Origin of the sequence: Paraburkholderia phenazinium (assembly GCF_900142845.1) — a bacterium.
In the GTDB taxonomy this organism is placed as follows: Bacteria; Pseudomonadota; Gammaproteobacteria; order Burkholderiales; family Burkholderiaceae; genus Paraburkholderia; species Paraburkholderia phenazinium_A.
On sequence record NZ_FSRU01000002.1, the window covers coordinates 3,429,318 to 3,486,988 of the forward strand.

Consider the following 57,671-nt stretch of genomic DNA (forward strand, 5'->3'; position numbering starts at 1 on the left):
CATGGGTCGGCGCAGCATCATGGATGGGTCGGCACACTTTTCCCCAATGGTTTTACTTCATACGTATACGTATGTAGTAGTAGTTAACAAAGGGCGCGCCGTCCTGTGGACAAGCGGGAAATCCTCCGTCCGGTCAACGCTGTAACAAAACCATAACAATGCGGAGCGCGCGTGCAGAGCGCCAGCGGGCCGAGGATAACTTCGGCGTCGCGCCATCTCCTGCGCCGGTTATCAAGAATCCGCACACAGCCTGTTAGCGGCGCTATCCCGGAGTTGTCCATAGGGCTACGTGGATAACTCTGCGCCACTCACCTTAAAGTTATCCGCCAGAACGCCGTTTAACTGTTGTCTGAGCGGTGCAGTCTCGTGGCGCGGCGCTCTCCAGTGCGCCGCCGATCCCATCCAGCCTGTTACGGTCGCCAGCGCACATACTGCACTGCGCCAATGCGCGCACATTGGTGTCGGGTGGTGCGGGCATCCGGTACGCGCGACTTCAACCGCGACTGTTGCTATTTAGTCAAAAACTACACAGCAGTGCACCGTCCAGGCATAAAGTTAAAGTGCTTTATCAAGTTACTTGTGCAGTGCGGGGGTGTGCGATGAAACGCAGAACAGCACGACAGCTTGTCCGTCTCCTCTCAGACATCAGACATTCTGCCCATTGCAGTACGCTGAGGGCCGCGGCAACCAGCCGTGCCATCGAACTGGCGGAGGACGAAGCCGACGAGCCGTCCACCTCGGAAAGTGCCGACGACACGCGCGACGTGACCCAGGACGAACGCATGTGGAGAGGATCATGAGGGCCGCCAGCGAACAGTCCCTGCGCTTTCTCGTCGAAAAGTGGCTCGCCCCGGGCCCGTCGATTCCCGTTCGCGTGACCGAATTCAGCCGCACCCGCATGGGTGGCAGACGCTACGTGCGGGTCGAGACAGCCCTTGAGGCGGGCGCCCGGGGTCTGTTCTTCTTCAGGCACGACGACGGTTGCTGGTGCGTGTTTCCGCCCACGGCGGATAGCCGCAACGTGATGAACGACGCCGCCGGCATGCCACTGGCGATGGCGCGGGCGGCGTAACAAGCCCCGCAGCCTGATGACGCGGGGCATGCCGCCCCGCCTCGTCCCCTCGTTGAACCGCCATTTCTCCATGAAGAACCGCACCGCGCGATAATCGCGCAAACGCGCCGCTGTCGAGACTGAACGGTGGCGTCGAGCGCATTTCAGGCGGAAATCATGGATGAAAAAGACTGGATCGCTGGCGCGGCCAAAGCCCTGGCGATCATCGAAGCGTTTGACGAAGAACACGCGCGCATGACGCCGACGATGGTGGCCGCAAGGGCGGGGCTATCGCGCACGGCAGCGCGCCGTTATCTGCTGACGCTGCGCGAACTCGGCTATGTGGATACGGACGGCAAGCTGTTCTGGCTGGCCCCGCGCGTGCTGCGCCTCGGCCAGTCGTATCTGGATTCGGCGCGCTTGCCGCGCACGGTGCAGCCGTTCCTGCAGCGGATCACGGCGACCCTGCAGGAAACCGCGCTGGTGGCGATTCTCGACGAACACGACGTGGTCTACGTGGCGCGCAACGGCGTGAACCGGGCGATGGCGGTCGGCTTCGTGCTGGGCTCGCGGGCTGCGGCGCCGCTGTCGTCGGCGGGGCTGATCCTGTTGGCGTTCCAGGCGCCCGAGGAGATCGACCACTGGCTTTCGACCTACGAAATCAAGGTCTTCACGCCGCAAACCTACTCCACCGTCAAAGAACTGCGTGACGTGCTGGGCGAGGCGCGTCGTAACGGCTACGTCGTCACCGATCAACAGCTCGAACTCGGCATGCGCGGCGTCGCCGTGCCGCTGCGCGACCGTCACGGCTCCGTGGTAGCGGCCATCAGCGTCAGCATGCCGATGGGTCGGGAGTCGGCCCAGGCCGCCTTGCAGCGGGTGCTCCCGACGCTGCAGGAAACCGCCAGTTTGCTGCGCAATCTCGTCTAGATCGGGAGATCGCGGACCTGTCCCGCCTGGGCCAGGCGCACGCGCAAATCGACTGAAGGGATAACGAAAGAAACCTGTCTCCCGGAAAATACACAGGGCGTGATATGGGATGACAAACGCCCTACGCTGCGTGATACTCCCCCGCGGGGAGCCGCCAGGCGCCGCGTCGTCATGTCTGCTTCACCATGCTGTTCTTATTCATTCACATTGACATAGTCGTTCAGGTTTGGGGATTAACACATGAAAAAAGTCATTGCCTCGCTCGCAACTGCAGCTCTCGCGCTGGTCTCCGTTCAAGCTTTCGCACAGGCATCCGACGCAGCCGCGCCGGCCGCAGCTAGCACCGCGAAGCCCGCCAAGCACCACAAGAAGCTGAAGACGCACGGCAAGCGTGCTGGCGTTTCGGCGGCCGCATCGGCTGCCGGCACGAACGACAAGGGTACGCAGAACTAAGCGAGCGCTTTTGTCCGCCGCGCGGACCTCGCCGGTTCGCACCGCAGCCAGCCGACAGGCTGACGCGGACTTCCGGAGCGGTTGAGGTTTGCAGGAAAAAGGCCAGAGCCTCGCGCTCTGGCCTTTTTTTCATGGGATGCGGGAGATTGGCTTCGGGGAGCGGAGACGGCCGCAGGCGGGTGGGGTATGACGACTTACGACGCGTCCGCAGCGAGGCCGCGTTTGACGATCTCGGTCAGCAGACCGGTCATGCCTTCGGGATGCGCCGCAGCCCGTTCCTGCAGCTGGGCGACGAGATCTGCGTTGAGCTTGCAGGCGAACGGCACGAGTCCTTGCGCCTGGTCGAGCCTGCGTTGTTCGCGGCGGTCCAGCACCGGCGCGGCAGCGGAGGCCTTGCCGAAGCGGTCGGCGGTCGCCAGCTTCATCGAATTGGTCAGTTTCAGGGCCTTGTTCTTCTCAAGGTCGGTTTTTTTCATCGCCATACGGAATGCCTCTGCTTGATAGGTAATCCCGCATTGTACGCATCGCGCCGCCCTGCCAGTCAGGGGCGGGGTTCCGCGGGACAAAACGGCGTCTCCACTGGGGCGGCGCGCTCGCCCGCCATGCTGTCCATCAACGCGCGCATGCGCTGCCAGTGAGTGCCTTCCCAGAACACGCGGCGGCACACGTCGCAGGTGACGAACTGGGTATGACGCTCGAGTACGCCTTCCGGCGCGCGGCCGGCGACCTCGTCCCTGGCGATGCGCCGCAGCGGCACGTTGCAGGTGAGGCACAGGCGAAACGGGCGGGCGCTGCCGGCCAGATCCAGCCGGTCGAAAATCTCGCGCAACTGCGCCTTCGGTTTGAGCGCGCGCACGTAGCAGCCATGGGTGATGGTGCGCCGTTTGAGCAGCTCGCGGTCGCGGGTGAGCACGATGCGGTGTTCGGCGGCGGCCAGCACCTCGATGTCGGCGTCCGGGTAGTGGTTGTCGTAGAGCGTGTCGAAGCCCGCGAGCCGCAGCAGTTGCGCGAGGCCGCCGAGATGGGCGTCGGCGATGAAGCGCATCACCCGCAAAGGACGCTCGCGCACGCGCAGCAAGGGCTGGATATCGAGCGCTTCGAACTTCGGATAGACCGCCACGCGGTCGCCGTCCGCGAGTTGCCGTTCGAAGCCGACCGACTCGCCGTTCACCAGAATCAACTCGACTTCCGTGTGCGGCACGCCGAGCGCCTCGATCATGTGCTTGGCGGTCGCGGCATGCGCGCAGACGCAACTGAACGCGCGCCGGCGCAGCGGCCGGGCGAGAAAATCGTTCAGCTCCTCATAGAAGCGGAATGTCGCGGTGACCATCGTGCCAGTATGGCACCGTGTCCTGTGGCGCGCTGGCTGCGCGTGTCACAGGGCTGTGCTTTACTTCCGGTTCCTTTGAAGATGGGAGCAAGAGATGGACATCGGTTTTATCGGTCTTGGCGAGATGGGCGTCGCTATGGTTCAGAACATGCTGAAAGCCGGCCACACGGTGCGGGTCTGGAACCGTTCGCCGCAACGCGCCGAGCCGCTGGCCGCCGCCGGCGCCAGGGTCGTGAGTTCGCCGGCCGAGGCGTTCAGCGGCGACGCGGTGTTTTCGATGCTCGCCGACGACGCAGCGCTGCGCGCGGTGATCGACGCCCAGTTGCTGGAACACGCCCCGCGCGGGTTGATTCACGTGAACATGGCGACGATTTCCGTCGCGCTGGCCGAAGAACTGGCCCACGCGCACGCATTGCGCGGGTTGCACTACGTGGCCGCGCCGGTGCTCGGACGCCCGGACGTCGCGGCAGCGGGCAAGCTGACCATTGTCGCCGGCGGTCCGGCCGAGGCGATCGACCGGGTGCAACCGGTATTCGACGTGATCGGCCAGAAAACGTGGCGCATCGGATCGCTGCCGCAACAGGCGAATGTCATGAAGCTCGCGGCGAATTTCATGCTCGCGGCGGCGGTTGAAACGCTCGGCGAGGCGGCGAGCCTGGTGACGGGGCATGGCGTCGCGATGCAGGATTTTCTCGACGTGATCACGGCCGGTCTGTTCCCCGGGCCGGTGTATCAGGGCTACGGCAAGATGATCGCGGAACGGCGCTATGAGCCGGCGCTCTTCAAGGCGCGTCTGGGCCTGAAGGACGTGCGCCTCGCGCTGGCCGCGGCCGATGCGGTGTCGACGCCGCTGCCGGTGGCGAGCGTCGTGCGCGACAGCCTGATCGAAGCGATCGCCCACGGCGACGGCGAGAAAGACTTCGCGGTGCTCGGGCAGGTGTCGGCGCGCCGCGCCGGGCGTTGAGGGCAAGTTGAGGGCGCGTCGACGGTGCGCGCGGCGGGGGCTGGTTGAACCCGGAGACCGCAGCGCAGGCCGCGGGCGGGCATAATGCCTGTCCTGCCCTTTCCTCACCGTGTCGATCATGAGCCTGCATACCTGGTGGCTGTTCGTTGCTACCGTCTTCGTCGTTTCCGCCATTCCCGGTCCGAACATGTTGCTCGTCATGACCCACGGCGCGCAGCACGGGCTGCGCCGTTCGAGCGCGACGATGGCCGGCTGCCTGTCGGCGCTGGTGCTGATGCTGTCGGTATCGGCGGCCGGGCTGGGCGTGTTCCTCGAAGCGTGGCCGGCCATGTTCAACGGGCTACGCATGATCGGCGCCGCGTATCTGGTCTATCTGGGCGTCAAGTCGTGGCGCGCGCCCGCCGACGAGGCCCCGGTGCACGATGCCGACATGCTTGCCGCGAAACCGGCGCGCTCGCGTTTTGCGCTCTTTCGCAACGGTTTTCTGGTGGCCGGCAGCAATCCCAAGGCGATTCTGTTCGCCGCGGCCCTGCTGCCGCAGTTCATCGACGCGAGCCGCCCGACGCTGCCGCAGTTCGGCGTACTCGTCGCCACCTTCGCGGTGATCGAAGTGAGCTGGTATCTGGTTTATGCCGGCTTCGGCACCCGTATCGGCGCCCGGCTGAAGAGCCGCAATGTCGCCAAGGCGTTCAATCGTCTGACGGGTGGCGTGTTCGTCGGCTTCGGCGCGATGATGGCGCTGGTGCGCCGCTAGCGGCAGATTGGGCTGTTGTGTAAACGCAACGTTGAGGGTCTACCCTAATTATCATGTTGCGCCGCACCAAGCGGTTTGCTAGTATTTGTCTTGTCTCCTCCATGTCTCCTCTGATATGGATTCAGCCCGCCCAAGTAGGCGGGCTTTTTTTCGTCCTGCGTTTTCCCCACTTGCCGCCACACCCCGATCCGTCCCGGTAGCATTGCCGGCGCGCTTCAAAACTTATACGAAACGGCCAGGAACGAGATGATCGGGTCGGCCTTCAGTTCCGCCTTGCTCACCGCGAGTTCCGTACCGTCCGCTGCCTTGACGATCACCGACGAGGTGGTCTTCAGCGGGATATAGGTGATCGAGGCCACCAGACCCCAGTGATTCGTAATGTTGTACTCCGCGCCCGCGTTGAACACCGGTTGCCAGGACGACGAAGCCTTCGCCGACACCTGGGTGGTGCCCGGCTTGCCTGCGCCGGCGGCCAGCACGGAGCCGAGATTGTTCTGCGTCGACGTCACGAAGTTCGGATTCAACTGGATGTCGGAAAACCAGTTGTACGACACCCCGACACCCACGAACGGGCGGAACTTGGCGGTCGGCTGGTTGAAGTAGTACTGCAGGATCGCCGCCGGGCTCCACTGGCGCACGCTCTTGATGATCGGATTGCTCGACGGGTCGCCCAGATTCTGACTGCCGAGCGCGCCGGCCGGCCCGGGCGGCATGATCGTGCCGTGACCGTAGACCTTGAACACCGGCGGCACGCCCGCAACCGAGGTAATCGCAATGTGGTCGGTCAGGAAGTGGCTGAAGACGAGGCCGACCGTGTCCGCGTTGTTGGTCGACAGACCGGTGCCGGCCGAGGTGAATGAGTTCGGCAGGCGCAGCGGCGTGTTGATCGGCGTCGGCGCGACGTTGGTGGTCAGCGCCGAACTCGAGTCTTGCGGCGCGACGTGGAACCAGCCGAGCACGGCGACGTTGTCGCCCGCCTGCTGGGCGTGGGCGCTGAGCGACAGGCACGTGGCCAGCGCCGCGATAAATATTCTTTTCATGACCTTCCTCCTGGGGCGGGCATGCCTGCTGCGCGCGCCGGCGGGGTTCGATTCCCGCATGGACGTCGCGCTCTGGGCAGACCCCGGCCGCTGCGGATGCCGCAGCCGGGGAGCGGTTGCCTCGTTACGTGGTGACAGGGTTCGCTGCGTCCATTACTGAACGAACGCGCCGATCGTGAAGTAGGGCGATGCGGGCGTCGTCAGATCCAGGTAGCCGAACACACCACCCGTGAAGATCATCTTTCCGGTCGGCGTCGTGCCCGTCGATGCGCCCACGTGGGTCGTCGTCACTTCGCCCGGCACCGTCTCGGTGAAGTCGAGATTCAGCGCCGTCGCGAGCGAAGCCTGCGACGCGTTGAACGGATCGAGCAGCGTGGCCTCGGTGCCTTCAAGCGCCGTCGTGCGGTAGTCGAACTGGCTGTCCACGCCGATGTACTCACCGTTCTGCGAGTTCACCGCGATCGTCGACTGTGGCGCGAGAATCGAAATGCCCGATTCGTCGTCCGCCAGCAAGGCCGCCGGATTGGCGACGCCGGTGCGCACCAGGATCGGCACCAACTGGCCGCGCAACTTGCCGACGATCATGAAGCCCTTGGCCGCCGGGGTCGTGGCGAGGGTGGCTTTGGCCTGCCCCTGGAAGTTGTCGGTTTCGAACGCGCCGCTGCCGTCCGACGACTGCACGAGGTTGGTTCCGGGCTGCTGGCATTTGCCGGCGTTGATGCCGCTGTTGTCGCACTCGGTCCAGGTACCGTCGCTGTTGATGGTGATCTTCGTGTCCACCGAGACCGGCAGGAAGTTCTGCGACGGAATCTGGTGATAGCCGAGCTGGTTGTAGGTGCCGGCCACGTTCGCGATGTTCGTTTCAATCGACGAGAAACCGATGAACGGGTAGTACGGGAACGTCGTGTCGGGCACGGCGCCCACGCCGAGCACACCACCGAACTGAATCTGCGCACCGGGGATCGTGCCGCCCGCGACGCCTTCGCCGATGAAGACGCGCGCCGGACGGGTCGGGTCGAGGCTGGCGCCGTTCAACTGATACGCGCACTGGTTGAGCTTGGCGGTCGGCAGGCCGGTTTCCTGGGTCAGCGAGCCGCTGACGGTCGTGCCCGCGCGCGTGGGCGTGACGGTGCCCGTGGTCGCTGGAACTGGCGATTCGACATAGGTGATCTGCCAGGTCATCTTGGTGGTGTCGATCTGCAGCTTGGCGAGTTCGCCGTCGCCGCCGCCGCCCGTGTAGACCGTGCTGTAGTCAAGCGTGGTCGGACACAGGGCTGCCGGAGCCGGTGCCGGCGGCGTGTTGCCGCCGCCGCCGCATGCTGTCACCAGCGGCGCTGTCAAAGCCAGTGCCGCAAGGAATTTCCATTTCATACTGCCCTCTCCTGAATGTTCTCGTTGTCGATGGCCGGCTCCCGGTCCGGCCATCCCTCGATCCCGCTGCGTCTCTTTTACTTGTTGACCTGTGCGCCGATGCCGAAGTACGGGCTCTCCGCCGTCCCCGAAATGGCCGAAGTCGATGCCACCCCGTTGTTTTCCTCGCCCTGGATGAGGATCGCGTACAGGCCGCCTCCGGCAATGGCAAAGCCGCTCGCCGTGGTCCCGCTGGTCGTCTGGGCCGTGACGCCGACGAGACCCGGGCTCGCCGCGACGCCGTAAGTCAGGCTGAAGCCGTCCTCGGCGCTCGACGTTCCCGGATTGACGAAGGTGCCGCTGGCCCCGTTGATCAGCGTCGCGGTGTAGTCGAAGTTCGAATCCGCGCCGACATAGCCGCCATCGAAGCCGCCCGAGGCCAGCGCCGTGGCCGGCGCGAGCATGGCGATGCCGGATTCGTCGTCGACCTGCAGGGCGCCGATATTGACGTTGCCGGTACGCACGACGAGCGGGATGGTTGCGCCGTTCAACTGGCCGAGGATCATGTGCGCGACGCCCGATTTGCCGGTCGGCAAGGTCTGGGTAATGATCTGCGGCGCTGCGGCGCTGTCGAAATAGCCGTTGCTGTCGAGCGTGTACGGATTGCCGGTGGTCAGGCAGCCGCCTGCATTGGGCGAGAAGCCCGAAGTGCTTTGGGTGGATGTGCAGGCGCCGGTGGAATCGAAGGTTTCGATAGTGCTCGTGCCGACGGTCGCGTAGTTGCCCGAATTACCGGATGGCGTCAGGTGGTAGAGCAGGCCGTTATAGGTCCCCGGCAGCTTCGTGATATCCGTGGTCGTGTTGGCGAAGGCGAGGAACGGGTAAAAGTCGAAGTGACGGTTATCCACGGCGCCGATGCCGGTCAGGACCCCGCTGAACTGCACCGTCGCGCCCGGAATGCCGCCGCCTGCCACGCCGAGACCCACGAAGATCGTCGGCGGATTGGCGGCGTTGAAATTAGCCGAGGTGCTGTAGGTACCGTTGGGTCCCGAGCCGGTGCCCGGCTCCAGCACGAACGCGCAGCGTATCTGCTCGGCGGTCGGCAGGGCGCCGGTAGGCGGATGCGCAACCGGGCCGGTGATCTGCACGCCCGCGCGGGTCGGCGACACGGTGCCGGTCGCCAGCGGAATGGGGGATTCGAGCCACGACAGCGTGTACGTCATGGCCGTGGCGTTGATGTTCAGGCTCACCACTTCGCCGCTGCCGGCGCCGCCCAGATACGTGGTGTTGCCGATATCCGCCGTCGCGGGACAGAGCGACGCCACCGTACCCGAGGTCGGCGCGCCCTGCCCGGTGCAACTCGATCCAGAACATTGCGGCGCATTGACCGCACTCGGATTGCTGGCGCTGCCGCCGCCGCAGGCGATTAACAATGGAGCGGTGATAAGGGCCAATGCGAGGCCTCTGTTTATGGCGTCCCACATGCTGCTGTCTCCCTTTCGTGTAATTGTGCGAAGTAATTTCGCTGCACGCTTCAGGGCTGTCAATTGACAGAACCGTCTAAAAAGACCGATTCAAACAGCCTCTGAAACGTGCGACTCTTGCTACCGTGAGGTTGGCGAGCCTTTTAAACAAAAAACGATTTTTCGGGTGAGGGAGCTGCAGCGTTGCTTCGCCGCACACGCTTGCCTGTCAAGCCTTGGAGCAAAATGGCTCTATCATCTGCGAACGACCGTTCGTGAAAGAATCGGGTGTTTCCCCAGGCGGCAATCTATGCAGGCTGAATCGTCATGGTGAACGATTTACCGATCGCTGTATAACGGCAAGGTTCCGTTTAGAAGTAATTGGGACTAGTACTAATTAGGTATGCGGAATGAAACTTTTAAAGCGGGTATTTGAAACGAAAAAAAGCCGGTTTATGAAAACCGGCTTTTTGATTGAATGACGGCAAAGCGCCGCCGGGCGGAACGGGATTAGCGTTTCAATCCGCTGTCTTCGGCGGTGCCGATCGCGAGGTTCATGCACTGGATGGCGGCACCCGAGGCGCCCTTGCCCAGATTGTCGAGACGCGCGACGGTGACAAAGCGCTCTTCGCTGCCGAATACGAACAGGTCGACGCGGTTGGTGTCGTTGTTGGCCTGCACGTCGAAGAAGCCGCCGTCGAGGTTCGCTTCGGCATCGAACGGGGCGACGCGCACGAACGCTTCACCCGCGTAGTACTCGGCGAACAGCGCGAGCACGTCTTGCGGCGTGGCCTTCTTCGCCAACTGGTTCGGCGAGAAGTAAGTGGTGACGGCGAGACCCTTGTAGAAGTCGCCGACGATCGGCGTGAACACCGGTGCCGACTTCAGACCGGTGTGAGCCGCCATCTCCGGCAGGTGCTTGTGCGTGAGACCCAGCGCGTAGGGGCGCGGGCTCTTCAGCCTGTCGTTGCCGCCTGCTTCGTAGTCCGCAATCATCTTCTTGCCGCCGCCGCTGTAGCCGGTGATCGAATAGCTGTGCGCGGCGAACTCCGGCGCAACCACGCCGGCTTCGACCAACGGCCGCATGGCCAGCACGAAGGCCGAGGCGTGACAGCCGGGCACGGCAATGCGCTTGGCGGTACGCAGGCGCTCGCGTTGCGAGCGGGCCAGTTCCGGCAAGCCGTACGCCCAGTCGGCGCTGGTCCGGAACGCGGTGCTCGCGTCGATCAGCACAGTGTGGTCGTTCGCGACGAGCGACGCCGATTCGCGCGACGCGACATCCGGCAGGCACAGGAACGTGACGTCCGACGCGTTGATGAGACGACGACGCTCCTCGAGGTCCTTGCGCTTCGCTTCCTCGATACGCAGGATCTCTACGTCGGCGCGTTGCGACAGGTATTCGAAAATCTTCAGGCCGGTCGTACCTTCCTGTCCGTCGACAAATACTTTCGTGCTCATCTCAATCTCACTGGCTTACGGGAATACGGAGGCGCCGGAGTGCGCCGGAACGTCATTTTAAGACCGGATGGCGGCACGTGTGCGCAAACATCGTCGAAAAACGACGTTGCGCCGTGGAAATGACACTGAGATGACGGTTTTATGCGCCAGATGCCATCCGTTGACGGCGGGTTCGCAGCGCTGGGTGGCGCAGGATGGCACAGGGGTGACCACCTGGGTGCTTCAGCCGTCCATGAGCAGGCCCGCCGCCCGATCTCAGCGCGCGGCGTTCCAGCGCGCCGTCACGGCCACGATGCGCGCTCCGAATACCTTCGCCGTTTCGAGATCGCCCGACGGCGGCGCTTCTTCCGGCGAAGCATCGGCGGGCGATTGCGTCAGCAGGCCGGTAGAGCCGCCCACGTAGTTCAGGTCGTCGCGGGTCGCCGCTTTGGTATTAGCCGGCATGATGCCGGTACCCGCCCAGATCATGCCGTGCTGCATGGCCAGCGTGACGAAGTACTGGATCGTGGAGAATTTGTCGCCGTTCATCGTCGCAGAGTTGGTGAAGCCGGCGGCGATCTTGTCTTTCCACTTCTGGCCGAACCACGCTTTCGAACTGGCATCCGCGAATTTCTTGAAGTCGGCGGAAGCGCCGCCCATGTAGGTCGGTGCGCCGAAAACGATGGCGTCGGCGGCGTCGAGTTCGGCCCAGCCGGCGTCGTCCAGTTCACCGACCGCAAGCAGCTTCGCCTCCGCGCCGGCGCCGAGCGTGCCGGCAAGCACGGCCTCGGCGACCTTCTTCGTATGGCCGTAGCCGCTGTGGTACACGATGACAATCTTCGACATAAGACTCTCCATGAGGGTTGAGCGCAGCAGCAGGACGGGCGCCGTGGAACCTGCGCCCTAGCGTCCGTAGTTGACCACGATTCGCGCACTGCCGAGGGTGGCGGTGCCGATCTCATGATCGAACATCAGCGCCGGCCTGCCTTGGGCGAGCCGAAGATCGGTGGTGTTGAGCGCATACACGGTGACCACATAGCGATGCGCTTTGCCTGCCGGCGGGCAGGGTCCGCCATAGCCGTCGATGTCGAAGTCGTTGCGCCCTTCGACGGCGCCGATCTTCTTCACGTAGCCTGATGCGCTGGCATTCTCGGGCAATCGGTCGATGTTGGCCGGGATCTGCGCTACCGCCCAGTGCCACCAGCCGGGGCCGGGTGCATCGGGGTCGAAGATGGTGACCGCAAAACTGCGCGTGCCTTGTGGCGCGTCATGCCAGGACAATTGCGGCGAGCGGTTGCTGCCCTTGCAATCGTCCTGGTCGAAAACCTGGGCGGCGTCGACGGTGCCGCCATCGCGCAAGCTTGTGCTCGTCAGCGTAAACGGACCCTCGGCGAGCGCACGTGGTCCATGCGCGACGGCGAGCGCGAGGCTGAGCAACGCAATGGCGAAAGACGGTGTTCGGGTACGGGGCGAAGCAAACGAAACGACCAGGCAACGCGAGCGCATGTGCCGATTCTCCTTTGTCGAACGGAGTGAGCGCTTTAGCGCTTACTCCGATCCCATGCAAGGTTCTTGCGCGGATCGGTGAACCATCATCCTCACGATCATTATTGTCCCTATTTTGTGCCCCGCGGTCGAATGGCATCTAACATTTGCTTTGTGGGATTTCGCGCCACGCTCTGACGGGCCGAGCCGCCAGGAAATGGGCTATAGTCAGATGAATTGCGCCCGTGAGCCGGGCCGCAAGCAAGTTCACACATTTGCAACCTGGAACCTACAATTCAAGAATGACGCATGGCTGAGGTTTTGGAGAGCGTGTTATCAGGCAAAGGGAGAGCAATGCCAGATCCAGTCAGGGTGGTCGTGGCCGATGATCATCCGGTGATTTTGTTCGGCGCGGAGCACGCGCTGCTCAAATTCCCCGGCATTCAGGTGGTTGCGCGCGCACGCCAGTCAACTGAACTCATCAAGGTGTTGCAGACCGTCCCTTGCGACGTGCTGGTAACCGATCTGGCAATGCCCGGCGGACAGTACGGCGACGGCTTGCCCCTCATCGGCTATTTGCGTCGTAATTTTCCTACTCTGCCAATCGTCGTATTGACGATGCTCGAGAATGCGGCGCTGCTCAAGCGGCTGAGCGAACTCGGGGTCACGTCGGTCGTCAACAAGGCGGACGACCTGAGTCATATCGGACTCGCGGTTCAGCACGTCAGCCGCAATCTCGAATACATGAGCCCATCGGTCAAGGCCTCGCTCGACACGCTGCGCATGAATGCGGGCGGCAAGAGTGACGAGGTGATTCTGTCGAAGCGCGAACTGGAGGTGGTGCGGCTGTTTGTGTCCGGCATGACCATCAAGGAAATCTCGGAACAGTTGAACCGCAGTATCAAGACCATCAGCACGCAGAAGAACACTGCCATGCGCAAGCTCGGCATTGATCGCGATTCCGAACTGTTTCAATACGCGCAAAGCAATGGTTTGCTGAATCTGTCGTCGTATTCGGTGGGGGAGCAGGGCGATTTACCCTGACGCGGTCCGCGGCTGTGTTCCGGCCGCGTGCGTGTGACGGATGGAAAAAGGGCTGCCTGTCGTGCCGACAGGCAGCCCTTTTTAACGTCAGCCATCCGGACTGGGATCGGACCGCGTTCGACGGTCCAGACTCAGTCGATTAAGGCGAGCTTACTGCGGCGACGCGGTCGCGCCGCCGTGCGCAGCCGACCACTCGGCCGGCGCGTGCAGGAATTTTTCGACTTCGTCGAGCGTCTTCGTGTCGAAGTAGCTGTTTTCCTTGGCGACGCGCAGCACGTCCCACCAGGTGGCGAGCGCGTGCAGATCGACATCAATGTCTTTCAGCACCGACACGCTTTCCTTGAAGATGTTGTAGTGGAACAGCACGAAGCAGTGGTTCACCGTCGCGCCGGCGGTGCGCAGCGCGTTGATGAAGTTGATCTTGCTGCGGCTGTCGGTGGTGAGGTCTTCCACCAGCAGCACGCGCTGGCCTTCCGTCAGCAGACCTTCGATCTGCGCGTTACGGCCGAAACCCTTCGGCTTCTTGCGCACGTATTGCATCGGCACCATCAGGCGGTCGGAGAGCCATGCCGCGAACGGGATGCCGGCGGTTTCGCCACCGGCGACCGCGTCGATCTGCTCATAGCCGACGTCGCGCAGGATGGTGGCTTCGGCCATTTCCATCAGGCCGCGGCGCACGCGCGGATACGAGATCAGCTTGCGGCAGTCGATATACACCGGGCTCGCCCAGCCGGACGTGAAGATGTACGGTTTTTCCGCGTTGAAGTGAACTGCTTGCACTTCCAGCAGCATCTTGGCGGTCGTGTCGGAGATCGTCTGGCGATCGAAGCCTGTCATGGGCGGATCCTTGGGTGAGAGCGGGGAGGGCGCGGGCGCAGCGGCCCGGTGGCGCAGCAAGCGGGGCATTCCGCGCCTGATGGGCGGAACACGCAGCCGGTCAGTGGAGTGCAGGCCGGTTTTGCTACGCGCGTAGCCCGACATTTTACCCGATTCGGACACTTCCGAGGAGGCTGTCGCGCGTGAAAACCCTTAATGACGGCTATAGCGACGGCGCCGCTCCGGCGCGACCGCCTTTTTTGGCTTGCTTGTGGCCCCGGCGGGCGCCGATTACACTCACGCGAATTTTCAGGGGCGGGCGGCCCCGGCGCCGATATCGTCACCGCAGCCGCGCCCTACGGGATGCTTTCGATGACTGTCGCCTCTACTTCCCCCACCTCCCGCGCGAGCGCGCAACGCGGCTATGCCGGCCGTGCCCTGCTCGCGGCAGTGCTTGGCTACGCGATGGACGGCTTCGACCTGCTGATCCTCGGCTTCATGCTGCCGGTCATCGCCGCGGACCTGCATCTTTCCTCCGCCCAGGCGGGCTCGCTCGTCACCTGGACGCTGATCGGCGCGGTGGCGGGCGGCATCGTCTTCGGCGTGTTGAGCGACTACTTCGGTCGGGTTCGGATGCTCACGTGGACCATCCTGATCTTCGCGGTGTTCACCGGTCTGTGCGCGCTGGCGCAAGGCTATACGGATCTGCTCGCTTACCGGACCGTTGCCGGTCTCGGACTCGGCGGGGAGTTCGGCATTGGCATGACGCTCGTCGCGGAGGCCTGGCCGGCGTCGCAGCGGGCGCGGGTGTCGTCGTACGTGGGGCTGGGCTGGCAACTGGGCGTGCTGGCCGCCGCACTGCTGACGCCGCTGCTGTTGCCGATCATCGGCTGGCGCGGCATGTTCGCGCTGGGACTCGTGCCTGCGGTGGTGTCGTTCGTCGTGCGGCGACGCGTCGAGGAGCCGGCGTTGTTTGTCGAGCGTGCGGAACACGCGCGGCATACGCGGCACGCAGGACAAGGCGGCACCGCACGCAAGCTGCCGCTCAGGCGTCTCGTGGCCGACGCACGCACCGCGCGCGCGAGCGTCGGTGTGGCGATTCTCTGTTCGGTGCAGAACTTCGGCTACTACGGCCTGATGATCTGGCTGCCCAGCTATCTGTCTAAAACCTTCGGCTATTCGCTGACCAAATCCGGCTTGTGGACCTCCGTGACGGTGCTCGGCATGGGCCTCGGCATCTGGCTGTTCGGCATCGCAGCCGACCGCTTTGGCCGCAAGCCGACCTTCCTGTTCTATCAGGCGGGCGCGGTCGTGATGGTGTTTGTCTACGCACACCTGAGTACGCCGTTCGCGCTGTTGATCGGCGGCGCCGTGATGGGCGTGTTCGTCAACGGCATGATCGGCGGTTACGGCGCGCTGATTTCCGAGTTGTATCCCACCGAGGCGCGGGCCACTGCGCAAAATGTTCTGTTCAACATCGGGCGTGCCGTGGGCGGTTTTGGGCCGGTCGTGGTCGGTGCGCTGGCGGCGCGGTATTCGTTCGGTGCCGCGCTCGCGCTGCTTGCCTCGATCTACCTGCTCGACATTCTCGCGACGCTTTTCCTGATCCCCGAACGTCGTGGCGCCGCACTCGACTGAGTGATCCGCTTCACGCCTGTGCGAACTGTCGTGACAGCGCCGGACACCGCTGTGCGATGACGCGCCGCAGCATTGCGGCGACCTGCGCCGTGCGCGATCAAGTCCTTGTTTCGCCGATGGTTAGCGCATCTAAAGGTCACGCGTAATGGCCCATGCGGGGTGTACACTAACTCCCCCGCAAAAGCTCTGTGCCGTCTTGCCAACCGCTCAGGTTCGACGCGGCGCCTAACCGGCGCAAGCGAAAACCGCTGCAGTCGATTACCCATTCGATTCATGCAAGCGAGGCACACGGCACGCTGGGCCGGGCCCAAGCGGGCCGCGCCCAATTTACTTACGTCTCGCAGGCCAAAAAATGGACGAACAACTGAAGCAAAGCGCTCTCGCGTATCACCAGAATCCGAAGCCCGGCAAGATTTCGGTCACGCCGACCAAGCCTCTGTCGAACCAGCTCGACCTGTCGCTCGCGTACTCGCCGGGTGTCGCCGCAGCCTGCATGGCGATCTACGAGGAACCGCTCGACGCGCAAAAATACACCTCGCGCGGCAACCTCGTGGGCGTGATCACGAACGGCACCGCCGTGCTCGGTCTCGGCAACATTGGCCCGCTCGCGGCCAAGCCCGTGATGGAAGGCAAGGGGTGTCTGTTCAAGAAGTTCGCCGGTATCGACGTGTTCGACATCGAACTGTCCGAGACGGATCCGGACAAGCTGGTCGAAGCCATTGCGATGCTCGAGCCGACCCTGGGCGGCATCAACCTGGAAGACATCAAGGCGCCGGAATGTTTCTACATCGAGAAGAAGCTGCGCGAGCGCATGAAGATTCCGGTCTTCCACGATGACCAGCACGGTACCGCGATCATCGCTTCGGCGGCGATCCTGAACGGCCTGAAGGTGGTCGGCAAGAAGCTCGAAGAAGTGAAGCTCGTTTGCTCGGGCGCAGGCGCTGCGGCAATTGCCTGTCTGGACCTGCTGGTGCACCTGGGCCTCTCGAAGAAGAACGTGCTGGTCGCGGATTCGAAAGGCGTGATCTACGAAGGGCGCGGCAATCTGGATCCGTCGAAGGAGCGCTACGCGGCGAACACCGATGCGCGTACGCTCGGCGACGCGATTCGCGGCGCCGACGTGTTCCTCGGCTGCTCGAGCGCGGGCGTGCTGAAGCCGGAAATGGTGGTGGAGATGGGCACCCAGCCGCTGATCCTCGCACTGGCGAATCCAGAACCGGAAATCCGTCCGGAAGAAGCGAAGAAGGTGCGCCCGGACGCGATCATCGCCACGGGCCGTTCGGACTATCCGAACCAGGTCAACAACGTGCTGTGTTTCCCGTTCATCTTCCGCGGCGCGCTCGACGTGGGCGCGACCACCATCACGGAAGAGATGAAGCTCGCCTGCGTGCGCGCCATCGCGGAACTGGCCGAAGAAACCGACCAGGGCGACGAAGTGGCGAAGGCCTATGAAGGCCACACGCTCGAGTTCGGCCCGGACTACCTGATCCCGAAGCCGTTCGACCCGCGCCTGATCATCAAGATCGCGCCGGCCGTCGCGCAGGCCGCGATGGACTCCGGCGTGGCGACCCGTCCGATCAAGGACATGGAAGCCTACCGCGAAGAGCTCGGCACCACCGTCTACCGTACCGGCATGGTGATGCGTCCGGTGTTCGCCGCGGCGAAGTCGGCGCCGGCGCGCATCGTGTTTGCGGAAGGCGAGGACGAGCGCGTGCTGCGCGCGGCGCAGTTCGTATTGCTGGAGAAGATCGCCAAGCCGATTCTCGTCGGCCGTCCGGCAGTGATCGACATGCGTCTGAAGAAGATGGGCTCGAAGCTCAAGTGCGGCGAGGACTTCGAGATCGTCAATCCGGAAGACGATCCGCGCTATCAGAAGTGCTGGCAGGAATACCACGAGATCGGTGCGCGCGAAGGCGTCACGCCGGAAGTCGCGAAGGCGGCGCTGCGCAAGTTCAACACGCTGATCGGCGCGATCCTCGTGCGTCTGGGTGACGCGGACGGCATGATCTGCGGGATGATCGACACGTACCAAAGCCATCTGAAGTTCGTCGACCAGGTGCTCGGCAAGGCCGAAAACGTGCAGAACCTGGCGGCGATGAATCTGCTGATGCTGCCGGGCCGCAACCTGTTCATCTGCGATACGTACATCAACGAAGTGCCGACCGCAGAGCAGCTCGCCGACATGACGGTGCTGGCCGCCAGCGAGATCGAGAAGTTCGGCATTACGCCGAAGGTCGCGCTGCTGTCGAACTCGAACTTCGGCAGCGTGCCGTCGGCTTCGTCGCAACGGATGGCCGAAGCACGCAAGCTGATCGTGCAACGTGCGCCTGAGCTCGAAATCGACGGTGAGATGCATGGCGATGCCGCGTTGTCGGAGATGGTCCGCAAGGCGGCGTTCCCGGGCACGAAGCTCACGGGCGAGGCGAACCTGCTGATCATGCCGAACGTGGAAGCCGCGAACATCACGTACAACCTGCTGAAGATGATCGGCGGCGAAGGCGTGACGGTGGGGCCGTTCCTGCTCGGTTCGGAGAAGCCGGTACATATCCTGACGCCGGCGGCAACCGTGCGCCGGATCATCAACATGACGGCAGTGGCCTCGGCCAATGCGCGGGTGCGGGTGAACGCGGAGTAGCGCTTCCTATTGCATCTGATGCAGGTAGCGTCGCGTTGCGGCGCTTGCAGACGGCAAGCAAAAACGCCACGGAACGGGAACGGGTGTTGTTCGTGGTGGGCGGCAGTGCCGCCCGTTCCCGCGCATGAGTCGTGTGCGTAGGCCACATGCAAAAAAGGCGGCTGTCCTTACGGGCAGCCGCCTTTTCCATTTCCATCTACCGCATCGTCAAACCGCGAGGATAATCGCCGCTCAGGCCGCGTGCTGTGCCTGATCGCCTTGCGGGGAGCGCCAGCGAGCCAGCAAGCCCTGCCACTTCACGCGCACACCCTTCAGGTTGTTTTCCTTCACGTGTCCGTAGCCACGGATACCGTCAGGCAGGTTCGCGAGTTCGACGGCCAAGGCGTGCTTTTGCGCGCTCAACCCGCCGATCACTTCACGCACCAGCGCCTCGTACTCGCCGATCAGCGCCCGCTCGGTGCGACGTTCCTCCGTCTTGCCGAACACATCGAACGCGGTGCCGCGCAGGAACTTGAGCTTCGCGAGCACGCGCATGGCGCTGAGGATCCACGGTCCGTACTTCTTTTTGATCAGATGACCGTGCGCGTCCTTCTTCGAGAAAGCCGGCGGTGCAAGGTGAAGGTTGACCTTCCAGTCGCCCTCGAAACTCGCCTTCAGTTTTTCGATGAACGCGGGATCGGCGTACAGGCGTGCAACTTCGTACTCGTCCTTGTAGGCCATCAGCTTATGCAGGTTCTTCGCCACCGCTTCGGTCAACGGCAGTTGACCGTCGCCCATGTCGAGCGCGGATTCCGCCACCCGCACCTGCGCCACGAGTTCGCGATAGCGCGCCGCGTAGGCGTCGTCCTGCCATGCGGTGAGATACTCGGCGCGCTTGTCGATCAGCGTGTCGAGTGCCTTCGGCGTATGCAGCGAGATGATCTTGCTGGTGGTCGTTTCAGCAGCAGCGCCGCTGCGCCCCTGCGACTGCGCAAGCTTGCGCACCAACGCGAGGTCGTGTGCGGCACGGCGGCCCCATTCGAAGGCCGCGCGGTTTTTCTCGACCTGCACCGCGTTCAGTTCGATCGCGCGCATCAGCGATTCGTACAGCAGCGGTACCCAGCCTTTTTGCCACGCATAGCCCAGCACGAACGGGTTCGTGTAAATCGCATCGCCGAGTAGCGCGACGGCAAAATGATTGGCGTCGATTGCATCGACCCCGGTGTCGCCCGCACCCAGACGCACGTCGGACTCCGCGTCGGCGCCGGGGAATTGCCAGTTCGGGTTCTTGATGAAAGCGGCGGTCGGCGTATGCGCGCTGTTCAGCACGACGCGCGTGCGTCCCACCTGCATCCGCGAGACGCATTCGTCGCTGGCCGTGACGATGGCGTCGCAACCGATCACCAGACTCGCTTCACCCATGGCGATACGCGTCGCGTGGATGTCGGCGGGTTGCTTCGCGATCTGCACGTGGCTCATCACGGCGCCGCCCTTCTGCGCGAGGCCGGTCACGTCCAGCACTGTCACACCCTTGTTCTCGAGGTGGGCCGCCATACCAAGCAGCGCGCCGATCGTCACGACGCCTGTGCCGCCCACACCAGTCACGAGCACGCCATACGGCCGCTCGATCGACGGCAACTCGGGCGCCGGCACCGGCGGCATGGCATCGGCCGTCGCGCCTGACGACGCTTTGGGCTTGCGCAGCTGTCCGCCTTCGACCGAGACGAAGCTCGGACAAAAGCCGTTCACGCACGAGAAATCCTTGTTGCAGGTGGATTGGTTGATCTGGCGCTTGGTGCCGTATTCGGTATCGAGCGGCTCGACCGACAGACAGTTCGACTTCACCGAGCAGTCGCCGCAGCCTTCGCAGACGGCTTCGTTGATCACCACACGGCGCGCCGGATCCGGATAGGTGCCGCGTTTGCGGCGGCGGCGTTTTTCGGTGGCGCAGGTCTGGTCGTAGATCAGGATCGACGTGCCGGCAATGTCGCGCAGCGCGCGCTGCACGTCGTCGAGCTGGTCGCGGTGATGGATCGTGATGCCCGGCGCGAGACCGACGTTTGCGTTGTACTTCTCCGGCTCGTCGGTGACGATCACGATCTTCGTCGCGCCCTCGGCGGCGAGCTGATGCGTGATCTGCGGCACGGTCAGCACGCCGTCGACCGGCTGGCCGCCCGTCATGGCCACGGCGTCGTTGTAGAGAATCTTGTAGGTGATGTTCGCCTTCGACGCGATCGCCGCGCGAATCGCCAGCAGCCCCGAGTGGAAGTAGGTGCCGTCGCCGAGGTTGGCGAACACGTGCTTGTCGTTGGTGAACGGCGCCTGGCCGATCCACGCGACGCCTTCACCGCCCATCTGGCTGAAAGTGCTGGTGCTGCGGTCCATCCACACGGTCATGTAGTGGCAGCCAATGCCGGCCATCGCCCGCGAGCCTTCCGGCACGTTGGTCGACGTGTTGTGCGGACAGCCGGAGCAGAACCACGGCTTGCGCTCCACTTCCACGCGCGGCCGGGCCAAGGCCTTTTCCTTCGCTTCGATCACGGCAATCCGCATGGCGATGCGCGCGCGCACGTCGGACGGCAGGTCGAACTTGTCCAGACGCGTGGCGATCGCCTTGGCGATGATTGCCGGCGACAGTTCGTAGTGCGCCGGCAGCAGCCAGTTGCCCATCGGCACCGACCATTCGCCGCCCGCGCCGTCCTTCTCGTCGAACTTGCCGAACACGCGCGGACGCTGTGCGTCGGGCCAGTTGTACAGCTCTTCCTTGATCGCGTACTCGAGAATCTGACGCTTTTCCTCGACCACCAGAATTTCTTCGAGGCCGCGGGCAAACGCGTGCGCGCCTTGCGCTTCGAGCGGCCACACGCAGCCCACCTTATAGAGGCGAATGCCGATGCGCGAACAGGTTTCGTCGTCGAGGCCGAGGTCGGTCAGCGCCTGACGTACGTCGAGATAGGCCTTGCCGCCGGTCATGATGCCGAAGCGCGCGTTCTGCGAGTCGATCTCCACGCGGTCGAGCTTGTTGGCGCGGACGTAGGCGAGCGCGGCGTACCACTTGTAGTCGAGCAGACGCGCTTCCTGCACCAGCGGCGGATCGGGCCAGCGGATATTCAGGCCGCCGTCGGGCATGACGAAGTCTTCCGGCAAGACGATCTTCGTGCGATGCGGATCGATATCCACCGAAGCCGACGATTCCACCACGTCGGTCACGCACTTCATGGCGACCCACAGGCCGGAATAGCGGCTCATCGCCCAGCCGTGCAGGCCGAAGTCGAGATATTCCTGCACGTTCGACGGGAACAGCACCGGCAGGCCGCACGCCTTGAACATGTGTTCGGACTGATGCGCGAGCGTCGAGGACTTGGCGGCATGGTCGTCGCCGGCGAGCACGAGCACGCCGCCATGTTGCGCCGAACCGGCCGAATTGCCGTGCTTCAGGACGTCGCCCGAGCGGTCGACGCCGGGCCCCTTGCCGTACCACATCGAGAACACGCCATCGTATTTGGCGTTCGGATACAGATTGACCTGTTGCGAACCCCACACGGCGGTGGCGGCGAGGTCTTCGTTGACGCCGGGCTGGAACACGACCTGGTGTGCGGCGAGGTGCTGCTTCGCCTTCCACAGCGATTGGTCGAGACCGCCAAGCGGAGACCCGCGATAGCCGGAAATGAAACCGGCGGTATTCAGCCCTGCAGCCTTGTCGCGCTCCTGCTGCAGCATCGGCAGACGCACGAGCGCCTGAATACCGCTCATGTACGCGCGACCGCGTTCGAGCGTGTATTTGTCGTCGAGCGTGACGGAATTTAGCGCGGCATCGAGCGAGGCTCGCTGACCAGCGTCTAGCGGGGCATTCATTATGTGTACTCCTCCACCCTGTTTGGGATCACCAAAACTTGTTGGCCTCGGCATCTTGTGGATGCCCGGACCGGGGTCGCAATATTGACGTGTTTTGAGGGATGGTAGCACTGGGAGAAACCCGCCGCATGGCACCAAAAGTGCCGTCATGCAGCGCGCATTTCAGGCGATTGGCGATGCGGTGAGTGACGCCGTGATGACGGCACGTCGCCGAATTGAAAACTTTTCGTTGATTCGTGTAACAAGCTGTAAAAGCTTCAAACTTGCGGAACCGCACTTGAAAAGCCTGTCTAACCACCCACCTGTGCACGTGTCTGCGCAACGCTCCGCGGTTGGTGGAGCTTCACGACAACAGGCTGTTAGACAAGGAGTACGCATGAACACCAGAAACATCCAGACCTTCCTGATGGTCTCGGCAGCATTTTTTGCCATGAGCGCGCCGGTTCGCTCGAGCGGCGCGAGAACCCTCGCGAACGCGGTCGCCCACACCGCGCAAGTTGCGCCGGTGAGCCTCGCTTCGGAACGCATCACATTGTCGAGCGAGTCCGACGAGGACGAACAGGCTTCCTGATGAATCGCTGAGGCGATTTGTCGGCCCATTCCTTGCCGTCGCCCGAAACCAGGCGGCGGCGCAAACGACGAAGGGCGGAGATCGTAAGATCCCCGCCCTTTTCTATTGGCGCGGCGTTTGGCGCGGCGTCTTCCGCCGCGCCGGGTTCAGCGTGATGCCGAGGCTTTACGCCTTGTCCTGCACAACACCGCGGCGAATCTGGTCCAGCTCGATCGATTCGAACAATGCCTTGAAGTTGCCTTCCCCGAAGCCCTGATTGCCCTTGCGCTGAATGATCTCGAAGAAGATCGGGCCAATCTGGTTTTCGGTGAAGATCTGCAGCAACAGGTCTTCGGGCGCGCCGTCGATCAGGATCTTGCGCTTGCGCAGTTCGTCGAGCGGCTCGCCGTGATTCGGCACGCGGCGATCGACCAGCTCGTAGTACGTGTCGATCGTATCGAGCAGCGAGATCTTCGCTTCGCGCAGTCCGTCGACCGTGCGATAGATGTCGTTGCTGCCGAGTGCGATGTGCTGGATGCCTTCGCCGTGATACGCGTCGAGGTATTCCTGGATCTGGCCGGCCGTTTCCGACCCTTCCTCGTTGATCGGAATGCGGATCTTGCCGCACGGCGAAGTCATCGCCTTCGACTTCACGCCCGTCACCTTGCCTTCGATGTCGAAGTAGCGCACTTCGCGGAAGTTGAACAGGCGCTCGTAGAACTCCGCCCACTCCTGCATGCGGCCGCGGTGCACGTTGTGGGTCAGGTGGTCGATATAGGTGAGGCCGTGGCCGACCGGGTTCGGGTTGGCGCCGGGAATCGGCACGAAGTCGACGTCGTAGATGCTGATGTCGCCGATGCTGTTCGGCTCCGCGCCGTTCTTGCCGCGCCAGCGGTCGACGAAATAGATCAGGGAATCGCCGATGCCCTTGATCGCCGGGATGTTCAGCTCCATCGGGCCGGTTTTGTTGTCGAAGCCCCATGCGCCTTTTTCGAGCGCCTGTTTGTACGCCTTGGCGGCGTCCTGCACGCGGAAGGCGATGGCGCAGATCGACGGGCCGTGCAGGCGCGTGAAGCGCTGAGCGAACGAATCCGGTTCGCCGTTGACGATGAAGTTGATCTCGCCCTGGCGATACAGCGTCACGTCCTTGTGACGATGCCGCGCGATCGCGGTGAAGCCCATCTGTTCGAACAGTTTGCCGAGCGCCTTGGGATCCGGAGCGGTGTACTCGATGAACTCGAAGCCGTCGGTGCCGACGGGGTTGTCCCAGGTTTGAACCTGCATGTCTGTCTCCTGATGCCTGATGGGGATGTACGCGATGCGCGATGGAATGACGCAAGTGTAAAGGCCTGTGTGAGGCAAAAACTTGCGAACTTAATCGTGCTTGCGTAGGCTGGCGCTACTTCATGGCTTAAATGGCCTATCGGGCGGCAGAAAATGGCTAATATCGAGATGGACGCGATCGACCGGCGGATTCTCACCATCCTGCAGGAGAACGGCAGGCTGTCGAATCAGGAGATTGCGGAGCGGGTGAACCTGTCGCCGAGTCCCTGTCTGCGGCGTATTCGCCGGTTGGAGGAGAGCGGGGTGATCCGTGGCTATGTGGCGTTGCTCGACGCACAGCGGCTCGGCCTCGATTTGCTTGCGTATGTGAATGTACGGCTGGAAAAACGCGGCGGGCCGACGCTCAGCCCGCCCGGCGACGGCACGCCTCTGCGGGCAGGCGCGACGCATGCGGATCTGTTTCGCGCTGCGGTGCAGACCTGGCCGGAGGTGGTCGCCTGCCACGCCATGACGGGGGATATGGATTACCTGCTACGCGTGCAGGTGGAGGATATGGCGCACTTTTCGCGCTTCGTGCAGGACCGCTTGCTGCACCATCCGTCGGTGATCGACGTGAAGTCGAGCTTTTCCCTCGAGACGTTCAAGGAGACCACGGCGTTGCCGATTTTGTGAGGCGACGAGGGCGCTGCTGCAAGGTGCGGCTGCTGCCGCACGGTTCGCTACCGCCACCGCTGCCAACTGCAGACACGGCTCCGGCTGGGCAAAAGCAAAAGGGCGGCCGAGCCGCCCTTTTGCTTGTTTGCTGCCCGGCGCCGCTTATGCAGCCACAGCCGCAGGCAGAAACGATTCGAAAATCCTGGACGCCTGACGCGCCTGGCGCTTCAACGCATAGTCGAACACGGCGGCCTGCTCCTGGAGCATTTCGGCGATGATGCTCGACTGGTCGGCCGGCGGCAGCGTCAGATAGGCGTCGGCTTCGCCGTACGCGTATTCGATCTTCATGCCGGCTTTCTTGGCAATGTGCATCATCGTCGAGTTACGCGACAGGCAATGCATATAGAGCGTCGTGACGTGCGTGTTGCGGCTGCGAATAGCGGCGCGCTCGAACAGCCTGCTGCCGATACCCTGGCCGCGCACGCTTTCCAGCACCGACACGCCGAACTCGGCCGTGCGCTTGTCGCCTTCCGCGGGCAGATAGGCGAGGTGGCCGACGCCGACCAGTTGCAACTGGTTGTCGAAGACGCCGAACACGGTGTCGCGGGTGAAATCGATGGCGCGCACGTAGTTTTCGATCACGTGGTCCGGCACGATCTGGCCGAAGCGCAGCAGACGGTCGTCTTCGGCCAGGGCGAGGAAGTGCGTCAGCAGGCGTTCGCGGTCGACCGCAGTCAGTTCCCGTACCAGGGCATGTGCACGACCGCCCGTTTGCAACAGGCGATCGGCTGTGACGATCGGCTCGGCGGCGCGAGTGGTAGGCGTAGTCATGGTTGGGTTCTCCTATTGATCAAGCGGCATGGTGCACCGCAAGGTCAATTCTATCGGAAACGCCATCCCATAACTAGGGAAAACCCGGATGTCAATTCGACGGTCCGTTCTATTTTGTTGCGAACCTATTTTTATATATTTGATTATTAACGATTATCTGTTTTGAATACGCAAGACTACGGCCTGTGGTCCCCAGGCCACGCTGAATGCTGCTGCGCAACAGGAGGAGGCTACTCGGCCGCCTTCAGCCCGTGATCGACCATCTCGACCACCTGCTCGGCAAATTCCCGGTAGCCCATGCGGCCGCCGGGTTTCAGCCACGTGAAGGTCCAGTTGATCATGCCGAACACCATCATTGTCAGCGCTGTCTGGTTTTCGCGGGTGGCGCGCTCGGGGTAGGCGCGCGTCAACTGGCGGGCAAACGCCGCCACGACGTCCCGCTGGCGGTTCAGGACGATCTCGCGCTGCGCGTCGACCAGGTATTTGACGTCGTTCAGCAGCGCAACATGCCGGCTGTGCGAGTTTTCATATTCGGAGAGAAACGCGCGGATCAGTTCGGCGAAGGTTTCGCGCTCGGTCAGCCCGCGCCGCTGGCTCGCGCCTTCCACCTCCGCGATGATCAGCATCAGCCGCTTCGTGTAACGGTCGAGCAGGTCGAACAGGATCGCTTCCTTGCTCTCGTAATAGTGGTACAGACGTGCCTTGGAGGTGCCGCTCGCCGCGGCCAGATCGGCCATCGAGGTGCTCGGATAGCTCGTCTGGGCGAACTTGGCCGCAGCCAGTTCGAGGATCTGATCGCGCTGGGTTTCGTGGTCGGGTGCGCGGGTGCGGGCCATGGTCCTTGGAATCCTTAGCTTGAGCAGGTGGAAAGGGCGGCGCGCAGCTCCAGCGCATGCCAGGCGGAGGCGTTGCCGCGCAGGCAGACGCGCCCGCCCGCGGCCAGTTCCCGAAAGCGCCAGAGTACGAGGCTGTCGCTGACCAGAAAGCCCAGTTCGGTGACCATCAGTTGCGCGGCGATCCGGGCGGCAGGTTGCCAGGCGTCGCTGGCGTGTTCGAGGATCAGCGCGTCCAGATCGCCGAAGGTGCCGCTGGTGAAGGTGTTGTCGCGCCAGCGGCGGGTCTCGCCGTTCGCCTGTTTGACCTCCTGCCATTCCAGGGCGAGGCGGCTGATGCGCAGCACCGAGATCGGCGCGACGTCCGCGAGCCGCGCTTGCAGGACGGCGGGAGCGAACATGCCGACCGACGTCGCGCGGTCTACCCGGCTATGGGCGGCGGCGCCGGGATCGGTGAGGTCGCGAATCGAAAGGCGGACCTCGTTCAGGCGCTGTGGGCTGTTGCGCAGGTGATAGCAGACTCGGCGCAGGGTCAACTGGTCGGCGGCGCTGTCGCCGTGCCAGACGACGACCTGGGTGTCCGCGGCCGCAACTTGCTCCAGCGCCGCGGCCTGCTCGCTGAATTCGCGCAGGAAATTTCGCGGTGCGCCATCGCGTTGGGCGCCGTCCATCACCCGTTGCCAGAACTCGGCGCGTACCTCGGGCGTGTCGTCGGCGCCGCGCAGCGGGCCGACCGCAAGGTCGTCGCGCAACGCCTGCACGGGATCGTCTCGACCTGCCTGTTGCAGGGCGGTACGCAGGGAGTCGGCGGCGACATCGCCGTTGGTCAGGTGGATCGTGCTCATCGACAGCTCGCAGGCAAATCAGTCACAAAAAAGGCCGCTTGGCGAGCGGAACCGGGTCCCGATCGCGAGCGGCCCTTAGTGTAAGCGGATCGCGGATGAGCTGAAAGCACTCAGGCGTGCATCGTGGAAGATAGGCGCCCGTATGTGGCTTAACGCTCGTCGTAGCTGACCACGACGCGGTCGCTGACCGGGTGGCACTGGCACGTCAGCACGAAGCCGTCGCGGATTTCGTGTTCTTCCAGCGTGTAGTTCTTTTCCATCCGCACTTCGCCTTCAAGCACCTTGGCGCGGCAGGTGCAGCACACGCCGCCTTTGCAGGCGTAGGGCAGCGCGAGCCCGGCCTTCAGGCCGACGTCCAGCACGCTCACACCCTGATAAGGCAGACGCAGCTTGCGTTTCTTGCCGTCGAGGACGATTTCGAGGTCGGCGGCCGGTGTGTCTTCGGTGATCTCGACAGGCGGAACCCCGGCCTGCGGCAACGGCGAGCCGAAGCGTTCGACGTGAATGCTTTCGTGCGGCACGCCCGCCGCCTTCAGTGCGGCCTCGGCGGCGTCCATCATCGGCGCGGGGCCGCAGATAAACGCTTCGTCGATGGTCTCGGCGGGCACCAGGTTTTCGATGAAGGCCGCGCACTTTTGTTGATCCAGCACGCCGTTGAACAACTCGACGTCCTGCAGATCGTCCGACAGCACGTGGTACAGCACGAACCGGTTCATGAAGCGGTTCTTCAGGTCTTCGAGCTCTTCGGCGAACATGATCTGATCGACGCTGCGATTGCCGTAGACAAGCGTGAAAGTGCTGCGCGGCTCGACTTCGAGCGTGGTCTTGATGATGGCGAGCACCGGCGTGATGCCCGAGCCGCCGGAAAAGGCGATGTACTGCTGGCCCTGGTCCGCGTTCAGGTGAGTGAAGAAGCGGCCGTCGGGCGTCATGACGTCGATGGTGTGGCCCGGTTGCAGGGTGTCGAAGGCGAAATTCGAAAAGCGGCCGCCCCGCACGCGCTTGATGCCGATGCGCAGTTCGCCGTCGCGATCGTAATCGGTGACGCCGACGCAGATCGAATACGAGCGGCGCGTCTCCTCGCCGTCGATGTGCGTTTTCAGCGTCACGAACTGGCCTTGCGTGAAGCGATACTGCTCGCGCAGTTCAGCAGGGACGTCGAAGGCGACTGAGACCGCATCGGCGGTTTCGGGCCGGACTTCGCGGATACGCAGGGGGTGAAATTGCGGGGTGGCCATATCAGTATGGTTTGAAGTAGTCGAAGGGTTCGCGGCAATCGAGGCAGCGGTACAGCGCCTTGCAGGCCGTCGAGCCGAACTGCGCGAGACGTTCGGTGTGAGCCGAGCCGCAGCGCGGGCAGGCCGGCGCCGGAAGCGCTTTAGGCACGAAGCGGATCACTTTCTCGCGTGGCGTAGCGGGCGGCTGCGGCGTTTCGCCGCCACAGTTGCCAGTAGGCGGGGCAATGCCGTAAGCGCGCAGTTTTTCGCGCGCGTCGGCGCTCATCCAGTCGGTGGTCCAGGCGGGGGCGAGCACGGTGGCGACCCGGTACGGCGCGAGTTTCGCCACTTCGAGCGCGTGCTCGACGTCCTCGGCGATTTGCGACATCGCCGGACAGCCCGAGTAGGTCGGTGTGATGACGACCTCGAGCACGCCGTCGGCGGCGCGGCGGACGTCGCGCAGAATGCCGAGCTCGCGAATCGACACCACCGGAATCTCCGGGTCGGGCACGCTTTCGAGCACCTCCCACGCGCGCTCGAGCGTGGGGTCGGTGGCGGTCGTGAGGTTCGCGGTCGAGGTCATTGCGAGGCTCCGGGGGTTACCAGCTTGCGCCGGGATGTTGCCGCGCGAGACTCTGCATTTCGGCGAGCATGTAGCCCATGTGCTCGGAATGCTCGCCATGCTTGCCGGCTGTGATGTGCTTCACCGGTTCCGGCAGCGAGAGCGTGGCTTCGTCGAGCGCGGCGCGCACGTCTTCCTCCCAGGCGGCTTGCAGATCGGCCGTCAGCGGACCGATGCCGGCCGCCGCGATGGTCTCCTCCACGGCATCCACACTAAAGAACTCGCGCGTGTAGGGCGTCAGATAATCGAGCGCGGCCTGTGCACGGCGATGCGATTCGTCCGTGCCGTCGCCGAGGCGAATCAGCCATTCGCGCGCGTGGTGAACGTGGTAGCGGGTTTCCTTGATCGATTTCGCTGCGATCGCGGCAAGCTGCTCGTCGCTCGAAGCCGTGAGCGCTGTCCACAGATGCGCCATCAGCGTCGCATACAGGAAGTTGCGCGCAATCGTGACCGCGTAATCCTTGTCCGCATGCGCGGTGCCGGCGAGCGGCCCGTAATGCGGCAACTCGGCGAGCGTGTAGTTGGCGAACTCGCGCTCGGCGCGGAAATACGCGTAGTCGTCCTCGCTCTTGCTTGCGCCGGTGAGCGTGTGCTCGAGCGTCGCGGCATGTGTGTACAGCAAGCGGGCCTGGCCGATCAGGTCGAGGCTCATGTTGGCGAGCGCAATGTCCTCTTCGAGGACTGGGCCGTGGCCGCACCACTCGGCGTTGCGCTGACCGAGGATCAGCGCGGTGTCCGCAAGGCGCAGAACGTACGAAAGATGTTGGGGCGTGATGTCCATGACGCTTACATGTGGTTGACTTCGTCGGGGAGCGTGTAGAACGTCGGATGGCGATAAATCTTGTCGCCGGCCGGTTCGAACAGCTCCGCCTTGTCCTGCGGATCGGACGCGGTGATCGCCGAGGACGGCACCACCCAGATGCTGACGCCTTCCTGGCGCCGCGTGTAGACGTCGCGCGCCATGCGCAGCGCCATCGGCGCGTCGGCCGCGTGCAGGCTGCCGCAATGCTTATGGTCGAGGCCCTGCTTGCTGCGCACGAACACTTCCCAAATCGGCCATTCCTTGTTCATTGACTTGTCCATTCTCGGATCTCCTGAATCTTTCGCTGCTGTTGCCGGGTGGCGCCGGCTAGTGCCGGATAGGTGATGGCTAATACCCGGCGTTACCTGGATTGAGCTGATCGCCGCGATGCTTACGCGGCTTGCTGCTGTGCGCGCTGACGCAGTTTTTCCGCGTGCGCGAGGGCGGCTTCGCGAACCCAGGCGCCGTCGTTGTGGGCTTTCACGCGGGTAGCCAGTCGCTCGCGGTTGCAGGGACCGTCACCGTTGACGACGCGCCAGAACTCTTCCCAGTCGATGTCGCCATAGTCGTGGTGGCCGCGTGCCTCGTTCCACTTCAGGTCCGGATCCGGCAGCGTGACGCCGAGCACCTTGGCCTGATCGACGGTGGCGTCGACGAATTTCTGGCGCAGATCGTCGTTGGAGATGCGCTTGATGCCCCATTGCGACGACTGGTTGCTGTGGATCGAGTCCTTGTCGCTCGGGCCGAACATCATCAGGACCGGCCACCACCAGCGGTTCACCGCCTGCTGGACCATCTCGCGCTGCGCTTCGGTGCCTTTCATCATGGACAGCAGCGCGTCGAAACCCTGGCGCTGGTGGAACGACTCTTCCTTGCAGATGCGGATCATCGCGCGGGCGTACGGTCCGTAGGTGCAGCGGCACAGCGGGATCTGGTTCATGATCGCCGCGCCGTCGACCAGCCAGCCGATCACGCCGACATCCGCCCACGTAGGCGTCGGATAATTGAAAATGCTCGAATATTTGGCTTTGCCGGCGTGCAGGGCGTCGATCAACTGGTCGCGCGATACCGCGAGCGTTTCTGCCGCGCTATATAGATAGAGGCCGTGGCCGGCTTCATCCTGGACTTTGGCGAGCAGGATCGCTTTGCGCTTGAGGCTCGGCGCGCGCGTGATCCAGTTGCCTTCGGGCAGCATCCCCACGATTTCCGAGTGCGCGTGCTGCGAGATCTGCCGCACCAGGGTCTTGCGATAGGCGTCGGGCATCCAGTCCTGCGGCTCGATCTTGCCGTCGGCGGCCATGATCGCGTCGAAACGCGCCTGCTCAGGCGAACTGGCGGCCGCGTCGAGTGGGGCGACGTTGCCGGGAATGTCGAGGGATTGCGTGTACATGGCGAATGCTCTCGTCCGAAGTTGTCTGTGTTCGGCAGTATAAACCAACCGACCGGTCGGTTAATGATTTTTTTGAGAATGATTTTGGGGTAGGTTCAGGCGCCAGAGATGAGTTACGGTGGAGGCCGGCGGCGACGTGCTGCGCGTCGCGCTTGCTTAATACAGGGGTGGAACAGAGATGACGGAGCGGATCTATTTGCGGCACCCGGCGAGGAATGAGACGGTCGAGATCAGGACCGGTTTCAGTTGGGCGGCTTTCCTGCTGGGTTTCGTCTGGGCATGGATGAAGAGAATGTGGCTTGTCGGGCTGCTGATGCTGGCGGCGGACCTGGCGATCGGCTTGATCGGCTTTGCAGGCCTGACGGCCGATGTCATCAGCCTCGCGCTCAGCATCCTGTTTGCGGTCTATTGCGGCATGAGAGGGAACCAATGGCATCGCCGCGATCTCGAGCGCAAGGGCTACGTGACCTTGGCGCAGCCTTGAAAACGGCGGGGTGGTTCGCTCTGCGTCGACGCGAAATGCACGCCGCAGACTTCCCGATCTCAGCCGTTGCTGCCCCTGGGGCTCTGCAGAACCTATAAAATCGCGGATTGGCTGCGATTGTGCGCCCTAGTATCCCCGGTCCCCATGTTACGTTTAAGTGAAATCAAACTCCCGCTCGATCACCCCGAGAGCGCGCTCGATGCCGCGGTTCTCGCGCGTCTAGCCGAGCTCGGCGTGGCGGCCGACGGGCTCGTCCGCTACGGCGTGTTCCGCCGTGCGCATGATGCGCGCAAGCGCGCCGATATCAAGCTGACCTATATCGTCGACGTCGAGGTGAAGGACGAAGCCGCGGCTTTGAAGCGCCTCGCGGGCGTGCCGCATTGCGGAGTGACGCCTGACATGGCGTATCGTTTTGTCGCCAAGGCGCCCGAGCATCTGGCCGGGCCGCGCCCGGTGGTGATCGGCATGGGCCCGTGCGGACTGTTTGCGGGCTTGATCCTCGCGCAGATGGGTTTCCGCCCCATTATTCTCGAGCGCGGCAAGGCCGTGCGGGAACGGACCAAGGACACCTTTGGCCTGTGGCGCAAGTCGGTGCTCAATCCGGAATCCAACGTGCAGTTCGGCGAAGGCGGCGCGGGGACCTTCTCCGACGGCAAGCTGTACAGCCAGATCAAGGACCCGCATCACTACGGCCGCAAGGTGCTCGACGAGTTTGTGAAAGCGGGCGCGCCGGAGGACATCCTTTATTTGAGCCGGCCGCACATCGGCACGTTTCGCCTCGTCAGCATGGTGGAGAAGATGCGCGCCACCATCCACGAGCTGGGCGGCGAAGTCCGCTTCGAGACGCGCGTCGAGGACATCGAGATCGAGCAGGGCAAGGTGCGGGCGCTGCAGTTGTCCACCGGCGAGACGCTGCCTTGCGACCATGTGGTGCTGGCTGTCGGACACAGCGCGCGCGATACCTTCGAGATGCTGCATAAGCGCGGCGTCTATATCGAAGCGAAGCCGTTTTCGCTCGGTTTTCGGATCGAGCATCCCCAAGGGCTGATCGACCGCAGCCGTTTCGGCAAGTTTGCCGGCCACAAGCAACTCGGCGCCGCGGACTACAAGGTGGTGCATCACTGCAGCAACGGGCGTGCGGTGTACAGCTTCTGCATGTGCCCGGGCGGCACCGTGGTCGCGGCGACTTCGGAGCCGGGCCGCGTGGTGACCAACGGCATGAGCCAGTACTCGCGGGCCGAGCGCAATGCGAACGCGGGGATTGTCGTTGGCATCACGCCGGACGATTACCCGGGCGGGCCGCTCGCCGGCATTGCGTTCCAGCGCCAATGGGAAGAGCGCGCGTTCCAACTGGGCGGCCGAAACTATTGCGCGCCGGGCCAGCGGGTGGGGGACTTCATTGCCGGGCGGCCGTCTACTTCGCTCGGTTCAGTCGTGCCGTCGTACAAGCCGGGCGTGACGCCGACCGACCTCAGCACGGCGTTGCCCGACTATGTCATCGAGGCGATTCGCGAAGCGCTGCCTCAGATGGACAAGAAGATTGCCGGTTTCGCCATGGACGACGCGGTGCTGACCGGGGTTGAGACGCGCACGTCGTCGCCGATCCGGATTCGTCGCAAGGACGACTACCAGAGCATGAATGTCGAGGGGCTTTATCCGGCCGGTGAAGGCGCGGGATACGCCGGCGGCATCTATTCCGCGGCGATCGACGGGATCGAAGTGGCACAGGCGTTGGCCCTGAGCATGACGTCGGGACGCGCTGGCTGAGTCCGCGGGAGGGGGCAGGGTTTGAGATCGCGGCCTTGGGTGCATTCGCCACCCGCTGCGGTCGATCGGGCACAATGGGCGCTTTGCCTCCAGCCCCTTTCCCCGAATGACCCTCCGTACTCTGGCCGCTGCGTGCGGCGCCGTCTTTCTTGCCCAATTCGCCCTTTCGCCGGCAGCCATTGCCGCCGATGCGCCATCGCGCTGGGTCGCGACGTGGGCCACTGCGCTCCAGTCCATTCCTCAGCAGGCCAATTTGCCGCCGCTGTACCGGGCACCGGATGTGGCCGGGCGGACGGTTCGGCAAATCGTCTATCCGACGCTGTCCGGTAATGCTGTGCGGATTCACCTCAGCAACGAATACGGCAAGGCGCCGCTCGTCGTCGAGGCGTTGCGCATTGCGCGCTCGGCGGGTGGGGCCGCGCAAAGCGACGGTGGAGTCGCCGTGACATTTGGCGGCAAGGAGTCAGTGACGCTTCCGCCCGGCGGCGAACTGGACAGCGACCCGGTTGCGCTCGAGATTGTCGCCGGGGCGCCGTACGCCATCAGCTCCTATATGGGGACGGAGCAACGCCTCGTGGCGTGGCACCGCGTGTCGAACCAGGTCAATTACGTTTCGCTGCCTGGCAATCACGCTGACGATGCGCTGTCCGGGGCCTTTCATCAGCGCTTCACGCAGTTTGCGTGGGTGACGGGTCTCTCAGTGGACGCGCCGTCTTCGGCCGCCGTCGCCGCGATCGGCGATTCGATCACCGATGGCATGCGCTCGAGCCTGAACGAGAATCACCGTTGGCCGGATGCCTTCGCGCGCCGGCTCGCGCGCGAAGGCATCCGGTCGACCGCGGTCGTCAATCTGGGCATTAGCGGTAACCGTCTGCTCAGCGATTCGCCTTGCTACGGCGATGCGCTCGTCAAGCGTTTCGGCCGGGACGTGCTTGAGCGCCCGGGGGTGAAGACGGCGATCCTGCTGATCGGCATTAATGACATCAACTTCTCTTCCATGCCGCCGCGGGCCGGATTGGATTGCGATTACCCGCATACGTCCGTGACGGCGGCTGATCTGATCGCAGGCTACCAGCGCGTGATTGCCGAGGCGCATCGTCATGGCGTCCGGGTATTCGGCGCGACGCTTACGCCTGCCGCGTTGCCGCAGCAGCGCGAAGGCATCCGGCTGGCGGTCAATCAGTGGATTCGGACGACCCGGACACTGGACGGCGTGGTCGATTTCGACGCAGCGCTGCGCGATCCGGCGCAGCCCGGCCGCCTGCGGCGCGGCTACGACAGCGGCGATAACATTCATCCAAGCGATGCGGGTTATGCAGCAATGGCCGACGCGGTTCCGCTGGATGCGGTAGTCAATTCGACTCGGAAATGACTCGCCAAAAAAACATTTCGGTCAAACCCTTGTCATATGGCTGATGTTCGCCTACTATTCGGCTCCTCGTTTGTAAACGAGTGCCGCTGCGGGAACCAGCGGCCGTAGCGTCAACAGGTTTTAAGCGAAAGCGAAAAAATGTTGTTGACGAGGCGAAAAAGATTCTTCATAATCTCGTTTCTCTGCTGCTGATGCAGCGACGCAGAACGAAGCGGTGCCGGGTAGTTGAAGTGCGGTGCCGGTTTGGTGGTGAATGCGGACTCGATCTTTAAAAATTAACAGCCGATAAGTGTGGGCGCTTGATGGCGACGCGGGTCAGGTTCTTCGGAATCTGGCATGAAGCGAAAGTATCAAGTCTCACACAGTATTAGAGGAAGGTTAGCCTGTTGAGAAACAGGCGTAATCATCGTCAGTACGTTGAGTGAGCGACCGGGTTCGAAAGAGCCCGAAAACAGTAACAGGAATTGAACTGAAGAGTTTGATCCTGGCTCAGATTGAACGCTGGCGGCATGCCTTACACATGCAAGTCGAACGGCAGCACGGGGGCAACCCTGGTGGCGAGTGGCGAACGGGTGAGTAATACATCGGAACGTGTCCTGTAGTGGGGGATAGCCCGGCGAAAGCCGGATTAATACCGCATACGCTCTACGGAGGAAAGGGGGGGATCTTAGGACCTCTCGCTACAGGGGCGGCCGATGGCAGATTAGCTAGTTGGTGGGGTAAAGGCCTACCAAGGCGACGATCTGTAGCTGGTCTGAGAGGACGACCAGCCACACTGGGACTGAGACACGGCCCAGACTCCTACGGGAGGCAGCAGTGGGGAATTTTGGACAATGGGGGCAACCCTGATCCAGCAATGCCGCGTGTGTGAAGAAGGCCTTCGGGTTGTAAAGCACTTTTGTCCGGAAAGAAATCATCCTGGTTAATACCCGGGGTGGATGACGGTACCGGAAGAATAAGCACCGGCTAACTACGTGCCAGCAGCCGCGGTAATACGTAGGGTGCAAGCGTTAATCGGAATTACTGGGCGTAAAGCGTGCGCAGGCGGTTCGCTAAGACAGATGTGAAATCCCCGGGCTTAACCTGGGAACTGCATTTGTGACTGGCGGGCTAGAGTATGGCAGAGGGGGGTAGAATTCCACGTGTAGCAGTGAAATGCGTAGAGATGTGGAGGAATACCGATGGCGAAGGCAGCCCCCTGGGCCAATACTGACGCTCATGCACGAAAGCGTGGGGAGCAAACAGGATTAGATACCCTGGTAGTCCACGCCCTAAACGATGTCAACTAGTTGTCGGGTCTTCATTGACTTGGTAACGTAGCTAACGCGTGAAGTTGACCGCCTGGGGAGTACGGTCGCAAGATTAAAACTCAAAGGAATTGACGGGGACCCGCACAAGCGGTGGATGATGTGGATTAATTCGATGCAACGCGAAAAACCTTACCTACCCTTGACATGGTCGGAACCCTGCTGAAAGGTGGGGGTGCTCGAAAGAGAACCGATACACAGGTGCTGCATGGCTGTCGTCAGCTCGTGTCGTGAGATGTTGGGTTAAGTCCCGCAACGAGCGCAACCCTTGTCCCTAGTTGCTACGCAAGAGCACTCTAGGGAGACTGCCGGTGACAAACCGGAGGAAGGTGGGGATGACGTCAAGTCCTCATGGCCCTTATGGGTAGGGCTTCACACGTCATACAATGGTCGGAACAGAGGGTCGCCAACCCGCGAGGGGGAGCCAATCCCAGAAAACCGATCGTAGTCCGGATCGCACTCTGCAACTCGAGTGCGTGAAGCTGGAATCGCTAGTAATCGCGGATCAGCATGCCGCGGTGAATACGTTCCCGGGTCTTGTACACACCGCCCGTCACACCATGGGAGTGGGTTTTACCAGAAGTGGCTAGTCTAACCGCAAGGAGGACGGTCACCACGGTAGGATTCATGACTGGGGTGAAGTCGTAACAAGGTAGCCGTATCGGAAGGTGCGGCTGGATCACCTCCTTTCTCGAGCTCACGTGTTCAAGTTGAGCGCTCACGCTTATCGGCTGTGAAAAAGACAGACTCAGGGGTCTGTAGCTCAGTCGGTTAGAGCACCGTCTTGATAAGGCGGGGGTCGATGGTTCGAATCCATCCAGACCCACCACTGTTTCTGCGGTGGCTGCGCTAACCGATCACCCCTGGGTATCAAGACAGATGAAGTTATCTGTGTATGACTGGGGGATTAGCTCAGCTGGGAGAGCACCTGCTTTGCAAGCAGGGGGTCGTCGGTTCGATCCCGTCATCCTCCACCAATCCTCAATGCTGGTTTGTCTGCAGCGAACATTGAAAGATGTTTGCGGTGCAGTGAAACAAGCATTGGCGATTGAGCCAGTCAGAGTGATACGCGGTTATAGCAACCGCGATATCGGCTGTCGTTCTTTAACAATCAGGAAGAAGTAGTAAAGAGATTCACGAAAGATCACTTAGAGATGGGTGGTTGAGTAGGTGAATCAGGGTTGTGATTGTATCAATGTATTTTTAAGTGATCGAAAGATTGCTTTGGAATACGGCGCAACACGAATACTCAACCTGTAGCGGTTGTGGCAAGCGTTGCATTCCCAGTGGATGCGACAGGAGACACACCCGTTATAGGGTCAAGCGAACAAGTGCATGTGGTGGATGCCTTGGCGATCACAGGCGATGAAGGACGCGGTAGCCTGCGAAAAGCTACGGGGAGCTGGCAAACGAGCTTTGATCCGTAGATGTCCGAATGGGGAAACCCACTCCGAATGGAGTATCCATGACTGAATACATAGGTCATGCGAAGCGAACGCGGCGAACTGAAACATCTAAGTAGCCGCAGGAAAAGAAATCAACCGAGATTCCCAGAGTAGTGGCGAGCGAAATGGGACCAGCCTGTACTCTTTATCTTCATTGTTAGTCGAAGGCTCTGGAAAGTGCCGCCATAGCAGGTGATAGCCCTGTAGACGAAAGCAGCGAGGAAGAACTAGGTGTACGACAAGTAGGGCGGGACACGTGAAATCCTGTCTGAAGATGGGGGGACCATCCTCCAAGGCTAAATACTCGTGATCGACCGATAGTGAACCAGTACCGTGAGGGAAAGGCGAAAAGAACCCCGGGAGGGGAGTGAAACAGATCCTGAAACCGCATGCATACAAACAGTCGGAGCCTCGCAAGGGGTGACGGCGTACCTTTTGTATAATGGGTCAGCGACTTACATTCAGTGGCAAGCTTAACCGATTAGGGCAGGCGTAGCGAAAGCGAGTCCGAACAGGGCGTTCAGTCGCTGGGTGTAGACCCGAAACCAGGTGATCTATCCATGGCCAGGATGAAGGTGCGGTAACACGTACTGGAGGTCCGAACCCACTAACGTTGAAAAGTTAGGGGATGAGCTGTGGATAGGGGTGAAAGGCTAAACAAACCTGGAAATAGCTGGTTCTCTCCGAAAACTATTTAGGTAGTGCCTCGTGTATCACCTTCGGGGGTAGAGCACTGTCATGGTTGAAGGGTCCATTGCGGATTACTTCGCCATAGCAAACTCCGAATACCGAAGAGTGCAATCACGGGAGACAGACATCGGGTGCTAACGTCCGGTGTCAAGAGGGAAACAACCCAGACCGCCAGCTAAGGTCCCCAAATATTGCTAAGTGGGAAACGAAGTGGGAAGGCTAAAACAGTCAGGAGGTTGGCTTAGAAGCAGCCATCCTTTAAAGAAAGCGTAATAGCTCACTGATCGAGTCGTCCTGCGCGGAAGATGTAACGGGGCTAAGCAATATACCGAAGCTGCGGATGCACATTTATGTGCATGGTAGGAGAGCGTTCCGTAAGCCTGCGAAGGTGCATTGAAAAGTGTGCTGGAGGTATCGGAAGTGCGAATGCTGACATGAGTAGCGATAAAGGGGGTGAAAGGCCCCCTCGCCGTAAGCCCAAGGTTTCCTACGCAACGTTCATCGGCGTAGGGTGAGTCGGCCCCTAAGGCGAGGCAGAAATGCGTAGCTGATGGGAAGCAGGTTAATATTCCTGCACCATTGTTAAATGCGATGGGGGGACGGATCGCGGAAGGTTGTCCGGGTGTTGGAAGTCCCGGTCGCTGCATTGGAGAAGGTGCTTTGGCAAATCCGGGCACGGAATTCAAGGGTGTGGCGCCATTCACTTAGGTGAAGAAGCAACTGAAAGTGGTTCCAAGAAAAGCCTCTAAGCTTCAGTTTAACAAGACCGTACCGCAAACCGACACAGGTGGGCGAGATGAGTATTCTAAGGCGCTTGAGAGAACTCGGGAGAAGGAACTCGGCAAATTGGTACCGTAACTTCGGGATAAGGTACGCCCCTGTAGCCTGACTGGCCTGCGCCAGAAGGGTGAAGGGGTTGCAATAAACTGGTGGCTGCGACTGTTTAATAAAAACACAGCACTCTGCAAACACGAAAGTGGACGTATAGGGTGTGACGCCTGCCCGGTGCCGGAAGATTAAATGATGGGGTGCAAGCTCTTGATTGAAGTCCCGGTAAACGGCGGCCGTAACTATAACGGTCCTAAGGTAGCGAAATTCCTTGTCGGGTAAGTTCCGACCTGCACGAATGGCGTAACGATGGCCACACTGTCTCCTCCCGAGACTCAGCGAAGTTGAAGTGTTTGTGATGATGCAATCTCCCCGCGGCTAGACGGAAAGACCCCATGAACCTTTACTGTAGCTTTGCATTGGACTTTGAACCGGTCTGTGTAGGATAGGTGGGAGGCTTTGAAGCGTGGACGCCAGTCTGCGTGGAGCCAACCTTGAAATACCACCCTGGTTTGTTTGAGGTTCTAACCTTGGCCCGTAATCCGGGTCGGGGACAGTGCATGGTAGGCAGTTTGACTGGGGCGGTCTCCTCCCAAAGTGTAACGGAGGAGTACGAAGGTACGCTAGGTACGGTCGGAAATCGTGCTGATAGTGCAATGGCATAAGCGTGCTTAACTGCGAGACCGACAAGTCGAGCAGGTGCGAAAGCAGGTCATAGTGATCCGGTGGTTCTGTATGGAAGGGCCATCGCTCAACGGATAAAAGGTACTCTGGGGATAACAGGCTGATACCGCCCAAGAGTTCATATCGACGGCGGTGTTTGGCACCTCGATGTCGGCTCATCTCATCCTGGGGCTGTAGCCGGTCCCAAGGGTATGGCTGTTCGCCATTTAAAGAGGTACGTGAGCTGGGTTTAAAACGTCGTGAGACAGTTTGGTCCCTATCTGCCGTGGGCGCTGGATATTTGAAGGGGGCTGCTCCTAGTACGAGAGGACCGGAGTGGACGAACCTCTGGTGTACCGGTTGTCACGCCAGTGGCATCGCCGGGTAGCTATGTTCGGAAGAGATAACCGCTGAAAGCATCTAAGCGGGAAACTCGCCTTAAGATGAGATATCCCCGGGGCTTCGAGCCCCTTGAAGGGTCGTTCAAGACCAGGACGTTGATAGGTCAGGTGTGGAAGCGCAGTAATGCGTTAAGCTAACTGATACTAATTGCCCGTAAGGCTTGATCCTATAACAGGTGTGTCTTGTGGTTCGGATGAACCCCGCACACGGTTGAGTGATCACGTGTTGTGCCAGAAACAACACAACCCCAACCGCTTCACCCTCTGGTGGCATCACCAGAAACTACTTCTTCCCGATTGGCTGTATTGCTCCATGAGCAGTGCGGCAACAAGTCATGCCTGATGACCATAGCGTGTCGGTACCACCCCTTCCCATCCCGAACAGGACCGTGAAACGACTCCACGCCGATGATAGTGCGGATTACCCGTGTGAAAGTAGGTAATCGTCAGGCTCCCTAGCAGCAAGCACAAACCCCACCCAACAAAGGTGGGGTTTGTGCGTTTACGGAAACGCTTATAAGTGAGAGCTGTCGGGTTTGAGCGGTCAAGCAACGCTTGACATTGTAGTGCTCTTCCCCCATAATCATCAGTTCTCTGCGGAGGGGTGCCCGAGTGGCTAAAGGGGGCAGACTGTAAATCTGTTGGCTTACGCCTACGTTGGTTCGAATCCAACCTCCTCCACCAGAATGCATGCTGAAGTAGTAGTTGGGAATCGAAAAGATCCTTGCGGGTGTAGCTCAATGGTAGAGCAGAAGCCTTCCAAGCTTACGACGAGGGTTCGATTCCCTTCACCCGCTCCAGTAACGAAGATGTAGCGCCCATGTGGCTCAGTGGTAGAGCACTCCCTTGGTAAGGGAGAGGTCGGCAGTTCGATCCTGCCCATGGGCACCAGAAGTACTCGGTGATTGTTTGCGCGCGGCGCAACGTACGGATAATCCTCTTAGGAGTCGAAAATGGCCAAGGGTAAGTTTGAGCGGACCAAGCCGCACGTGAACGTCGGCACGATCGGTCACGTTGACCACGGCAAGACCACGCTGACGGCAGCGATCACGACGGTGCTGACCGCGAAGTTCGGCGGCGAAGCGAAGGCGTATGACCAGATCGACGCAGCGCCGGAAGAAAAGGCGCGCGGCATCACGATCAACACGGCGCACGTCGAGTACGAAACGGCTAACCGGCACTACGCGCACGTTGACTGCCCGGGCCACGCTGACTATGTGAAGAACATGATCACGGGCGCGGCACAGATGGACGGCGCAATCCTGGTGTGCTCGGCCGCTGACGGCCCGATGCCGCAAACGCGTGAGCACATTCTGCTGGCGCGTCAGGTTGGCGTTCCGTACATCATCGTGTTCCTGAACAAGTGCGACATGGTGGACGACGCTGAGCTGCTGGAGCTGGTCGAGATGGAAGTTCGCGAACTTCTGTCGAAGTACGACTTCCCGGGCGACGACACGCCGATCATCAAGGGTTCGGCCAAGCTGGCGCTGGAAGGCGACAAGGGCGAGCTGGGCGAAGTGGCGATCATGAACCTGGCCGACGCGCTGGACACGTACATCCCGACGCCGGAGCGCGCAGTTGACGGTGCGTTCCTGATGCCGGTGGAAGACGTGTTCTCGATCTCGGGTCGTGGCACGGTGGTGACGGGCCGGGTTGAGCGCGGTGTGGTGAAGGTCGGCGAAGAAATCGAAATCGTCGGTATCAAGCCGACGGTGAAGACGACCTGCACGGGCGTGGAAATGTTCCGCAAGCTGCTGGATCAAGGTCAGGCAGGCGACAACGTGGGTATCCTGCTGCGCGGCACGAAGCGTGAAGACGTGGAGCGTGGCCAGGTTCTGGCGAAGCCGGGTTCGATCAACCCGCACACGCACTTCACGGCAGAAGTGTACGTGCTGAGCAAGGACGAGGGCGGCCGTCACACGCCGTTCTTCAACAACTACCGTCCGCAGTTCTACTTCCGTACGACGGACGTGACGGGCTCGATCGAGCTGCCGAAGGACAAGGAAATGGTCATGCCGGGCGACAACGTGTCGATCACGGTGAAGCTGATCAACCCGATCGCGATGGAAGAAGGTCTGCGCTTCGCCATCCGTGAAGGTGGCCGTACCGTCGGCGCAGGTGTCGTTGCCAAGATCCTCGAGTAAGCCAGCCAGTACTCGTTGATTAGAAGTTTCGGGGTTGGCGGTGTCGTCAACCCCAAAATGGTTTAGGGGTATAGCTCAACTGGCAGAGCGTCGGTCTCCAAAACCGAAGGTTGGGGGTTCGATTCCCTCTGCCCCTGCCAACTCTCGCGCCGTATAGGGCGCTCGTTAAGGTGTTATGGCGAATCCTTCCGTCGAAACTGTAAATACCTCCGGCGACAAGCTGATGCTCGCTGCGGGTGTATTGTTGGTCTTGGCCGGGTTCGTGGGGTTCTTCTGGCTGGGTAGCCAGGAATGGTACGTCCGCGGAGCCGCCTTGGCTGTTGGCGTCATCGCGGGTGTTGCAGTCGGACTTCTCTCCGCGCCCGGTAAGGGTTTCATCGCATTCGCCAAGGACTCGTACAAAGAAGTCCGCAAGGTTGTCTGGCCGACTCGTAAAGAGGCGACGCAAACAACTCTCGTGGTGTTCGCTTTCGTGTTCATCATGGCGGTGTTTCTCTGGATTTGCGACAAATCCATTGAATGGGCGATTTTCTCGGCGATTCTGGGTTGGAAATGATATGAGCGATACTCCGGCATCCCCGAGTGGAAAACGTTGGTACGTGGTGCACGCCTACTCCGGCATGGAGAAGAGCGTGCAACGTGCGCTTCAGGAGCGCATCGAGCGTGCAGGCATGCAGGACCAGTTCGGCCAGATCCTGGTGCCGACTGAAGAGGTGGTAGAAGTCAAAGGCGGTCACAAGTCGGTGACCGAGCGTCGTTTCTTCCCGGGCTACGTGCTCGTCGAGATGGAAATGACCGATGAAACGTGGCACCTCGTGAAGAACACGGCAAAGGTGACAGGTTTCGTGGGCGGTGCGCGCAATCGTCCTAGCCCGATTTCCCCGCGGGAAGTCGAGAAGATCATGTCGCAGATGCAGGAAGGCGTTGAGAAGCCGCGCCCGAAGACCCTGTTCGAGGTCGGCGAGATGGTTCGCGTCAAGGACGGTCCGTTCACGGATTTCAACGGCAGCGTCGAGGAAGTGAACTACGAAAAGTCGCGCGTCCGTGTATCTGTCACCATTTTCGGTCGTGCAACACCGGTCGAGCTGGAATTCGGTCAGGTCGAAAAGTTGTAATCAGGATTCTGCGGAGCGCGCCTAACGGCGCGTTCCGTATTTCGCGCTTACGGTCCGCGTAATGGCCGTTGAGGAGCGTCAGTAGCCAGCTTTAGGCGAACGCGCGCTACTACTCACTGAACGTCCGCACGTAGTCGTGCAACGTTCCAACGAGGTTTTCAACATGGCAAAGAAAATCATCGGCTTTATCAAGCTGCAGATTCCTGCAGGTAAAGCCAACCCGTCGCCGCCGGTCGGTCCGGCACTGGGCCAGCGTGGCCTGAACATCATGGAGTTCTGCAAGGCGTTTAACGCGCAGACTCAAGCAATGGAACCGGGTCTGCCGATTCCGGTCGTGATCACCGCCTTCGCCGACAAGAGCTTTACGTTCGTTCTGAAGACGCCGCCGGCTACGGTTCTGATCAAGAAGGCAGCGAAGATCGATAAGGGTTCGGCAAAGCCGCACACCGACAAGGTCGGCAAGATCACGCGCGCTCAAGCTGAAGACATCGCTAAGGCCAAGATGCCCGATCTGACGGCAGCTGACCTGGATGCAGCGGTCCGTACGATCGCTGGTAGCGCCCGCTCGATGGGCATCACCGTGGAGGGCGTGTAAATGGCTAAGCTTTCGAAGCGTCTGCAAGCATTTGCAAACAAGGTTGATCGCCAGAAACTGTACGCGATCGACGAAGCGCTGTCGCTCGTGAAAGAGTGCGCAAGCGCGAAGTTCGACGAGTCGATCGACGTTGCTGTGCAACTCGGCATCGACGCGAAGAAGTCGGACCAAGTGGTTCGTGGCTCGGTCGTGCTGCCGGCTGGTACCGGTAAGTCGGTCCGCGTGGCTGTGTTTGCCCAAGGCGAAAAGGCTGAGCAGGCTCGTGCAGCCGGCGCCGAAATCGTCGGTATGGAAGACCTGGCTGAACAAGTCAAGGCCGGCAACCTGAACTTCGATATCGTGATCGCTTCGCCGGACACGATGCGCGTTGTCGGTACGCTCGGTCAGATCCTCGGCCCGCGTGGCCTGATGCCGAACCCGAAGGTCGGCACCGTCACGGCTGACGTCGCGACGGCTGTGAAGAACGCCAAGGCTGGTCAGGTGCAATTCCGTGTCGACAAGGCCGGTATCATCCACGCCACCATCGGCCGTGCTTCGTTCGAGCCGACGGCTCTGCGCAGCAACCTGGCTGCTCTCGTCGAAGCGCTGCAAAAGGCGAAGCCGGCAACGAGCAAGGGTGTGTACCTGCGTAAGGTCGCGCTGTCGAGCACGATGGGCGTTGGCGTTCGCGTCGACCAGGCATCGCTCGCAGCACAGTAAGAAATTCATCGCCTCGATGCGAATCGAGGCGGTTTTATGGGCTTTGGGCGGTCGCAAGATGGCAGTTTGCATGTTGCGGCCGGTTGTCAAAGACCGTTGGCGGGAAAGCAGCAGGTAGGCCGACCCTTAATGTAAAGCCAACGCAGATGGCGAACCCGAAAAGGTTTTGTAGTGATGAAGCCGTTGGTTGTCTGCAGCAATGTAGACGGTGAGCGGAAGAAATACTCCTGACTGGTCGGACGCCGTTATTGAACGCGGTACACAAAGCGCACGCTGCGTGTATCGAATCTGGAGGTTAACCGTGCCACTTAACAAAGAAAGCAAGCAGGCCGTCGTCGCTGAGGTTGCCGCGCAAGTCGCGAAAGCCCAGACCGTGGTTCTGGCTGAGTATCGTGGAATCGCGGTTGGCGATCTGACCAAGCTGCGCGCGAAAGCGCGTGAGCAACAGGTTTACCTTCGTGTGTTGAAGAACACGCTGGCGCGCCGCGCTGTCGAAGGTACCCCGTTTGCTCCGCTGGCAGAGCAGATGACTGGCCCCCTGATCTACGGCATCTCGGAAGATGCAATTGCTGCTGCTAAGGTCGTCAACGACTTCGGCAAGAGCAATGACAAGTTGGTCATCAAGGCTGGTTCCTACGAAGGCAAGGTGATGGACAAGGCTGGCGTGCAAGCGCTGGCAAACATCCCGAGCCGCGAAGAACTGCTCTCCAAGCTGTTGTACGTTATGCAAGCACCTGTTTCCGGCTTTGCGCGCGCTCTGGCCGCGCTGGCAGAAAAGAAACAAGGCGAAGAAACCGCTGCGTAACGCACTTCAGCCGAGCGTGATTGATCGCTGGCTGTATCCGAATTCAATTTAGGAGTATTTCAAATGGCAATCGCAAAAGAAGACATCCTCGAAGCGGTAAGCTCGATGTCGGTTCTGGAACTGAACGAGCTGGTTAAGGCGTTCGAAGAAAAGTTTGGCGTGTCGGCAGCTGCTGTCGCAGTGGCAGGCCCGGCTGGCGCAGCTGCGGCTGTTGCTGAAGAGCAAACCGAATTCACGGTCAACCTGACGGAAGTCGGCGCGAACAAGGTTTCGGTCATTAAGGCTGTTCGTGAACTGACGGGTCTCGGCCTGAAGGAAGCGAAGGATCTGGTTGACGGTGCACCGAAGCCTGTTAAGGAAGCGGTACCGAAGGCTGCAGCTGAAGAAGCCAAGAAGAAGCTGGAAGAAGCCGGCGCGAAAGCTGAAATCAAGTAAGTTTCGGCGCGCTGTGCGAAGGCTGGCGGTTTCCCACCGCCGGCCTTTTTGTGCTTTGTGGGCAGTACGTTTTTGCACGGTGGTTTCGGCAAAAGCGTAACCCTAGAGGCCAAAGAAAACCGCCTTTCGGCAACATTGACCGGCGTTTCTCTTTGTCTTCTGAAGCGACTGCAGAAGGCAAGTTTGGTCGGGTAGCGGGCAACATAGGCATCCGCTGCCGTCAGCCAGCGGTTGGTAGCGGCCAACCACCAAGCTTCTAGGCTCGTTCAAGCCATCGGACGGCCATCGGGTCTCAGTCGGTGAACACTCGGGTTGTCTCATCAAGGTATCCTGCCTCGACAACAATGCCCGCCGTGATTCGGAGATCGTATGCAATATTCCTTCACCGAGAAGAAGCGTATTCGCAAGAGTTTCGCGAAGCGCCCCATCGTTCACCAAGTACCTTTCCTGCTGGCTACCCAGCTTGAATCATTCAGCACGTTTCTGCAAGCCGACACGTCCTCGACGCAACGCAAGCCGGAAGGCCTGCAAGCGGCGTTTACGTCCGTTTTCCCCATTGTTTCTCACAACGGCTTCGCCCGTCTAGAGTTCGTCAGCTACATGCTGTCGCCGCCGGCATTCAACATCAAGGAATGTCAGCAGCGCGGTTTGACGTACTGCTCGGCACTGCGCGCGAAGGTGCGCCTTGTGCTGCTCGACAAGGAATCGCCGAGCAAGCCGGTCGTCAAGGAAGTGAAGGAGCAGGAAGTGTACATGGGCGAAATTCCGCTCATGACGCCGACCGGTTCGTTCGTCATCAACGGTACGGAACGTGTGATCGTTTCGCAGTTGCACCGCTCGCCTGGCGTGTTCTTCGAACACGACAAGGGCAAGACGCATAGCTCGGGCAAGCTGCTGTTTTCGGCACGTATCATTCCTTACCGTGGTTCGTGGCTCGACTTCGAATTCGATCCGAAGGACGTGCTGTACTTCCGCGTCGACCGCCGCCGCAAGATGCCGGTCACGATCCTGCTGAAGGCCATCGGCCTCACGCCGGAACAGATCCTCGCAAACTTCTTCGTGTTCGACAATTTCACGCTGATGCCGGAAGGCGCGCAGATGGAATTCGTGCCGGAGCGTCTGCGTGGTGAAGTCGCGCGCTTCGACATCACGGACCGTGACGGTAACGTGATCGTCCAGAAGGACAAGCGGATCAACGCCAAGCACATTCGCGACCTCGAAAACGCGAAGACGAAGTTCATTTCGGTCCCCGAAGACTATCTGCTTGGCCGCGTGCTGGCGAAGAACGTCGTCGACGGCGATACCGGTGAAGTCATCGCCAACGCGAACGACGAAATCACCGAAACCGTCCTCGAAAAGCTGCGCGAAGCGAAGATCAAGGACATCCAGACGCTCTACACGAACGATCTGGATCAAGGTCCGTACATCTCGTCGACGCTGCGTATCGACGAAACCGCGGACAAGATGGCCGCTCGCATCGCCATCTACCGCATGATGCGTCCGGGCGAACCGCCGACCGAAGAAGCGGTCGAGGCGCTGTTCAACCGTCTGTTCTACAGCGAAGACGCGTACGACCTGTCCAAGGTGGGTCGTATGAAGTTCAACCGCCGTGTCGGCCGCGACGAAATCGTCGGCCCGATGACGCTGCAAGACGACGACATCCTCGCGACGATCAAGATTCTGGTCGAACTGCGTAACGGCAAGGGCGAAGTGGACGACATCGACCACTTGGGCAATCGCCGTGTGCGTTGTGTCGGCGAACTGGCGGAAAACCAGTTCCGCGCCGGTCTCGTGCGTGTGGAACGTGCGGTGAAGGAACGTCTGGGTCAGGCTGAAAGCGAAAACCTGATGCCGCACGACCTGATCAACTCGAAGCCGATCTCGTCGGCGATTCGCGAGTTCTTCGGTTCGTCGCAGCTGTCGCAGTTCATGGACCAGACCAACCCGCTGTCGGAAATCACCCACAAGCGCCGTGTTTCGGCTCTTGGCCCGGGCGGTCTGACGCGTGAGCGCGCTGGCTTTGAAGTCCGCGACGTGCACCCGACCCACTATGGCCGTGTGTGCCCGATTGAAACGCCGGAAGGTCCGAACATTGGCCTGATCAACTCGCTCGCACTGTACGCGCACCTGAACGAATACGGCTTCCTCGAAACGCCGTATCGCAAGGTCGTGGACAGCAAGGTGACGGATCAGATCGACTATCTGTCGGCCATCGAAGAAGGCCGTTACGTGATCGCTCAGGCGAACGCGGCTGTGGCTGCTGACGGCTCGCTGACCGACGAACTGGTGTCGTCGCGTGAAGCCGGTGAAACGCTGATGGTTACGCCGGACCGCATCCAGTACATGGACGTGGCGCCGTCGCAGATCGTTTCGGTGGCAGCCTCGCTGATTCCGTTCCTCGAGCACGATGACGCGAACCGCGCTTTGATGGGTTCGAACATGCAGCGTCAGGCTGTGCCGTGCCTGCGTCCTGAAAAGGCAGTGGTCGGTACGGGTATCGAACGCACGGTGGCAGTCGACTCGGGTACGACGGTTCAGGCATTCCGCGGTGGCGTGGTGGATTACGTCGACGCGGGCCGTATGGTGATCCGCGTGAACGACGATGAAGCCGCTGCTGGCGACGTCGGCGTGGACATCTACAACCTGATCAAGTACACGCGTTCGAACCAGAACACGAACATCAACCAGCGCCCGATCGTGAAGGTCGGCGACATCGTGTCGCGCGGCGACGTGCTGGCTGACGGTGCATCGACCGACCTCGGCGAACTGGCTCTCGGCCAGAACATGCTGGTCGCGTTCATGCCGTGGAACGGCTACAACTTCGAAGACTCGATCTTGATCTCGGAGAAGGTGGTTGCCGACGACCGTTACACGTCGATCCACATCGAAGAGCTGAACGTCGTTGCTCGCGATACGAAGCTCGGACCGGAAGAAATCACGCGCGACATCTCGAACCTGGCTGAAGTGCAACTCGGCCGTCTCGATGAGTCGGGCATCGTCTACATCGGCGCGGAAGTCGAAGCGGGCGACGTGCTGGTCGGTAAGGTGACGCCGAAGGGCGAAACCCAGCTGACGCCGGAAGAAAAGCTGCTGCGTGCGATTTTCGGTGAGAAGGCTTCGGACGTGAAGGATACGTCGCTGCGCGTGCCGTCCGGCATGAGCGGCACGGTCATCGACGTGCAAGTGTTCACGCGTGAAGGCATCCAGCGCGACAAGCGTGCTCAGCAGATCATCGACGATGAACTGAAGCGCTATCGCCTCGACCTGAACGACCAGTTGCGTATCGTGGAAGGCGACGCGTTCCAGCGTCTCGCCCGTATGCTCGTCGGCAAGGTCGCGAACGGCGGTCCGAAGAAGCTCGCGAAGGGTACGAAGATCGAACAGGCTTACCTGGAAGATCTCGACCACTACCACTGGTTCGACATCCGCCTCGCGGACGAAGAAGCAGCGGCACAGCTCGAAGCCATCAAGGACTCGATCGAACAGAAGCGTCACCAGTTCGACCTGGCGTTCGAAGAAAAGCGCAAGAAGCTTACCCAGGGCGACGAACTGCCGCCGGGCGTGCTGAAGATGGTCAAGGTGTATCTGGCAGTCAAGCGCCGCCTGCAGCCTGGCGACAAGATGGCCGGCCGTCACGGTAACAAGGGTGTGGTGTCGAAGATCGTTCCGATCGAAGACATGCCGTACATGGCCGATGGCCGTCCGGCTGACGTCGTGCTGAATCCGCTCGGCGTGCCGTCGCGGATGAACGTGGGTCAGGTTCTCGAAGTGCATCTGGGTTGGGCCGCGAAGGGTCTCGGCTGGCGCATCGGCGAAATGCTGCAGCGTCAGGCGAAGATCGCTGAACTGCGCGAATTCCTGATCAAGATCTACAACGAGTCGGGCCGCGCCGAAGAGCTGGACAGCTTCACGGACGACGAAATCGTCGAACTGGCGAAGAACCTGCGCGAAGGCGTTCCGTTTGCTACGCCGGTGTTTGACGGTGCAACGGAAGAAGAAATGTCGCGCGCGCTGGATCTGGCGTTCCCGGACGACATCGCGAAGCAGCTCGGCATGACGCCGTCGAAGAACCAGGTGCGTCTGTATGACGGCCGCACGGGTGAGATGTTCGAACGGACGGTGACGGTCGGCTACATGCACTACCTGAAACTGCACCACTTGGTCGACGACAAGATGCACGCGCGTTCCACGGGCCCGTACTCGCTCGTGACGCAGCAGCCGTTGGGCGGTAAGGCGCAGTTCGGTGGCCAGCGTTTCGGTGAAATGGAAGTGTGGGCGCTCGAAGCGTACGGCGCATCGTACGTGCTGCAGGAAATGCTGACGGTGAAGTCGGACGACGTGACTGGCCGGACCAAGGTCTATGAGAACCTGGTCAAGGGCGATCACGTGATCGACGCCGGCATGCCGGAATCCTTCAACGTGCTGGTGAAGGAAATCCGCTCGCTGGGCATCGACATCGACCTCGACCGCAACTAATCGGACTACGGAGAGAAAGCAATGAAAGCTCTGCTCGATCTATTCAAGCAAGTCCAACAAGAAGAAGTTTTTGACGCAATCAAGATCGGTCTGGCCTCGCCGGACAAGATCCGTTCGTGGTCGTTCGGTGAAGTGAAGAAGCCGGAAACCATCAACTACCGGACGTTCAAGCCGGAACGCGATGGCCTGTTCTGCGCGAAGATTTTCGGGCCGATCAAGGACTACGAATGCCTGTGCGGCAAGTACAAGCGCCTGAAGCACCGTGGCGTGATCTGCGAGAAGTGCGGCGTTGAAGTTACGCTGGCAAAGGTGCGTCGCGAACGGATGGGCCACATCGAACTGGCCTCGCCGGTTGCGCACATCTGGTTCCTGAAGTCGCTGCCGTCGCGTCTGGGCATGGTGCTCGACATGACGCTGCGCGACATCGAACGCGTGCTGTACTTCGAAGCCTACGTGGTGATCGATCCGGGCATGACGCCGCTGAAAGCGCGGCAGATCATGACGGAAGAGGATTACTACAACAAGGTCGAAGAGTACGGCGACGAATTCCGCGCTGAGATGGGCGCGGAAGGCGTGCGCGAACTGCTGCGCGCAATCAACATCGACGAACAGGTCGAGATGCTCCGCACCGAACTCAAGAACACGGGTTCGGAAGCGAAGATCAAGAAGTACGCAAAGCGCCTGAAGGTACTCGAGGCTTTCCAGCGTTCGGGCATCAAGCCTGACTGGATGGTGCTCGAAGTGCTGCCGGTGCTGCCGCCGGAACTGCGTCCGCTGGTGCCGCTGGACGGCGGTCGTTTCGCGACGTCGGACCTGAACGACCTGTATCGCCGCGTGATCAACCGTAACAACCGGTTGAAGCGTCTGCTCGAACTGAAGGCGCCTGAAATCATCGTCCGCAACGAAAAGCGGATGCTGCAGGAAGCCGTCGATTCGCTGCTCGATAACGGCCGTCGCGGTAAGGCCATGACCGGCGCGAACAAGCGTCCGCTGAAGTCGCTCGCTGACATGATCAAGGGTAAGGGCGGTCGTTTCCGTCAGAACTTGCTCGGTAAGCGTGTGGACTACTCGGGCCGTTCGGTGATCGTGGTCGGCCCGACGCTCAAGCTGCATCAGTGCGGTCTGCCGAAGCTGATGGCGCTCGAACTGTTCAAGCCGTTCATCTTCAACAAGCTCGAAGTGATGGGTGTCGCTACCACCATCAAGGCCGCGAAGAAGGAAGTCGAGAACCAGACGCCGGTGGTGTGGGACATCCTCGAAGAGGTGATCCGCGAACATCCGGTCATGCTGAACCGTGCGCCGACGCTGCACCGTCTTGGCATTCAGGCTTTCGAGCCGGTGCTGATCGAAGGTAAGGCAATCCAGTTGCACCCGCTCGTTTGCGCGGCGTTCAACGCCGACTTCGACGGTGACCAGATGGCCGTGCACGTGCCGCTGTCGCTCGAAGCGCAGATGGAAGCGCGTACGCTGATGCTGGCGTCGAACAACGTCCTGTTCCCGGCCAACGGCGATCCGTCGATCGTGCCGTCGCAGGATATCGTGCTCGGTCTGTACTACGCGACCCGCGAAGCTGTGAACGCCAAGGGCGAAGGCCTGACGTTCACGGGCGTCTCGGAAGCGCTGCGTGCGTACGAGAACAAGGAAGTCGAGCTGGCCTCGCGCGTCAACGTGCGGATCACGGAAATGGTCCACAACGAAGACAAGTCGGAAGGTGCACCGAAGTTCGTGCCGAAGATCACGCTGTATGCGACGACCGTCGGCCGTTCGATCCTCTCGGAAATTCTGCCGCCGGGCCTGCCGTTCTCGGTGCTGAACAAGCCGCTGAAGAAGAAGGAAATTTCGCGTCTGATCAACACCGCATTCCGCAAGTGCGGTCTGCGTGAAACGGTGATTTTCGCCGACCAGTTGATGCAGTCGGGTTTCCGTCTGGCAACGCGCGCGGGTATTTCGATCTGCGTGGACGACATGCTCGTGCCGCCGCAGAAAGAACAGATCGTCGGCGACGCCGCGAAGAAGGTGAAGGAATACGACCGTCAGTACATGTCGGGTCTCGTTACCTCGCAAGAGCGCTACAACAACGTGGTCGACATCTGGTCGGCAACGTCGGAAGCGGTCGGCAAGGCGATGATGGAACAGCTCTCGACGGAGCCGGTGGTCGATCGCGACGGCAACCAGACGCGTCAGGAGTCGTTCAACTCCATCTACATGATGGCCGACTCGGGTGCGCGTGGTTCCGCAGTTCAGATTCGTCAGCTGGCCGGTATGCGTGGCCTGATGGCGAAGCCGGACGGCTCGATCATCGAGACGCCGATTACGGCGAACTTCCGCGAAGGCCTGAACGTGTTGCAGTACTTCATCTCGACCCACGGTGCACGTAAGGGTCTGGCTGATACGGCACTGAAGACGGCAAACTCGGGTTACCTGACGCGTCGTCTCGTCGACGTGACGCAGGATCTGGTGGTGGTCGAGGACGATTGCGGTACGTCGAACGGCGTCGCCATGAAGGCGTTGGTCGAAGGCGGTGAAGTCGTCGAAGCCCTGCGTGACCGTATCCTGGGTCGCGTGGCGGTGGCTGACGTCGTCAACCCGGAATCGCAGGAAACGCTGTACGAAGCGGGCACGTTGCTCGACGAAGACGCGGTCGAAGAAATCGAACGCCTCGGCATCGACGAAGTGCGCGTGCGTACGCCGCTGACTTGCGAAACGCGTTACGGCCTGTGCGCAGCCTGCTACGGCCGCGACCTGGGCCGCGGCTCGTCGGTCAACGTCGGCGAGGCAGTGGGCGTGATCGCTGCTCAGTCGATCGGTGAACCGGGCACGCAGCTGACGATGCGTACGTTCCACATTGGTGGTGCGGCATCGCGTGCGGCAGTGGCCTCGTCGATCGAAGCCAAGTCGAACGGTACGGTGCGTTTCACGTCGACGATGCGTTACGTGACGAATGCGAAGGGCGAGCAGATCGTCATCTCGCGTTCGGGCGAAGCGATGATCACCGACGACCACGGCCGTGAGCGTGAACGTCACAAGGTGCCGTACGGTGCGACGCTGTTGCAACTGGACGGCGCGCAGATCAAGGCCGGCACGCAACTGGCCACGTGGGATCCGATGACGCGTCCGATCATCACCGAGTACGGTGGTACGGTGAAGTTCGAAAACGTCGAAGAAGGCGTGACGGTTGCCAAGCAGATCGACGATGTGACGGGTCTCTCGACGCTGGTCGTGATCGACGTGAAGCGCCGCGGTTCGCAAGCGTCGAAGACGGTGCGTCCGCAGGTCAAGCTGCTCGATGCGAACGGCGAAGAAGTCAAGATCCCGAACACCGAGCATTCGGTGCAGATTGGCTTCCAGGTCGGCGCTCTGATCACCGTGAAGGACGGTCAGCAAGTGCAGGTGGGTGAAGTGCTCGCACGTATCCCGACCGAATCGCAGAAGACGCGTGACATTACCGGCGGTCTGCCGCGTGTGGCGGAACTGTTCGAAGCACGTTCGCCGAAGGACGCAGGTATCCTGGCGGAAGTCACGGGTACGACGTCGTTCGGTAAGGACACGAAGGGCAAGCAGCGTCTCGTTATCACGGACCTCGAGGGCAACCAGCACGAGTTCCTGATCGCGAAGGAAAAGCAGGTTCTGGTGCACGATGGTCAGGTCGTCAACAAGGGCGAAATGATTGTCGACGGGCCGGCGGATCCGCACGACATCCTGCGTTTGCAGGGCGTCGAAGCGCTGTCGCGTTACATCGTGGACGAAGTGCAGGACGTGTACCGTCTGCAAGGCGTGAAGATCAACGACAAGCACATTGAAGTGATTGTTCGCCAGATGTTGCGCCGCGTGCAGATTACGGACAACGGCGATACGCGTTTCATCCCGGGCGAACAGGTCGAGCGGTCGGATATGCTCGACGAGAACGACCGTATGATCGCGGAAGACAAGCGTCCGGCAACCTACGAAAACGTCTTGCTCGGTATCACGAAGGCGTCGCTGTCGACCGATTCGTTCATCTCTGCGGCGTCGTTCCAGGAAACGACCCGCGTGCTGACCGAAGCGGCGATTATGGGCAAGCGCGACGATCTGCGCGGTCTGAAGGAAAACGTGATCGTCGGCCGTCTGATTCCGGCCGGTACGGGTCTCGCGTTCCACAAGGCACGCAAGAGCAAGGAACTGTCCGACCGCGAGCGTTTCGATCAGATCGCAGCGGAAGAGGCATTCGACTTCGGCACACCGGAAACCCCGGCAGCCGAGCAGCAGCACTCAGGCGAGTAAGTCCCCGCGGCGCAAGCCGCTCGGGCTCACCAGCTAGCGAAGCCGCTCAGTTTCGACTGAGCGGCTTTTTTTTGCCGACAGGAGTGAGTGCTTTAGCACTGACTCCTGTCCCATGTACGGCGGTCGTGTTTGTCGCGCTTTCTTTCGCCGATTTATAGGCCGATTGGCTAACGTTGCGGGAAAGCGCGGGCGCAGCGCGAATGCGTTGGTAAAATTCGTGTCACCGGCATCACGCTGCTTCTCTCAAATTCATGTCCCGTCCGCTCGAAATCCTCAACGAAGTATTTGGCTATCCCGCGTTCCGAGGGCAGCAAGGCGAAATTGTCGAGCACGTCGCCGGCGGCGGAGATTGTCTCGTGCTGATGCCAACGGGCGGTGGGAAATCGCTGTGTTACCAGATTCCGTCGCTCGTGCGCCGGGAGGCAGGACTCGGCGCCGGCATCGTCGTGTCGCCTTTGATCGCGCTGATGCAGGATCAGGTCGCGGCGCTCAAGGAAGTCGGCGTGCGGGCGGCGTATCTGAATTCGACGCTGTCCGGCCCCGAAGCCGCCGCAACCGAGCGTGCGTTGCGCGAGGGCGAGATCGATCTTCTCTATGTCGCGCCGGAGCGGTTGATGACGTCGCGCTTCCAGGAGCTGCTGGAGCGTACGCGCATCGGCCTCTTCGCCATTGATGAAGCGCATTGCGTATCGCAATGGGGACACGATTTCCGGCCCGAATATATTCAGCTGTCGGTGCTGCACGAGCGTTTTCCGAATGTGCCGCGCATCGCGCTCACCGCGACTGCCGACGCGATCACGCGGGACGAGATCATCCACCGCCTGGCGCTGGACGACGCGCGAGTCTTTGTCTCCAGCTTCGATCGGCCGAACATCCGCTATCGCATCGTCGAAAAGGACAATGCGCGCACGCAACTGCTCGACTTCATTCGCGCAGAACACTCGAAGCCTGACGGCACGACCGATGCCGGTGTGGTCTATTGCCTGTCGCGCCGGAAGGTGGAAGAAACCGCGGAGTGGCTCAAAGAAAAGGGCATGCGGGCGCTCCCTTACCACGCGGGCATGGAGTTCGAGATTCGCCAGAAGCATCAGGAGATGTTCCAGCGCGAGGAGGGCATCGTGATGTGCGCGACGATCGCCTTTGGCATGGGTATCGACAAGCCGGACGTGCGCTTTGTCGCCCACCTCGATTTGCCGAAGAGCGTGGAAGGGTACTACCAGGAAACCGGCCGCGCAGGCCGCGACGGTATGCCGGCCAACGCATGGATGGCCTATGGCCTTGGCGACGTGGTGCAACAGCGCAAGATGATCGACGAGTCCGACGCGGACGATGCCCACAAGCGCGTACAGACCGGCAAGCTCGACGCGCTGCTTGGCCTGTGCGAAGCAGCGACGTGTCGCCGCGTGCGCCTGCTCAACTATTTCGGCGAAACGAGCAAACCCTGCGGCAATTGCGATACGTGCCTCGAGCCGCCCGACACGTGGGATGCCACGCGTGAGGCGCAAATGGCGCTGTCCTGCGTGTTTCGCGCGCAGCGGGCGAGCGGATTTCACTTTGGCGCAGGGCATCTGATCGACATCCTGCGCGGCAACCGCAGCGAGAAGATCCTGCAACGCGGCCACGAGAAGCTGACCACCTTCGGCATTGGCGCCGCGCTCGGCGAGCCCGAGTGGCGTGCCATCTTCCGTCAGCTCGTGGCGTTCGGTTATCTGACGGTCGACCATGAGGGCTACGGATCGCTGGTGCTCACCGAGGCGAGCAAGGCGGTGCTCAAAAGCGAACAGAACGTCACCATGCGCCGCTACGTGAAGCCCACGCGCACGCGCCAGTCGTCCGGGCGCACCAGCGAGCGCGCCGATCCAACCATCGGCATGGGGCCGCGCGAACGGGCCCGTTGGGACCGCTTGCGCGCCTGGCGCACGGAGACGGCGAAGACCGATGGCGTGCCGGCTTATGTCATCTTCCACGACGCCACGCTGGCGGAAATCGCCCGCAACGGCCCCGGTTCGATCGAAGATCTGCGCGGCATCCCGGGTATGGGTGCGCGCAAACTGGATCGCTTCGGCTGGGAATTGCTGGAAGTGGTGAGTGCCGACTAGGTGCTTGCAGGTCCCGGAAGCGTCAAATCCTTGCAACCTGTTGACTCGCTTAGCATTTTCGGAATATTATGCTAGGTTCCGGTTCTTGGAATGCCGTTGAGCGGGGCAAACGCAAGTGAGCTCGCGCGCTGGCAATTCGCACCGGAAGTTCGATGCGCAATCGTTTCTGCTTTGCCCAGAAAGATTTGCGTCGATTTTGTTCAATTTCAGGAATAAACAATGCCAACCATCAATCAACTGGTTCGCAAAGGCCGCGCTTCGGAAACAGTGAAGAGCAAGAGCCCGGCTTTGCAGGACTGCCCCCAGCGTCGCGGCGTGTGCACCCGTGTGTACACCACGACGCCGAAGAAGCCGAACTCGGCACTTCGTAAGGTCGCCAAGGTGCGCCTGACGAACGGCTTCGAAGTCATTTCGTACATCGGTGGTGAAGGCCACAACCTGCAGGAACACTCGGTCGTGCTGATTCGCGGCGGTCGTGTGAAGGACTTGCCGGGTGTGCGTTACCACATGGTTCGCGGCTCGCTGGATACCCAGGGCGTCAAGGATCGTAAGCAAGCTCGCTCGAAGTACGGTGCGAAGCGCGCAAAAGCCGGCAAGTAATTAGCCGGTCGAGCAGTTTAGGTCGCCTGCAAAGGCGGTATTAGCGGTGGTGCCGGAATCGCCGGTGCTGTCGAGTAAGTGGTCACCCGACCAGGCTGGTAAGTCGTTAGAGATGAATCGGGTTAGTTGGTGGCCGCGGAGCTAAAAAATAGCTCCAACTGAAAAGTCAAAGGAAGAAACATGCCGCGTCGTCGCGAAGTCCCCAAGCGGGAAGTGTTGCCGGATCCGAAGTTC

Annotated in this window: 44 protein-coding genes, 6 tRNA genes and 3 rRNA genes (1 of these 53 only partly in view); 34 read left to right on the forward strand and 19 right to left on the reverse strand. The window is 61.4% G+C overall.

The annotated features are described in order from the left end of the window. Positions 1–796 precede the first annotated feature (796 nt). From BUS12_RS32405 to BUS12_RS32415, 3 genes are all read left to right on the forward strand, one after another. On the forward strand, positions 797–1,072 hold the full coding sequence (locus tag BUS12_RS32405; RefSeq protein WP_074301381.1) for a hypothetical protein: 276 nt from the start codon (positions 797–799) through the stop codon (positions 1,070–1,072). A 156-nt stretch (positions 1,073–1,228) separates the two neighbouring features. After that, the gene (locus tag BUS12_RS32410; protein ID WP_074301823.1) at positions 1,229–1,981 is read left to right on the forward strand and encodes an IclR family transcriptional regulator domain-containing protein; all 753 of its coding nucleotides are present in this window, start codon (positions 1,229–1,231) and stop codon (positions 1,979–1,981) included. A gap of 240 nt (positions 1,982–2,221) precedes the next feature. Next, positions 2,222–2,434 (forward strand): hypothetical protein, encoded by a 213-nt coding sequence (locus BUS12_RS32415; RefSeq protein WP_074301382.1) that lies wholly within the window; start codon positions 2,222–2,224, stop codon positions 2,432–2,434. Between the two features lie 194 nt (positions 2,435–2,628). Here the strand turns inward: BUS12_RS32415 and BUS12_RS32420 are convergent, their stop codons facing one another. Both BUS12_RS32420 and BUS12_RS32425 read right to left on the reverse strand, forming a co-directional pair. Continuing rightward, positions 2,629–2,916: a hypothetical protein gene (locus BUS12_RS32420; protein WP_074301383.1), complete on the reverse strand. Its 288-nt coding sequence runs from the start codon at positions 2,914–2,916 to the stop codon at positions 2,629–2,631. 59 nt (positions 2,917–2,975) lie between these two features. Further along, entirely contained in the window at positions 2,976–3,764 is a 789-nt protein-coding gene (locus BUS12_RS32425; RefSeq protein ID WP_074301384.1) for a Mut7-C RNAse domain-containing protein, read from the reverse strand. A 94-nt stretch (positions 3,765–3,858) separates the two neighbouring features. Between BUS12_RS32425 and BUS12_RS32430 the strand changes: the two genes are divergently transcribed. Together BUS12_RS32430 and BUS12_RS32435 are read left to right on the forward strand one after the other, a co-directional pair. Beyond that, on the forward strand, positions 3,859–4,728 hold the full coding sequence (locus BUS12_RS32430; protein ID WP_074301385.1) for an NAD(P)-dependent oxidoreductase: 870 nt from the start codon (positions 3,859–3,861) through the stop codon (positions 4,726–4,728). A 118-nt stretch (positions 4,729–4,846) separates the two neighbouring features. Then, positions 4,847–5,482, forward strand: a complete 636-nt coding sequence (locus BUS12_RS32435) for a LysE family translocator (RefSeq protein ID WP_074301386.1) — start codon at positions 4,847–4,849, stop codon at positions 5,480–5,482. A 215-nt stretch (positions 5,483–5,697) separates the two neighbouring features. Here the strand turns inward: BUS12_RS32435 and BUS12_RS32440 are convergent, their stop codons facing one another. The 6 genes from BUS12_RS32440 to BUS12_RS32465 all read right to left on the reverse strand — a co-directional run bounded on the left by BUS12_RS32440 (position 5,698) and on the right by BUS12_RS32465 (position 12,278). Next, a complete protein-coding gene (locus tag BUS12_RS32440; protein WP_074301387.1) occupies positions 5,698–6,522 on the reverse strand; it encodes an OmpW/AlkL family protein in 825 nt (274 codons plus the stop codon). A gap of 153 nt (positions 6,523–6,675) precedes the next feature. After that, positions 6,676–7,893, reverse strand: a complete 1,218-nt coding sequence (locus tag BUS12_RS32445) for a DUF2957 domain-containing protein (RefSeq protein ID WP_074301388.1) — start codon at positions 7,891–7,893, stop codon at positions 6,676–6,678. Between the two features lie 77 nt (positions 7,894–7,970). Then, entirely contained in the window at positions 7,971–9,356 is a 1,386-nt protein-coding gene (locus BUS12_RS32450) for a DUF2957 domain-containing protein (protein WP_074301389.1), read from the reverse strand. A 489-nt stretch (positions 9,357–9,845) separates the two neighbouring features. Beyond that, positions 9,846–10,793, reverse strand: a complete 948-nt coding sequence (argC, locus tag BUS12_RS32455; RefSeq protein ID WP_074301390.1) for an N-acetyl-gamma-glutamyl-phosphate reductase — start codon at positions 10,791–10,793, stop codon at positions 9,846–9,848. Between the two features lie 255 nt (positions 10,794–11,048). Next, positions 11,049–11,618: a flavodoxin family protein gene (locus tag BUS12_RS32460; protein WP_074301391.1), complete on the reverse strand. Its 570-nt coding sequence runs from the start codon at positions 11,616–11,618 to the stop codon at positions 11,049–11,051. 57 nt (positions 11,619–11,675) lie between these two features. Continuing rightward, complete coding sequence (locus BUS12_RS32465; RefSeq protein WP_074301392.1) at positions 11,676–12,278, reverse strand: YbhB/YbcL family Raf kinase inhibitor-like protein; 603 nt, start codon at positions 12,276–12,278, stop codon at positions 11,676–11,678. A gap of 333 nt (positions 12,279–12,611) precedes the next feature. Between BUS12_RS32465 and BUS12_RS32470 the strand changes: the two genes are divergently transcribed. After that, positions 12,612–13,301 (forward strand): response regulator, encoded by a 690-nt coding sequence (locus BUS12_RS32470; RefSeq protein WP_074301393.1) that lies wholly within the window; start codon positions 12,612–12,614, stop codon positions 13,299–13,301. 150 nt (positions 13,302–13,451) lie between these two features. Here BUS12_RS32470 and BUS12_RS32475 read toward each other — a convergent pair whose 3' ends face one another. Then, a complete protein-coding gene (locus BUS12_RS32475) occupies positions 13,452–14,138 on the reverse strand; it encodes an orotate phosphoribosyltransferase (protein WP_074301394.1) in 687 nt (228 codons plus the stop codon). Positions 14,139–14,489: 351 nt separating this feature from the next. Here BUS12_RS32475 and BUS12_RS32480 point away from each other — a divergent pair, with 351 nt between their 5' ends. Together BUS12_RS32480 and BUS12_RS32485 are read left to right on the forward strand one after the other, a co-directional pair. Beyond that, entirely contained in the window at positions 14,490–15,755 is a 1,266-nt protein-coding gene (locus BUS12_RS32480) for an MFS transporter (RefSeq protein WP_074301824.1), read from the forward strand. A gap of 352 nt (positions 15,756–16,107) precedes the next feature. Further along, positions 16,108–18,390 carry an NADP-dependent malic enzyme gene (locus BUS12_RS32485; RefSeq protein ID WP_074301395.1) on the forward strand — a complete coding sequence of 761 codons (2,283 nt, stop codon included), beginning with the start codon at positions 16,108–16,110 and terminating at the stop codon, positions 18,388–18,390. Positions 18,391–18,621: 231 nt separating this feature from the next. On the opposite strand, the gene BUS12_RS32490 is transcribed toward BUS12_RS32485, so the two are convergent. Further along, a complete protein-coding gene (locus BUS12_RS32490) occupies positions 18,622–22,224 on the reverse strand; it encodes an indolepyruvate ferredoxin oxidoreductase family protein (protein ID WP_074301396.1) in 3,603 nt (1,200 codons plus the stop codon). A 376-nt stretch (positions 22,225–22,600) separates the two neighbouring features. Between BUS12_RS32490 and BUS12_RS32495 the strand changes: the two genes are divergently transcribed. After that, complete coding sequence (locus BUS12_RS32495; protein WP_074301397.1) at positions 22,601–22,795, forward strand: hypothetical protein; 195 nt, start codon at positions 22,601–22,603, stop codon at positions 22,793–22,795. A 165-nt stretch (positions 22,796–22,960) separates the two neighbouring features. On the opposite strand, the gene hppD is transcribed toward BUS12_RS32495, so the two are convergent. After that, complete coding sequence (hppD, locus tag BUS12_RS32500; RefSeq protein ID WP_074301398.1) at positions 22,961–24,058, reverse strand: 4-hydroxyphenylpyruvate dioxygenase; 1,098 nt, start codon at positions 24,056–24,058, stop codon at positions 22,961–22,963. A gap of 153 nt (positions 24,059–24,211) precedes the next feature. Here hppD and BUS12_RS32505 point away from each other — a divergent pair, with 153 nt between their 5' ends. Beyond that, positions 24,212–24,730 carry an Lrp/AsnC family transcriptional regulator gene (locus BUS12_RS32505; RefSeq protein ID WP_074301399.1) on the forward strand — a complete coding sequence of 173 codons (519 nt, stop codon included), beginning with the start codon at positions 24,212–24,214 and terminating at the stop codon, positions 24,728–24,730. 144 nt (positions 24,731–24,874) lie between these two features. On the opposite strand, the gene BUS12_RS32510 is transcribed toward BUS12_RS32505, so the two are convergent. From BUS12_RS32510 to paaA, 8 genes are all read right to left on the reverse strand, one after another. Then, complete coding sequence (locus BUS12_RS32510) at positions 24,875–25,543, reverse strand: GNAT family N-acetyltransferase (RefSeq protein ID WP_074301400.1); 669 nt, start codon at positions 25,541–25,543, stop codon at positions 24,875–24,877. Positions 25,544–25,773: 230 nt separating this feature from the next. Next, positions 25,774–26,379, reverse strand: a complete 606-nt coding sequence (locus tag BUS12_RS32515) for a TetR/AcrR family transcriptional regulator (protein WP_074301401.1) — start codon at positions 26,377–26,379, stop codon at positions 25,774–25,776. A gap of 14 nt (positions 26,380–26,393) precedes the next feature. Beyond that, on the reverse strand, positions 26,394–27,221 hold the full coding sequence (locus BUS12_RS32520; protein WP_074301402.1) for a DUF1835 domain-containing protein: 828 nt from the start codon (positions 27,219–27,221) through the stop codon (positions 26,394–26,396). Between the two features lie 149 nt (positions 27,222–27,370). Next, entirely contained in the window at positions 27,371–28,459 is a 1,089-nt protein-coding gene (gene paaE, locus BUS12_RS32525) for a 1,2-phenylacetyl-CoA epoxidase subunit PaaE (protein WP_074301403.1), read from the reverse strand. Position 28,460: 1 nt separating this feature from the next. Next, the gene (gene paaD / locus BUS12_RS32530) at positions 28,461–29,021 is read right to left on the reverse strand and encodes a 1,2-phenylacetyl-CoA epoxidase subunit PaaD (RefSeq protein WP_074301404.1); all 561 of its coding nucleotides are present in this window, start codon (positions 29,019–29,021) and stop codon (positions 28,461–28,463) included. 16 nt (positions 29,022–29,037) lie between these two features. Continuing rightward, positions 29,038–29,841, reverse strand: coding sequence for a 1,2-phenylacetyl-CoA epoxidase subunit PaaC (paaC, locus tag BUS12_RS32535; protein WP_074301405.1), 804 nt, complete (start codon positions 29,839–29,841; stop codon positions 29,038–29,040). Positions 29,842–29,846: 5 nt separating this feature from the next. Next, complete coding sequence (paaB, locus tag BUS12_RS32540) at positions 29,847–30,143, reverse strand: 1,2-phenylacetyl-CoA epoxidase subunit PaaB (protein WP_367117672.1); 297 nt, start codon at positions 30,141–30,143, stop codon at positions 29,847–29,849. A gap of 110 nt (positions 30,144–30,253) precedes the next feature. After that, positions 30,254–31,252: a 1,2-phenylacetyl-CoA epoxidase subunit PaaA gene (gene paaA, locus BUS12_RS32545; protein ID WP_074301406.1), complete on the reverse strand. Its 999-nt coding sequence runs from the start codon at positions 31,250–31,252 to the stop codon at positions 30,254–30,256. 178 nt (positions 31,253–31,430) lie between these two features. Between paaA and BUS12_RS32550 the strand changes: the two genes are divergently transcribed. From BUS12_RS32550 to rpsG, 24 genes are all read left to right on the forward strand, one after another. After that, complete coding sequence (locus tag BUS12_RS32550; protein WP_074301407.1) at positions 31,431–31,736, forward strand: DUF2628 domain-containing protein; 306 nt, start codon at positions 31,431–31,433, stop codon at positions 31,734–31,736. A 144-nt stretch (positions 31,737–31,880) separates the two neighbouring features. Continuing rightward, positions 31,881–33,503: an NAD(P)/FAD-dependent oxidoreductase gene (locus tag BUS12_RS32555; RefSeq protein ID WP_074301408.1), complete on the forward strand. Its 1,623-nt coding sequence runs from the start codon at positions 31,881–31,883 to the stop codon at positions 33,501–33,503. Between the two features lie 106 nt (positions 33,504–33,609). Beyond that, positions 33,610–34,875 carry an SGNH/GDSL hydrolase family protein gene (locus tag BUS12_RS32560; protein ID WP_074301409.1) on the forward strand — a complete coding sequence of 422 codons (1,266 nt, stop codon included), beginning with the start codon at positions 33,610–33,612 and terminating at the stop codon, positions 34,873–34,875. Positions 34,876–35,341: 466 nt separating this feature from the next. Then, positions 35,342–36,872, forward strand: a 16S ribosomal RNA gene (locus BUS12_RS32565). 62 nt (positions 36,873–36,934) lie between these two features. Continuing rightward, positions 36,935–37,011: transfer RNA gene (locus BUS12_RS32570), tRNA-Ile, on the forward strand. A 72-nt stretch (positions 37,012–37,083) separates the two neighbouring features. After that, a tRNA-Ala gene (locus BUS12_RS32575) sits at positions 37,084–37,159 on the forward strand. A gap of 340 nt (positions 37,160–37,499) precedes the next feature. Next, positions 37,500–40,378 (forward strand): 23S ribosomal RNA (locus tag BUS12_RS32580). Between the two features lie 169 nt (positions 40,379–40,547). Next, a 5S ribosomal RNA gene (gene rrf, locus BUS12_RS32585) occupies positions 40,548–40,661 on the forward strand. The 16S, 23S and 5S rRNA genes sit together here with 5 tRNA genes alongside, the layout of an rRNA operon. A 146-nt stretch (positions 40,662–40,807) precedes the next feature. After that, positions 40,808–40,893 (forward strand) — tRNA-Tyr (locus tag BUS12_RS32590). A gap of 42 nt (positions 40,894–40,935) precedes the next feature. Then, positions 40,936–41,009, forward strand: a tRNA-Gly gene (locus BUS12_RS32595). 16 nt (positions 41,010–41,025) lie between these two features. Next, positions 41,026–41,100, forward strand: a tRNA-Thr gene (locus BUS12_RS32600). Positions 41,101–41,162: 62 nt separating this feature from the next. Next, positions 41,163–42,353: an elongation factor Tu gene (gene tuf, locus BUS12_RS32605; RefSeq protein ID WP_074262708.1), complete on the forward strand. Its 1,191-nt coding sequence runs from the start codon at positions 41,163–41,165 to the stop codon at positions 42,351–42,353. 64 nt (positions 42,354–42,417) lie between these two features. Continuing rightward, positions 42,418–42,493 (forward strand) — tRNA-Trp (locus BUS12_RS32610). Positions 42,494–42,528: 35 nt separating this feature from the next. Continuing rightward, positions 42,529–42,909: a preprotein translocase subunit SecE gene (gene secE / locus BUS12_RS32615; RefSeq protein WP_074301410.1), complete on the forward strand. Its 381-nt coding sequence runs from the start codon at positions 42,529–42,531 to the stop codon at positions 42,907–42,909. Position 42,910: 1 nt separating this feature from the next. Beyond that, positions 42,911–43,468 carry a transcription termination/antitermination protein NusG gene (nusG, locus tag BUS12_RS32620; protein ID WP_007180147.1) on the forward strand — a complete coding sequence of 186 codons (558 nt, stop codon included), beginning with the start codon at positions 42,911–42,913 and terminating at the stop codon, positions 43,466–43,468. Between the two features lie 163 nt (positions 43,469–43,631). After that, complete coding sequence (gene rplK / locus BUS12_RS32625; RefSeq protein WP_074262715.1) at positions 43,632–44,063, forward strand: 50S ribosomal protein L11; 432 nt, start codon at positions 43,632–43,634, stop codon at positions 44,061–44,063. After that, positions 44,064–44,762, forward strand: a complete 699-nt coding sequence (gene rplA, locus BUS12_RS32630; RefSeq protein WP_074301411.1) for a 50S ribosomal protein L1 — start codon at positions 44,064–44,066, stop codon at positions 44,760–44,762. It abuts the gene before it with no gap. 301 nt (positions 44,763–45,063) lie between these two features. Further along, a complete protein-coding gene (gene rplJ, locus BUS12_RS32635; protein ID WP_074301412.1) occupies positions 45,064–45,567 on the forward strand; it encodes a 50S ribosomal protein L10 in 504 nt (167 codons plus the stop codon). A 63-nt stretch (positions 45,568–45,630) separates the two neighbouring features. Continuing rightward, complete coding sequence (rplL, locus tag BUS12_RS32640) at positions 45,631–46,002, forward strand: 50S ribosomal protein L7/L12 (RefSeq protein WP_035554731.1); 372 nt, start codon at positions 45,631–45,633, stop codon at positions 46,000–46,002. A 369-nt stretch (positions 46,003–46,371) separates the two neighbouring features. Further along, positions 46,372–50,478, forward strand: coding sequence for a DNA-directed RNA polymerase subunit beta (gene rpoB / locus BUS12_RS32645; protein ID WP_074301413.1), 4,107 nt, complete (start codon positions 46,372–46,374; stop codon positions 50,476–50,478). 21 nt (positions 50,479–50,499) lie between these two features. Then, the gene (rpoC, locus tag BUS12_RS32650) at positions 50,500–54,738 is read left to right on the forward strand and encodes a DNA-directed RNA polymerase subunit beta' (RefSeq protein ID WP_074301414.1); all 4,239 of its coding nucleotides are present in this window, start codon (positions 50,500–50,502) and stop codon (positions 54,736–54,738) included. A 251-nt stretch (positions 54,739–54,989) separates the two neighbouring features. Then, positions 54,990–56,837, forward strand: a complete 1,848-nt coding sequence (recQ, locus tag BUS12_RS32655) for a DNA helicase RecQ (RefSeq protein ID WP_074301415.1) — start codon at positions 54,990–54,992, stop codon at positions 56,835–56,837. A gap of 219 nt (positions 56,838–57,056) precedes the next feature. After that, entirely contained in the window at positions 57,057–57,437 is a 381-nt protein-coding gene (rpsL, locus tag BUS12_RS32660; protein ID WP_035935550.1) for a 30S ribosomal protein S12, read from the forward strand. 180 nt (positions 57,438–57,617) lie between these two features. Continuing rightward, positions 57,618–57,671, forward strand: partial view of a 30S ribosomal protein S7 gene (gene rpsG / locus BUS12_RS32665; RefSeq protein WP_006053291.1) — the start only. It continues 417 nt past the right edge of the window; 54 of the gene's 471 nt are visible here — the first part of the coding sequence; its start codon is at positions 57,618–57,620; its stop codon lies beyond the right edge, outside the window.

Coding starts and splice junctions, on each gene's coding strand:
- secE (WP_074301410.1), top strand. CDS start 42,529: ATGGCGAATCCTTCCGTCGAAACTGTAAATACCTCCGGCGACAAGCTG.
- BUS12_RS32460 (WP_074301391.1), bottom strand. CDS start 11,618: ATGTCGAAGATTGTCATCGTGTACCACAGCGGCTACGGCCATACGAAG.
- paaA (WP_074301406.1), bottom strand. CDS start 31,252: ATGTACACGCAATCCCTCGACATTCCCGGCAACGTCGCCCCACTCGAC.
- BUS12_RS32465 (WP_074301392.1), bottom strand. CDS start 12,278: ATGCGCTCGCGTTGCCTGGTCGTTTCGTTTGCTTCGCCCCGTACCCGA.
- BUS12_RS32515 (WP_074301401.1), bottom strand. CDS start 26,379: ATGGCCCGCACCCGCGCACCCGACCACGAAACCCAGCGCGATCAGATC.
- BUS12_RS32505 (WP_074301399.1), top strand. CDS start 24,212: ATGGCTAATATCGAGATGGACGCGATCGACCGGCGGATTCTCACCATC.
- rplL (WP_035554731.1), top strand. CDS start 45,631: ATGGCAATCGCAAAAGAAGACATCCTCGAAGCGGTAAGCTCGATGTCG.
- BUS12_RS32495 (WP_074301397.1), top strand. CDS start 22,601: ATGAACACCAGAAACATCCAGACCTTCCTGATGGTCTCGGCAGCATTT.
- paaE (WP_074301403.1), bottom strand. CDS start 28,459: ATGGCCACCCCGCAATTTCACCCCCTGCGTATCCGCGAAGTCCGGCCC.
- argC (WP_074301390.1), bottom strand. CDS start 10,793: ATGAGCACGAAAGTATTTGTCGACGGACAGGAAGGTACGACCGGCCTG.
- BUS12_RS32520 (WP_074301402.1), bottom strand. CDS start 27,221: ATGAGCACGATCCACCTGACCAACGGCGATGTCGCCGCCGACTCCCTG.
- rplA (WP_074301411.1), top strand. CDS start 44,064: ATGGCTAAGCTTTCGAAGCGTCTGCAAGCATTTGCAAACAAGGTTGAT.
- BUS12_RS32560 (WP_074301409.1), top strand. CDS start 33,610: ATGACCCTCCGTACTCTGGCCGCTGCGTGCGGCGCCGTCTTTCTTGCC.
- BUS12_RS32555 (WP_074301408.1), top strand. CDS start 31,881: ATGTTACGTTTAAGTGAAATCAAACTCCCGCTCGATCACCCCGAGAGC.
- BUS12_RS32440 (WP_074301387.1), bottom strand. CDS start 6,522: ATGAAAAGAATATTTATCGCGGCGCTGGCCACGTGCCTGTCGCTCAGC.
- BUS12_RS32490 (WP_074301396.1), bottom strand. CDS start 22,224: ATGAATGCCCCGCTAGACGCTGGTCAGCGAGCCTCGCTCGATGCCGCG.
- BUS12_RS32445 (WP_074301388.1), bottom strand. CDS start 7,893: ATGAAATGGAAATTCCTTGCGGCACTGGCTTTGACAGCGCCGCTGGTG.
- hppD (WP_074301398.1), bottom strand. CDS start 24,058: ATGCAGGTTCAAACCTGGGACAACCCCGTCGGCACCGACGGCTTCGAG.
- rplK (WP_074262715.1), top strand. CDS start 43,632: ATGGCAAAGAAAATCATCGGCTTTATCAAGCTGCAGATTCCTGCAGGT.
- BUS12_RS32470 (WP_074301393.1), top strand. CDS start 12,612: ATGCCAGATCCAGTCAGGGTGGTCGTGGCCGATGATCATCCGGTGATT.
- BUS12_RS32415 (WP_074301382.1), top strand. CDS start 2,222: ATGAAAAAAGTCATTGCCTCGCTCGCAACTGCAGCTCTCGCGCTGGTC.
- paaC (WP_074301405.1), bottom strand. CDS start 29,841: ATGGACATCACGCCCCAACATCTTTCGTACGTTCTGCGCCTTGCGGAC.
- BUS12_RS32405 (WP_074301381.1), top strand. CDS start 797: ATGAGGGCCGCCAGCGAACAGTCCCTGCGCTTTCTCGTCGAAAAGTGG.
- BUS12_RS32425 (WP_074301384.1), bottom strand. CDS start 3,764: ATGGTCACCGCGACATTCCGCTTCTATGAGGAGCTGAACGATTTTCTC.
- paaD (WP_074301404.1), bottom strand. CDS start 29,021: ATGACCTCGACCGCGAACCTCACGACCGCCACCGACCCCACGCTCGAG.
- recQ (WP_074301415.1), top strand. CDS start 54,990: ATGTCCCGTCCGCTCGAAATCCTCAACGAAGTATTTGGCTATCCCGCG.
- nusG (WP_007180147.1), top strand. CDS start 42,911: ATGAGCGATACTCCGGCATCCCCGAGTGGAAAACGTTGGTACGTGGTG.
- BUS12_RS32435 (WP_074301386.1), top strand. CDS start 4,847: ATGAGCCTGCATACCTGGTGGCTGTTCGTTGCTACCGTCTTCGTCGTT.
- BUS12_RS32430 (WP_074301385.1), top strand. CDS start 3,859: ATGGACATCGGTTTTATCGGTCTTGGCGAGATGGGCGTCGCTATGGTT.
- BUS12_RS32450 (WP_074301389.1), bottom strand. CDS start 9,356: ATGTGGGACGCCATAAACAGAGGCCTCGCATTGGCCCTTATCACCGCT.
- BUS12_RS32510 (WP_074301400.1), bottom strand. CDS start 25,543: ATGACTACGCCTACCACTCGCGCCGCCGAGCCGATCGTCACAGCCGAT.
- BUS12_RS32485 (WP_074301395.1), top strand. CDS start 16,108: ATGGACGAACAACTGAAGCAAAGCGCTCTCGCGTATCACCAGAATCCG.
- paaB (WP_367117672.1), bottom strand. CDS start 30,143: ATGGACAAGTCAATGAACAAGGAATGGCCGATTTGGGAAGTGTTCGTG.
- BUS12_RS32475 (WP_074301394.1), bottom strand. CDS start 14,138: ATGACAGGCTTCGATCGCCAGACGATCTCCGACACGACCGCCAAGATG.
- rpoC (WP_074301414.1), top strand. CDS start 50,500: ATGAAAGCTCTGCTCGATCTATTCAAGCAAGTCCAACAAGAAGAAGTT.
- BUS12_RS32420 (WP_074301383.1), bottom strand. CDS start 2,916: ATGGCGATGAAAAAAACCGACCTTGAGAAGAACAAGGCCCTGAAACTG.
- tuf (WP_074262708.1), top strand. CDS start 41,163: ATGGCCAAGGGTAAGTTTGAGCGGACCAAGCCGCACGTGAACGTCGGC.
- rpoB (WP_074301413.1), top strand. CDS start 46,372: ATGCAATATTCCTTCACCGAGAAGAAGCGTATTCGCAAGAGTTTCGCG.
- rpsL (WP_035935550.1), top strand. CDS start 57,057: ATGCCAACCATCAATCAACTGGTTCGCAAAGGCCGCGCTTCGGAAACA.
- BUS12_RS32410 (WP_074301823.1), top strand. CDS start 1,229: ATGGATGAAAAAGACTGGATCGCTGGCGCGGCCAAAGCCCTGGCGATC.
- BUS12_RS32550 (WP_074301407.1), top strand. CDS start 31,431: ATGACGGAGCGGATCTATTTGCGGCACCCGGCGAGGAATGAGACGGTC.
- BUS12_RS32480 (WP_074301824.1), top strand. CDS start 14,490: ATGACTGTCGCCTCTACTTCCCCCACCTCCCGCGCGAGCGCGCAACGC.